This window comes from Roseibium sp. TrichSKD4 (assembly GCF_000148725.1).
Taxonomy (GTDB): domain Bacteria; phylum Pseudomonadota; class Alphaproteobacteria; order Rhizobiales; family Stappiaceae; genus Roseibium.
Map to the genome: position 1 here is coordinate 110,675 of NZ_GL476320.1, position 56,717 is coordinate 167,391.

The following is a 56,717-nucleotide window of genomic DNA, read 5'->3' on the forward strand; positions in this document are numbered from 1 at the left end:
CTGGTGGAAGGGATCAGGGGGCTCATTGATGCCGTGCCGGTTCGCCCGGAAGACGGCGTGGTGGAAGAGGGCGACAGCCTGTCGCCTGTTGCGCCGTGGCGGGTGGTTAATATCGGCAATTCCGAGTGTGTTCAACTGACCCGTTTCATTTAAGCAATTGAAACCGCGCTCGGCAAAAAAGCTGAGAAGAACATGATGGACATGCAGCCCGGAGATGTTCCCGCCACCTGGGCTGATGCGTCTCTGCTGCAAAAACTCACCGGCTACAAGCCAAAAACCAGCGTCGAGGAAGGTGTTGCCAAATTTGTCGCTTGGTACCGGGAGTATTACGACGTTTAGGCAGCGCCGTTCGATGCTGCGTGCCGCCTAATTGTTATCGTGAAGCACCAGCTTGTTTGCGGGCACGGCGTGTGTAAGCCAGACACCGTTTTCGGACAGGAAAAAGAAGTGCCCACTCTGGTGCATTTCCAGTGCAGGAACGGCGAGAATCACCGGCTTGCCATGGCGCTGACCCACTTTCAGGGCAGTCTCGACATTGGCAGAGAGATGCACATGCTGCCGGGTGCCGGGAACAAGTCCCTTTTCAAAGATGCTGTCCAGAAAGCGCGATGCCGTGCCATGGAACAACTCGGCGGGTGGTTCTTTCGGTTTCAGCTTAAGATCAACGCTAACAGAGTGTCCCTGATTTGCACGGAGCTGCCGACCGTCTGACGATATGGCAAAGCGTTGCTTGTCGTTTTCGGCAACGATCTGTTCGATCAGTTCCCGTGAAATGGGCCTATTTGCCTTTTCTAGGATTTCGTCAATCGCTACCCAGCCTGCTTCATCCATGGATAGTCCAATGGCCTCAGGTTTATGGCGGAGCACATAGCTCAGGAACTTACTGATTTCTTTTAATTTGTCTGTAGTTGTCATTTTTCTTTTGGTGGTTATGCTTATTATTAGGTTTGTGGTGTCGGTCCTTGACAGACATCCACCCACGTTGCTTCCGTGATATCCGCCATCCGATCAGGTGTAATCCGCACAGCGGCATTGGTAGCACCTGCAGCAGGTATGACAACGTCAAAGGCTTTAAGGGACGTGTCGCAATAGATTTTCATCGGGCTTGGCAGGCCAAAGGGACAAACGCCGCCCACCGGATGCGATGTGATTTGTTCCACTTCGTCCAGACCCAGCATTTTAATCTTGCCCCCAAAGGCTGCCTTGGCCTTTTTGTTGTCGAGCCGTGCATCACCGCGTGTGACCAGCAGGAAGACCTCATCCTTCAGGCGAATGGAAAGCGTTTTGGCAATTTGGGCCGGTAGCACACCATGAGCAGCAGCGGCGAGGTCTACGGTCGCGCTGCTGGCTTCGGTTTCGAGTATTTCAAGGTCCGGGGCAACTTCGTTCAGATGACGGCGCACACTTTCAAGGCTCATAAATTGTTCCAGTTTCCTGCAATCAAAAAGGGTACCATTGAAATAATCAGGATAGAGATTGCAATAAAAGGCCGGATTGGCCGAAAAAAGCAGAAAATCCTGACTTTCTCGGAAAAAACTCTTCCCTAAAATCTTTACCAGACCTTAATGTATCCAAAGGCACACTGGCTATGTTGTTATCTAAATAGCAAGGCTTCTCTATGCCCAAGGCAGCGACATTTACTCACAGATCTGCTGAGCAACAACAGGTTGCGACAGGAGCGGCAGCGCGTGCGGAAGATGCGAGCGGCTTGACATTCCTGATTGCCAAAAACGGTTTGTTTTGGGGCTCTGTTGGCTTGAGCGGCTATGCCTTGTACTGGCTGGTGGCAACCGCTTTTTCTGGCTAGAGATCCATCACATCAAGTCTGATATTCGCCCCGGAGTGGTGCTGCCGGGGTTTTTTGTTGCCAAATTCAGCTCAGTTGATCATGGGCCAGAAGATTATGCCCGAAGTGATGCGTCGGCCTGAAGGTCTCCGGCAGACCATGCTCTGGTTCTTTCCCCGCCAATTCAGCAACCAGCGCCTTTGCGACGAGATGAGCAATGCCGAATGAAATCTTGAACCCGCCCACCGCTGCATAGGTCTTTGCTCGCTCCGGCAATAGGCCAATCATGGGGTCGCGTTTGTTACAACGGGGGCGAATGCCTGCCCAACTGGTGAGCACCTCTCGGTCTATCAGACGGGGACAGAACGCGCTGGCCCGAAACAGAAGCTCTTCTGTGCGTGCGGGGTCAACGTCAGCGTTTTCAAAGACCCGGTCTGAAGTGCTGCCGATTGCGACAGTTCCGTCTTCATGCGGAACCACATAAAGCCCATCACAATAAATGGCAGGAAGGTCTTCCAATCCTTTTCCTTCCAAAAGGATTGCCTGCCCCTTTTCACCGCGCCCAATTGATTGGCCCGTCATTTCTGAGATCGTGTCATACCCCCAATAGCCGTTGGCAATGACGATCCTGTCTGCCTTGATTGAGGGTGGCGCGCCTTCAAGGGTGACAACACCGGTTTTCTCATCAAAGCCGAGGAAACGCGCTCCTTCCATCAAAGTTCCGTTGGAGCGAATATAAGCGGCAAGAGCTGTTGTGTAGGCACGAGGGCTGATGCGGGCAGCAAGGGTTTCATAGACCAGACCAAAGGGGGCAGACCCCGGCGCGAGCCAATCTGCCCGACTTCCCTCTGGCTCCACCTCATAGGAAAACCCGGTCTCTTGCGGATGCCAGCGTGTCAGGCTCTCTTCTGCACGTTCAATATGGTGGTGCAGCTTGTCTTCGCTGGTCAGCGGCAGAATGCGGCCACACCGCTTGTAGCCAGTGGGAAGGCCTGTTTCGTCCTCCAGCACTCTCGCGTGGGCTTCAAGCTGAAGAAGCGATTGAAACTGAAACTCTTTCTTTGGGTTCCAGCGCGCTGGCATATGCGGCATCAAGGCCCCCAAAAGGCCGCCGCTTGCCCCAGCCGCGACTTCCCGCTCCTCGATAAGGGCAACTGTCATGCCGGACTTCAGGGCAGTGTAGGCCGTTGTCAGGCCGAAGATGCCGCCGCCAACGACAACAAGATCAAATGAAAGAGACATGGCAATGGAATTCAAGAGCTGTCCGCTTGTGGTCACGAGGGAATTAATGCGTTATGCGCTGGTCCATAGCACAGATCAGCGTGCGATAAATCTGAATAGATTTTTCGCTCAAAGCTGATCACATTCCTAACATCGGGCATCTTTGGGCGTTTTAAACAAAATGCCCGATGCTCTAGGCGAGAGGTGGATGTGAGGTGTGTGACAAAACGCAGCCCTCAGGCATGAAGCGTTCAGGGGAAAACACCGGCCAACAGGCACCTGATTTGGAATGGCTGGAAAACGATGTTCCCCGTGCGCCGCACTTTGACGATACTTATTTTTCCAAGGCAGGCGGTCTTGCCGAAACCAGATATGTGTTTTTGGGTGGCAACAGCCTTCCTGAGAGATGGGCCGGGCGCGAACAGTTTGCCATTGCAGAGTTCGGATTTGGCACTGGCCTCAATTTTCTGACAACCGAGAGAGTGTTTCGCGATAGCGGGGCTGCCGGTCATCTCACATTTTTGTCGTTTGAACTCTTCCCGATGACCAAAGAACAGTTGCAACGCGCCTTGTCTGCTTTTCCCGAAGTGCAGGACGGTGCGCAAAATCTGTTGCAATTATGGGCCCCTAAGCCCGGATGGAACACCCTGCAATTTGAAAACATCACGCTTGTGCTGGGAATTGGCGACGCGCGGGACCTGATTGATCAAATTGAGGTAGATGGGGAGGCGCTTAGCTGCCGGGCCAACAGAACCCGATTGACCCTTCCCCTAATTGATGCCTGGTATTTCGACGGGTTCAGCCCGTCCAAGAACCCACAACTGTGGGAGGCTGATCTTCTTGCAAAAGCGCGGCAACTGACCGCGAAGGACGGGACACTCGCAACCTACACCTCAGCAGGGTGGGTGCGCAGAAACCTGCAAGCAGCGGGTTTTGATGTCAAAAAAACCAAAGGTTTTGCCGGAAAGCGGGAAATGGTGACCGGGACCAATCGCGCAGAGTAAGTCGACCCTAACGAATAGCAAATAGGAAGGCAGACATGACCGTTTCGCTACAAGTCATTTATCAGGCAACCGAGGGGAGCCGGTTTGATCATGATTACTACGAGAATACGCATATACCTTTGATGCACCAACACATGGGTGCTGGGATCCTTTCAACTGTGGTTGTTAAGGGTGTTGCTGGTGCCAGAGGCACTCCTGCGAAATTTCATGCGATTGCAACTGCCGTGTTCAAGGATCAGGCATCACTTGAAGAAGCGATGAAAGCTGCCGGGCCGGTGCTGGCTGATATTCCGAATTACACAGATGTACAGCCGGAAGTGTTGATCGGTGACGTGGTCGGTTGAGCAACGAATTAAGTCGTCAATCTGTCCCCCGACCTCGGGGTTGTACCTTGCCGTAAGAGGAAGAAAGAGGTGTGAAAACAAGGCCAAGAAATCTCTTTCTTATTTGCAATGCAAAAATTATACAGTGACGTTGGCGGAACAAAGTTTAATTGGGGAGTATGTCACTGATGGATATGCCGATGGAATATGCAGGCGCATACGGGCCTGTTGTCATTAATGCCGTAAAAGCGCTTGTAGTTCTAATTATCGGCTGGTTTTTGGCCGGTTTCCTGTCTTCGCTTGTGCGCAAGCGGGTGGTCAGCCACCCGAAGATTGACGACACGATCGGCAATTTCGTTGCCTCAATCGTCAAGTGGCTTGTCCTGTTGGTCACCTTCATCGCTGTGCTTCAAATGTTTGGCATTGCGGCCACCAGCCTTGTTGCGGTGCTCGGCGCAGCCACGCTGGCCATTGGCTTGGCGCTGCAAGGTACGTTGAGTGACATCGCCGCAGGCGTGATGCTGATCATCTTCCGCCCGTACAAGCTGGGTCAGTTTGTCGATATTGGTGGAACCTCAGGCACCGTCAAGGACCTCAACCTTTTCATTACGGAACTGGTTACACCGGACAATGTCCAGATCATCATGCCGAATGGCAAGGCATGGGGCTCGGTTGTCACAAACTTCTCGGCCCATGACACCCGTCGTCTCGATCTGACCTTTGGCATTGATTATGGCGATGATGCCGACAAGGCAATTCAGCTAATTCTGGAAACTGCGAAAGCAGACAGCCGTGTTCATTCTGATCCTGAGCCGTGGGTTCGTGTCACCAATCTTGGGGATTCCTCAGTGGACCTCGGCGTGCGCTTGTGGTGCGATGCTGGCGATTATTGGGAACTCAAGTTCCACATGCTCAAAGAAGTCAAAGCTTCGTTCGACAAGAACGGCATCAACATTCCTTATCCGCACATCATGTCTGTGCCGAAATAAATCGGCCCGGCTTCACGCAAATTGGGCGGGGAATTCCCCGCCCTTTTTCTTACCCGCGGCCTATCAGCGGCATCTTGGTGGCCATGATGGTCATGAACTGAACATTGGCGGAGAGCGGCAGGCGCGCCATGTTCAAAACCGCATCTGCAACATGCTCAACATCCATCACGGGTTCCGGCATCACCGTGCCATTTGCCTGTGGTTTGCCGTTTTCAAAATCTGCCGTCATTTCCGATGCGGCATTGCCGATATCAATCTGACCGCAGGCAATATCGAAAGCGCGTCCATCGAGAGACAGAGTTTTCGTGAGGCCGGTAATGGCGTGTTTTGTAGTCGTGTAGGGCACAGAGCCGGGGCGCGGAACGCTTGCTGAGATAGAGCCGTTGTTGATGATCCGCCCGCCCTTCGGCGACTGGCGGCGCATCATCGCGAAAGCCCCACGGGCAATCAAAAAGGCGCCATGAAGATTTACATTCAAAACGGTTAGCCAGTCCTCAACCGGGATCTCGTCAATCGGCGCAGCCGCAACGTTGTTGCCGGCATTGTTGAAGACCACATCCAGACGGCCAAAGCGGGTGTCGATTTTCTCAAAAAGCGCATCGACTTGATCTGCCTGGGACACGTCGCATGGCACACACAAGGCATTTTCGCTGCCCGCAGCAGCTTCGAGCAAGCGGGCTTCCCTGCGACCGGTCAGGACAACGTTCGCACCTTCTCTCAAAAACGCCTGAGCCGTTGCGCGCCCGATCCCGGAACTCGCTCCGGTGACAAGTACCACCTTGTTCGCCAGTGTCATGGCATCCTCCCATTTTCTGATCTCACGCCAGAGTTCCTGACGAATGCTGGATGCACAAGACAGCCTTGGTCAGCTTTGGTTCGCCTCGGTCGTTTTTGCAGCACTTGTTTCCTTTTCGCCGTCATTGCCGCCTGGAGGAGGCATATCTTGCGGTGGGGCCGCGTTCATATAAATGCGCTTTTGGGAAAGCTGATCCACATGTTCTTTTAGATCGGGAGCGCGGTCCATAAGGGCACGGAAGTCAGCTGCACTGAGCATCAGCAGTTGGCAGTAACCGAGCGCGATCACGTCAGCGCTCCGTGGTTGCCCGGTGACAAGTGCAATTTCGCCAAAGATATCACCGCGTCCAAGACGCAGGACGTTGGTTTCCGTCTGAACTTCGACCGCGCCAGAAGCAATGAAAAACGCCTTATCGCCCTTGTCGCCTTTTCGGATCAGCCTGTCGCCGGGTATGGCAAAACGCGGCCGCATCATGCGGGCAATGTCTTTCCGGCGCTCTTCTGAAAGCTCGGAAAAAAGAGCATGTTGGGACAAAAGTTCCTCGGTTTTCATGCGCAAATCGAGTTCTGATCGTGTCATCGTCTCATGGCGCACACGAGAGGTTTCTCGCAAAAGATCGTTGTAGAGTTCAGCGCCGATCAAAGAACTTGAATGGGCATCGGCAAAGCTTGCTTCTTCCAGCCGCAGACCGGTGCGACGCAAGAACAGTTCTTCTTGCGAATCGGCATAGTCGGGGTACTGCAACCGGATTGCCTCAATTGCCTTGAGTATCTCACCGCGCCGCGCCGCAAGCGTCTCGTGCAAGATGTCGCCGACACGCGGTCCAACCAAGGGTCTGATCCGGCTACGGTTAAAGGCAACCAGCTCACGAGAAACGATCCGGCAGACCAGCAGAAACTCCAGACGATCTGAGAGCAACGTGGCCAGAGGTCTGTCCAGTTTGAACCTGCGTTGCAGGATTTGGGCAATGCGGAAACGCCAGCTGAATTGCAATGGTTCTCGCGCGGCCCTGTTGTAACCCGCGCGGCCAGCTTGACGCGTCTGGTCGCCAATCCGTCCAGCCAGCGCCAAATGCATGCTGACCGTACGATTGGATAGCGTCTTTTCATTAAAGTGATTGAGCACCAGTTGGCGCTCTTTGTCCGCCAGCGCAATCAGTCCCAGAATCACGCGGTCCTTGTCCGCCAGATCTTTCGATTTGCTGGCAGCTTCAAGCGCTGTTTCGGCGCGTTCGCCGTAATTCTCAATAATCGGAGCTGAGACGCTCGGGTCGATCTGGTAGTCTTGAGCAGCCTCTGTCACGCCCTGGCGCACATCTGACAGAGCCAGCGCAAGATATTGACTGCGCAGCGCCTGATCGCGGGCATTCAGCCGGTCGAGCCCAAGGATGCGAATAAGGGTCTTTAAGCTGGTGCCGTAGACCAACAGGGTGAAGAGCACAAATCCGGTTGCCAGCTTGGTCACAAAACTTGAAACGTCATCCGGGAGCCCAGGGTGTTCGGCAACGCTCAACGCTAGTGTCAATGTGATGGCTCCACGCATGCCACCCCACAAAATCACCGTTTTGAATTTGGTGCTCACTTCGCGTTTGGGATCAAATAGGGACAGCGCGGGCAAGAGGCCAAAAATGACCAGTGCGCGGGAGGCAAGCGCTGCAACAATAACAACGGCCAGCAGTAAAACATCCAAAAGCGAGAAACCGGCAACCAGCCGCGGGATGAGGATGGAGGCCAGAACGAAGATCAGGGATGAGGCCCAAAAGGCGATCTGCTCCCAGACATTGTTGAGAAAGGTCCAGTGTTGCGGGGAAATGCGGGACGGGCCGTAGAGGTTGAACACGATGCCTGCGGCCACAACAGCAACCACCGCAGACACATCTGCAAACTGGTCACTGACCACATAAATCGCGTAGGGCAGGGCGAGGCTTAGTGTCACTTGCGCAAGGGGGAGATCGCGTAAAAGCGGCAAGAGCAGCACAAAGAGCCGGGCAACGGCGACACCGACAATCAGCCCGCCGATGAAAGATCGACCAAACGCAACGGCTGCCTGAAGCGCATCCGGCTCGGCTTGTCCGGTCAAGATGCCGAGCAGGATCACGAAGATAACGATGGCTGCTGCATCGTTCAAAAGGCTTTCACCTTCAACAATCCGCCCCAAACGGGCAGGCGCGCCAATGTCACGGAAAATGGCAACGACCGCGACCGGGTCGGTGGTGGCGACGATGGCACCAAGAAGCAAGCACGTCACCAGCGAAAAGCCCGCCAGCGGGTAAAGCGCAAAACCTATAAAGGCCGTTGCCGCCAAAACGGCAATCACCGCCATCACAAGAATGGGGCCGATATCCTCCATGATCCGCCGAAAATCGAGGGTCAAAGACGTTTGAAACAGAAGGATTGGCAGAAAAATGTAGAGGATTTTCTCTGAATCGAGCGGCAGGTTTACAAAGACATTGGCGATCTCGTTGAACGCATCTGTCTGCGGCGTATAGAGCAGATAGGTGGCTGCTATTCCGATGAGTGTGCCAACCATGGCAAGCAGCACGCTGGGCGCGAGCCCCAGCCGCCGCGCCAGCGGTTGCAGCAGAGAAATGGTAATAAGCAAGAGCGCAAAGGCGCCGACAACAATTGGTGTTTCCATGCGCGCATGGTGCCCTCTGCGCATGGCAATTCCAAGTTATCTTGCTGAAAAACTTTCGTCTTTTAGGCGTAACTGTGCAGAAAGCGGCTCAAGTCGCTGCATTGGCACTTTTGCCAAATAGTTTCCGGAACGGCCAGGTCAGGAACGAGACCTGAGAAACGATGGCCACCCAGATCATTCCCGGCATGAACATGATGGCAGCGAAGGGAACGAAGGTGACAGCGCGGGTCCACCGTAAGCCTTTCGAGAAATCCTCATCATCCTTGGCTTTCCGGCCCACGAGCCTCCAAAGCGCTGTCCACCAGCCCCAGGTTTTCGTCGAGACAAAGATGAAAACAACTGTGAAAAGCCCTGCGACGATGATGTCGATGTTCTTGAACCACGGAATCCAGCGGCTTTTCACTTCCTCTGTATGGTCCGGGTCTTCAGCGTTGATTTCAACGCGGTTTGCCCCAAAGCGCAGTCCTGCTTCCAAGAGCCACCCCGCCGTTGTGTAATCAGACCCCGGAGCCGTTTGGGCCAGATCGCCTGACTGCGCGCGGGCAGAATTGTGCAAGGTCATGGAGATGCGGGTGCGCGTATCCTCAGTCGCATTAATGACCGTTCGGGAATTGGGGGGTGTTACAGCCTTCATCAGATCGGCCTGCGTAAAGGCTTTCTGGGCTTCTTCAAAACGCTTTTCGAGCTTGGTCTTTGAAAAAAGTATCTGTCCGGGTTGAACGGTCGAGCCGGTGTCGACAACCATCAGGTTGACCCGTTGACGCGAGGCGGAGGAGTTGAGTGCAGTTAGGTCTAGGTCCACCGTCCGGTTGCCGTCCTTCACGCTCAAGGTTCGTTTGCCGGTGGTGGGGTCAGTCGTAACCTTGCCGCCAACCATCAGCGTCCGGTTCTTGTATTTTGCCAAACTGGACTCCAGCAAATTCGGGTCGAGAATGGAGTTTGGGTCGTTTACTGCCTGGCGGGCGGCCTGCTCTTTTGCCTGTCGGCTGCTGTCAAACCGGGCGATCTTCAGATCGGCCTTGTTGACCTTGGTATTGAGGAACTTGAGGTTGGCATCCAGCGCTTTCAAAGAAGCAGGGTTAAACAGCACGTCCTTGTCCAACTCGATCACCAATCTGGAGCGGTTGCCCGCATGAACCTGCTTGAGCGGCAATGTCTTCCCGGACTCACGCACCATCTGAAGGTCGAGGTTTTTCGGCAAAACGCCCATTTCGTCGCGAAGCTTGAAGAAGTCCGTCTCACGGATGGCGATCTGTGCGCCCTTCATTTTCTTGATCGTGGGAGCATCTCCAGCCAAGCCCTTGAAGGTTCTAGACGAAACGCTCTCCGCCGCATCAGATACGTCATCAAGGGAAGACAGCGGGACTTCCTGACCGGTTTCGGTGATTATCCGCCAGGTCCCATTTTCACCCGGTAGAAGCGCAAGGCTTGCCGCACCTTCTTTGGTAGGGAGTTTTTTCGCGAACCAGATGCCATCATCAAGGCTGGGTGTTGGCGCATCGAACTTCTTTCCAACGCTCCCAGCAGCATCAGCGCCTTCTCTTGCCAATTTGGACAAAAGCCCCGCACTGGCAGGCAGATTTGAAACCGAAAGACACAGGACGCACAGCGCTGCGATGAGCGCTTTTTTGAATGAAAACAAAGACATTGGAGTGCTTTCGCAATAAGCAAAATGAAGACGTTCAAGTGTGACGTAAGGTCATCATGAAAATCATCAATGTCAACACTGCCTTGTTGGAAGGTGCGAAGAAAAATTGTGAAAATGTCGTAGGGCTAGAATATCAGCTCTTAGAGCCCTTGCGCTCCGACAAGTAGATCCCGCCAAGAACCAGTGCCAGAGCAACTCCGTGGTGCCAGCGGAATGGTTCGCCAAGGACCAGAACGGCGAGAATTGGCGCAAAGATGGGGACCAAATTGACAAATACACCAGCGCGCGCTGGTCCGATCAACTCAACACCGCGCATGAAGAAGATTTGCGCAAGGCATGACGGAAACAACGAAATGTAAAGCACGACCATCCAGCCGTTGAAGGTTGGCCATTGAGCTGTGTTTGTCGCGATTTCAAACCAGAGCGCGGGTAGGGAGGTGACGGCTGCGATCATGGACAGCACGGCAAAAAACACCAGTCCTGACACCTGCGGACGTTGGCGCAATGCCAGCGTGTAGCCCGAATAAAGCAGACAGGCCAAAAGCATGATGCCGTCTCCCGGATTGACGGAAAGAGACAGCAGGATTTCCAGATTGCCCTTCGAGGCGACAAGCGCAACACCGACCAACGTAATGAAAATACCGATCACTTGAGCAAGCGTGGTGCGTGTTTGGAAAAACAACATCGCGCCAATCAGCACAAATATCGGGACGGAGCCTTGGATAATGCCGATATTCACGGCTGTCGTCGTATAGGCGGCGATGTAAAACAGCGAGTTGAACGCAATAAACCCAAAGCCTGCCATCAGGATCATGCGCCCGAAATAGGGCTTCATCATTGGCCATTCGGCCCGAATGCGCGGCCACAGAAACAGCCCCATCACCACGGCAACAATCCACCAACGCAAGGTGACGATCACCATCGGTGACACTTCGCCGATTGCCAGGCGCCCAGCCACAGCATTGCCCGCCCAAAACAGGGTTGTGAGGATCAACAGCAGGATGGCGTTGCCGTAAAGACGGCCACCCAGACCGATGGAAGTGCTGGACATGTGTGCCTCTTGTCAGGCGGGTGAAAGATCATCGGGAGTTCGATTTATCCGACATGGCGCAGTTTCGCTGCTGAGGCAAGGAGACTTTCCGATAAACGCAACTTACTAGAAAAGATAAAGATGAGTTTGATTATTTCGTTTTTGGAAAAAGTCATTGTGGTCTTAGCCGCATTGACCCATCAAGGCGAAAGGCACACAACACTGGTCAGAATTGGCATTGGTTCCAAGTTTTAATCACTGGATGAGGATGAATTCCATGACGGATCGCGTCGATATTCACGGACTGCAGGTTGCCAGCGAGCTGTATGATTTCGTCAATCAAAAGGCATTGCCGGGAACAGGTGTGGATCAGGACAAGTTCTGGGCGTCTTTGTCTGATCTTGTGCATGAACTCGGCCCGAAAAACCGCGCGCTTCTCGAAAAGCGGGCGTCTTTGCAAAAGCAGATCAATGCCTGGCACAAGGCCAATCCGGGGTCTCCGGACATGGCGGCCTACAGGGCGTTCCTCAGCGAAATCGGCTATCTGGTGCCGGAAGGTGACAACTTTCATGTTGGCACTGCCAATGTCGATCCGGAAATAGGCGAAGTTGCAGGTGCCCAGCTCGTGGTGCCGGTGATGAACGCCCGTTACGCGCTAAACGCAGCTAACGCGCGCTGGGGCTCTCTCTATGATGCGCTTTACGGCACGGATGCCATGGGCTCCAAGCCACAGGCAGGCGGATATGATGAAACTCGCGGTGCGGAAGTCATCGCCCATGCCCGCAAGCTTCTGGATGATTCAGCTCCATTGGCCAGCGGTTCATGGGCTGACGCGACCGGTTTTGCCGAAGAGGGCGGGGCCTTGGTCGTGAAAACGGCAAACGGCACAACTGGTCTCTCTGATGCCGCGCAGTTTGCTGGGTTCAGCGGTGACGCATCCGCGCCGACCAATCTGCTGTTGCGTAAAAATGGCCTCCATATGGACGTGGTCATCAATTCTGATCATCCGATTGGCAAGACCGACACGGCACATATCGCAGATGTTGTGCTGGAATCGGCCATGTCCACGATCATGGACTGCGAAGACTCGGTCGCCGCCGTTGATGCTGAAGACAAGGTCGTGATCTATTCCAACTGGCTTGGCCTGATGAAGGGCGACTTGGAAGAGTCCTTTGAAAAGGGTGGCAAGACAGTCACACGTCGGATGAACGGAGACCGGGTATACACCGGTCCAGACGGATCAGAAGTGACGCTTCACGGGCGCTCGCTCCTGCTGGTGCGCAATGTCGGCCACCTGATGACCATCGACGCGGTACTGGACAAGAATGGCGAGGAAGTGCCGGAAGGTATTCTCGACGGCATGATCACCTCGCTGATCGCCCTGCACGATATTGGCGCAAATGGGGCCCGCAAAAACAGCCGCGCAGGCTCCGTCTATATCGTGAAGCCGAAGATGCACGGGCCGGAAGAAGTTGCCTTTGCGGTTGAACTGTTCGACCGCGTTGAGGATGCGCTGGGCATGGCGCGCAACACGCTCAAGATGGGCATTATGGATGAGGAACGCCGCACCACGGTGAACCTGAAAGAGTGTATCCGTGCTGCCAAGGATCGGGTGTTCTTCATCAACACGGGCTTCCTGGACCGCACCGGCGATGAAATGCACACCTCCATGGAAGCAGGTCCGATGATCCGCAAGGGCGACATGAAGGCCGCCACGTGGATCGCTGCTTATGAAAACAACAATGTAGATGTCGGTCTCGCCTGCGGTCTGCCGGGGCATGCGCAAATCGGCAAGGGCATGTGGGCGATGCCGGACCTCATGAATGCCATGCTGGAGCAAAAGATCGGCCAACCGATGTCAGGTGCCAACACGGCTTGGGTTCCGTCTCCAACCGCTGCAACTCTGCATGCCATGCACTATCACAAGGTCAGTGTCGCCGACCGTCAGGCCGAGCTAAAATCCCGGGAAGCTGCGAAGCTGGAAGACATCTTGTCCATTCCGGTCGCCGAACGTCCGAACTGGGCTCCGGAAGACATTCAGGCCGAGCTCGACAACAATGCGCAAGGTATCCTTGGCTATGTCGTGCGTTGGGTCGAGCAAGGGATTGGCTGTTCCAAGGTGCCGGACATCAACAATGTTGGCCTGATGGAAGACCGCGCCACCTTGCGCATTTCTGCCCAGCACATTGCCAATTGGCTGCACCATGGCGTTGCCAGCCGTGAGCAGGTGATGGAAACCATGAAGCGGATGGCCAAGGTCGTCGACGGCCAGAACGAAGGCGATCCGCTCTATCGTCCGATGGCGGCAGACTATGATGCCTCCGTGGCTTTTCAGGCTGCTTGTGAGCTGGTGTTTGAAGGCACTAAGCAGCCGAGCGGCTACACCGAGCCGGTCCTTCATCGCCGTCGGGCCGAGTTCAAGGCGAAAAACGCCGCCTGACAAAAAAATTTCACATTTAAACGAGAGGCGCGGGCGAGAGCTTGCGCCTTTTGTTTGCGATTTTCGTTTTGAAGGAAGTCTTCTTCCTGAAAGTCCCATGCTTTTGAAGGGTATACGCTAAGGCACATGCCTCAGTGAGGCGGTGTGTTGTTGCGTGATGAGCGTCGCCTTGAGTATTAACTCACTGTCATAATTGATGAAAATTACATGTGAATACTGCCGATGAATATGGACACTATTTAAAAGGCGCAAAAATTGCGCTTGCAATGTGCACTTTGTGCGCTTATTTTTGTTGCGTTAGGTCAACAACAATCAGAAAGAAAGGCCAAGCAATGAACTTACACACGGCACAATGCTTCCTGGTGAAGCGCGGTCTCGACTATCACCCTAACAGGCTTCCCTGGTTTTCATCCCGGTTTTACCGCCTGAAATCTGAAGCCCAGCCAGTCTCAGACACCGGGCCACTTGCACGCCCCTTCTGGCGGCGCCGCTAACCCGGCTCAGTCAATTTTTCAGATACAATCAGGCTCGGCATTTTGCCGGGCCTGTTGTTTTTTTGGGGGAATGTTATCGTCAGACGATGGGAAAGACCTTCAAGAGCTCTTGCTGTCCGACAGGCGAGATATGAACGATCCGGCTGGCTTTTTCTCGCCGGGCCCAGCCGAGGTCCTGAAAACGGGTCAGGAGAGCCGCACCGAGCGCGCCAGCCAAATGATTGCGCCGCTCGCTCCAATCCAGACAGGTGAGGCAAACCGGTCGTCGGCCCTTCTTGAGTGGGTGAAGGTCAATCCTCAGCCTTTCGACAAAGGCTTCGCCATCGCGGGTGAGCGCTATTTGGCTTGTCTCAGCATCAAGGGAAACAAAATCTCGCTGTGACAGGCTGTCGAATATGCGAACTGCCATGTCACCGGCGAGATGGTCATAGCAGACGCGGGCCGCTCTTAAAGCTGGGTCTTTCGGCCCGGTGCGGGTGCGCAAATGCCCCTGATGCGCGGCAAGGCCCATCAATGCTTCTAGTACCTCGCCCACCTCCGGTCCCGCCAAGGTGAAATATCGGTGCCGCCCCTGTTTGGCTTGGCTGAGCAACCCTCCATCTTGCAACTTGGTCAAGTGAGAGCTGGCGGTTGATAGGCCGACCCCTGCCTCCTGCGCTAGCTCGGAAACGGTCAAAGCCTTGCCGCTCATGAGGGCAGTCAGCATGTTCGCCCGTGCAGGATCGCCAATCAGCGCGCCAATCTTGGCAATATCCGGTCCTTCTTTCATACTTCGATCCTAGTCGAAGCATTTGCGTTCAGCAAGATGGCACAAGGCTGGCACACCAAACACGGGAGTGCACGCGATGATCACCTGCTTTATCCGCTATCACATTGACCCGACCAAAAAGACCGCTTTTGAGGAATATGCACGCAACTGGGGTGTCGCCATCCCGCGCTGCGGCGCAGACCTGATTGGCTACTATGCTCCGCATGAAGGCTCCAGCACGCTGGCCTATGGGGTCTACAATGTGGAAAGCCTTGCCGAGTACGAAGCCTATCGCAAACGCCTGATGGAAGATCCGCTGGGCCGCGAAAACTATCTCTTTGCCCAGAAAGAAAAGTTCCTCTTGCGGGAGGATCGAACATTTCTGAAGTTGGCCTCAAAAGGTGAAGGGAGTTGAAGCGCATGATCGGTGTGATTTTTGAGGTGGAGCCGCATGGCGACAAGAAGCAAGCCTATCTGGAGATGGCCGCAAAAATGCGGCCACTCGTCGAACAGATTGACGGCTTCATCTCTGTGGAACGCTTCCAGAGCCTGACCAATCCGGACAAACTCCTGTCTTTGTCTTTCTTTCGAGATGAAGCGGCTTTGAACGAATGGCGTCAGCTGACCGAGCATCGCAATGCGCAAGTGGCCGGACGCACCAGCTTCTTCAAAGACTACCGCCTGCGCGTTGTCACCATCATGCGGGACTATGGGATGAGCGAGCGCGACGAAGCACCCATCGACAGCATCGACGTGCATGGCGAGTGAATAAGGTCGCGAGTGGCCTCGACGTCATTCCAGACAAGCTGAACGGATGTGAAGCGATGATCTGGAATCCAGACATCATTCACGCGCAGCGTGGCTAACCAAAATTGTTTTGCATTCGGTTGCGCTCATTCTGAAGTGCTGGATTCCGGATCATCGTGCAGCTTCGCGCTGCACTCGTCCGGAATGTCTAAAGGAAATACAGCCACAAACTAAAGCGGACAGCAGTAGGCCAGAAATGAGCATGACGAAGCTTGCCAAATTCAGCCGGAGAGGTCGACTGCTTTAGGTCACAAACAAAGTCCGCCTTCATGATCAACCCAGAGGCAGTCTCACCATAGCAACAAGTCCACCTTCCGGAACGTTCTGAAGGGACAGACTGCCGCCTTGCGCGTGAATGATGGATCGGGCGATGGACAGGCCGAGGCCGATCCCGCCCGTTTCCTCATTTCGGGAGTCATCTAGGCGTACGAAGGGTTCAAACACATCGGCAAGCCGGTGTTCTGGAATGCCGGGGCCTTCATCCCGTATTGTAATGACGGCCTCGCCTTGATCGGAGGCGAGGGTGATTTTGACCCGGTCTCCGTAGCGCACGCCATTTTCAACCAGATTGCGCAGCGCCCGCTTCAAGGCCATGGGGCGACACGGCGCCAGCACCGGCGCAACCTCGGCAAAGGTAACGTCATGTCCAAGGACCACTTGGTCAGCCGCCAACTCTGCCAGAAGGTCCGCAAGATCAATGGTGGTACCTTCTTCTTTTCTGGCTTCTTCCTTGGCAAAGGTGAGCGTTGCTTCCGTCATGGCGGCCATTTCATCGAGCGTCTGGATGATCTTTTCGCGGTTTTCGTCATCCTCGATAAACTCAGCCCGCAGCCGCAGGGATGTGATCGGGGTTCTAAGGTCGTGGCTGATGGCTGCCAGCATGCGGGTTCGGTCAGACACAAAGCGGGTGAGGCGCGCCTGCATGTCGTTAAAGGCACTTGTGACACTGCGCACCTCGCGCGGACCCATCTCTTTGAGCGGGGGCACGTCTTCCCCGCGCCCCAGTTGCCCAGCTGCTTCCGCCAGGTTTTTCAGCGGGCGGGCAATCCGCCGAACCGCGAAAAACACGATCAAGACGATGAGCACAGTCAGAAAACCGAGTTGAAACAGCAGCGGCAGGATCGCCCATGGCGGTGGTCGATAACTCGTTGCAAGGTTCAAAAACCGACCGTTGTTAAGCGGAATGGTCAGTTCCAGATCCACTTTCCGCCCTATGAGGCGGTCCGGATGCCGTTTTTTTCGATTGTCGGCCTGTTCGTCACGTGGTGGCTGTTTGAACAGACGGCGCTCTCCCCGGCGTGGCGGTTCGCGCATTTGCAAAAGGACAGCCCGGCCATCGGCAAACTCCTCCGACAGCTCTTCCTGAATATGCTGCTCCATTCGGCTGCCACCACCAAAGGTAAGAAGCGGCGTTTCTGAGTACCAGAACTTTGTGAACCGACTAGAAGAAGCCTCCAGAATGCGGCCATGAAGTATGGGCGGTGTGTCATCCAGAAGCTTGGCAACTTCGACACTGCGTTGCAGCAGGTTATCCCGTGCCAACTGGATCAGAGCAACGCGCCGCTCATCATGGAATATCCAGATGCCAACCACTTGTGACAAAAGAACCGCAGTCAGCAACAAGGCAATAAGCTGGGTTGCCAGACTTTGGGGGACCAAGCGCTTGAAGTTGAAACGTGAGAACACGGAACGGTTCATGCTGCGTGATCCGATACATCAGCAGTGAACATGTAGCCGCCGCCCCAGACGGTCTTGATCAGTTTCGGATCCTTTGGATCCACTTCGATCTTCTTGCGCAGGCGCGAGACCTGATTGTCAATGGACCGGTCAAAAACGTTGGGCATGCGTCCCGTCGTCAAATCCATCAACTGGTCTCGGTTCAGAACCATTTTTGGACGCTTTAAAAAAGCGCAGAGCAATTGGAACTCGCCGCTGGAGAGCGGAACCGGCGCGCCTTCCGCATCAAAAAGCTCGCGCTTGCCCACATGCAACTGCCAGCCTTCAAAGCTCAAAAGCTCGTGGTCCAGAGGATCGCGGTCCTTCGGTTCGGTGTTGGTTCGGCGGAGCACAGCCTTGATCCGCGCAAGCAGTTCGCGCGGGTTGAACGGCTTGGTGACATAGTCATCTGCGCCGATTTCAAGTCCGATCACCCGGTCCATGTCATCGGCCATTGCCGTCAGCAGGATGACGGGAATGGAACCGGTGGCCACAAGGTGACGGCAGAGTGACAACCCGTCTTCGCCGGGCATCATGATATCGAGAACCACGAGATCGATGACAGCAGCCTTCAACGCCTTGCGTGCATGCGCCGCGCTTTCAACGGACGTGGCCCGAAACCCGTTCTTGATCAGATATCGGGCGAGTGTCTCACGAATATCGCGGTGATCGTCGACAACAAGAATATGCGGACTTGGGTCAGACACACGGGGCTCCAGTTTTCGTTTTCAGTCTTCTCTAAACCAAATTTGGGTCGGTGTTCGCGAAAGTCGCGCCGGTTCTTCGGTCAAGTTGTATCAGTATGTATCAGGCAGCGGATTCGCGACAGTCGGCGACAGTTCCGCCCTTTTTGGCGGATAGTTCTGCCACAAGTCGCACCTATCTTGAGAGTGTCGCAGGGGCAGCCTGTTTAACAAACCCGATGGAGATTATTGGGATGACACCGTTCAAGAAGATGACTTTGGCCCTTTTGGCCGCAACTGTTGCCGGCACAGCGGTCACTGCAAGCGTTGCTGTTTCTGCGCGTGAAGGAAGCCAATGGGGAGAAGGTAGCAACTTCGGTTGGCACATGCGTGGCGGCAGACGCGGCGGACAATTGTTCGACCGGTTCGATGCCAACGAAGATGGCTCAATCTCTCAGGAAGAAGTGGATGCGCAAGCCGCAAGCCTGTTTGCAGAAGCCGATGCAGACCAAAACGGCATCGTCACTCTGGATGAATTCAAGGTCCAGTTCCTCGCCAAATCAGATCAAATGCGCATTAAGGCATTCCAACGGATCGACCGTGATGGAGATGGAAGCGTCAGCCAGGAAGACTTCAACAAGCTCTCCGACCGTATTTTCTCCCGCATGGATCGCGACGACGACGGCGTGATCGAGCTGAAGATGCGCGGTGAACGCGGCAAGCGCAAAGCCGAAGCCGGTGAAAAAGGTGCCGAGGGCAAAAAGCAGCGTCATGCCGACAAGGACCGTGGCGAGCGCGGCGGCAAACATCATGGCCGTCGTGGTCGTGGCCCGATGAAGATGCTCTTTACAACCTTCGATCAGAACGCCGATGGCAAGGTCACCCGTGAAGAGTTTGAAACCGTGCGCGGCGAACTCTTTGCATCCGCAGATACCAACGGTTCGGGAAGCTTTGATCTGGAAGGCTTTTCCAATATCTGGGCCACCCTGAACGAAGACCGCGTGGTGCGTATGTTCCAGTCTCTTGATGCTGACGGCGATCTTGGCGTCACAGCCGAAGAGCAGCAAACCAAAACCGCTAATCTTGTAAGCCGGATGGACCGCAACAATGATGGCGTCATCACCAAGGCGGACTTGAAGCGCGGCAAGTGGAAGTGGGGTCGTCACGGTAAAGGCCATGACCGCGGCGAGGGCAACGACAACTGAGCTCTTGACCTGAGACCCATGACGGTTTGCAAAACCGGACCGTCTGTCAAATGAAGCGAAAGGCCGCGCTGCATGCGGCCTTTTTCATTGCTGAAGTGCGGAATTTTCCGCTGGGTTATTTTTATCTTTACGGCTTGTCTGGCATGGTCCTTCGCAACTTTGACGGAGGATGGGTAGGTCATGGCACAGTGCAGTCTGAACACCTTGATTGAGGAAATTGCCGCCACCAAACGGATCACGGTGGAAGATGTTTTCGCATTGCGGCGGACAATCTATGGCGACGACAACAGCGTCAGTCTTGAAGAAGCCGAGGCCTTGCTGCGCCTGAATGAAAAGGTTGATGAGACTGTACCTGCATGGCAGGACTTTTTTCCCGAAGCGTTGTCTGACCTCGTTGTCCATCAAATCCAGCCAAGCGGGTATGTCACGCAAGAGCACGCGGATTGGCTGATCGCCGAAATGAGCCGTGATGGCCACATCTGCACCCGTTCGGAACTGGATGCGATCCTGCATATTCTGGACAAGGCAAAATCCTCCCCACGCTCACTGGAAACCTTTGCCCTTGAAACGGTCAAAAAAGCGGTGATTTCCGGTGAAGGGGTAACCCGTTCGGGTAAGGATTTGAAACCCGGCGTCATCAGTGATGCAGAAGTCGAGCTGCTGCGAAGTGTGCTTTATGCCGGTGCAGGCTGCGGCGGAATTGCAATCTCCCGCGCCGAGGCCGAAATTCTGTTTGATATCAATGATGCGACGATTGAGGCAGAAAACGCTCCAGCTTGGTCAGAGTTGTTTGCCAAGGCTGTTGCAAACTACCTGATGGCGCTGTCCGGTTATCAAGCACCGTCTCGCGAGGTGGCTCTTGCGCGTGAAAACTGGTTGGCGAAAGAAGGTGGTTTTGAAGGGGGCATGAAAGGGTTCTTTTCCTCCATGTTCAGCGGCGGTGTATCCGGTGTTCGCGAGGCCATGCGCGACAACACCTCTGCCATGGCAGAGCGCAATGCTCAAATGACGGCGGAGATCGCTGTCAACGAGGTCATCACCGAGGAAGAAGCTGAGTGGCTTGTTCACCGCATTGGACGGGACGGCGTTCTTCATGAAAACGAAAAAGCGCTTCTGCGTTTCATCAAGGAAGAAAGCCCGAATATTCACCCATTGCTTCATCCCTTGATCGAACAGGCTCATTCCTGAGGCTCGCAATTTACCTATTTGCGCAATTTGTTTGGCTCTGGTGAAAAACATAAAAAATCCGCTTGATCTGAAAAGCGTTTGGCCGCATACGACGCGTGCCCAAATTCGCACGTGCCCGTGGTCGTTCATGAGGTTCATCAGAAACCTCTTAAGGGGCCGCTGCCAAGAAACACCGCCAAGGGGCGGGGCAGCAAAGTCCGGACGGCTTAAAGCAACGACGTAAGAGGGCCCTTTTGGTCTCTGCCGGGGTTTCCAACCTCCGGGGTAACAGAAGAGGCACTTGTTACATCCTTGCCCGACGTGCGGTTCGGTTTCCCGATCCAATCAACGGCATTCCCGACGCGGGAAAGCTTTGTGTTTGTCAAAACGCATCGCCCAACCGTCGCTGAGTTTCGAAAGTTGTCTTCCGGCTCCAAACCGGGGGAGGGCTCGCGTTTCTTCAGCACCCTGCGACGTGAAACTGCAGCGCGCCCGATTTGAGAGAAGCGGCTGCAGCTGAAAATTGGAAGGGGACATCCCCATGAGCGAACGTATCCGCGAATTTCTCCGTCGACGTGACGAAGACGGCCCGTGCGTTGTCGTTGATCTCGACATTGTGCGCGACAACTACCACGCCTTTGCCCGCTCCCTGCCGGACACATCCGTCTACTACGCGGTGAAAGCCAATCCGGCGCCGGAAATCCTGAGCCTTCTGGAAAGCCTCGGCTCCTGCTTCGATTGCGCGTCCGTGGGCGAAATCGAAATGGTGCTTGCAACCGGCGCATCAGCTGACCGGATTTCCTACGGAAACACGATCAAGAAGGAAAAGGACATTGCCAAAGCCTATGCGTATGGGGTCCGCCTCTTTGCCGTGGACTGTGTCGAGGAAGTCGACAAGATTGCCCGTTCTGCGCCGGGAAGCCGCGTCTTCTGCCGCGTCCTGTGCGACGGCATCGGTGCTGAATGGCCGCTCTCTCGCAAATTCGGATGCGATGCAGACATGGCCCCGGACGTGCTCGAATACGCCCACCGGCTCGGCCTCCAGGCATACGGTGTCTCCTTCCATGTCGGCTCCCAACAAGCCAACCTCGAAGCGTGGGATCTCGCTCTCGCCATGGCAGCCGGGGTCTTCAAGGAAATGGCGCTTCGCGGGATCGATCTGAAAATGGTCAACATGGGTGGGGGCTTCCCAACCCGTTACCTGAAAGACGTTCCCGGCGTGCCTACCTATGGTACTGCGATCTTTGAAGCGCTGTGCAAGCATTTTGGCAACCGTCTGCCGTCCACCATCATTGAGCCGGGCCGCGGCATGGTGGGCAATGCGGGCATGATTGAGGCTGAAGTTGTTCTGATTTCCAGAAAGTCTGCAGATGACGAAATCCGTTGGGTTTACCTCGACATTGGCAAGTTCAGTGGTCTTGCTGAAACCATGGACGAAGCCATCCGCTACCCGATCCGCACGCCCAAGGACGGTGATCGGACTGCGCCGTGCGTTTTGGCGGGGCCGACCTGTGACAGTGTCGATGTGATGTATGAAAAAACGCCGTATGAGTTGCCGGTCAGCTTGTCCATTGGTGACAAGATCCTGATTGAGGCCTGCGGAGCTTACACAACGACCTATTCAACGGTCAGCTTCAACGGCTTTGCGCCCTTGGCTTCTCACGTTATCTGATGACATTAGGCGGATAGGCGCGCCGGAATTTACCCGTCAAATATCAATAAATTTGCAAAAGCGCATTAGGTGCGCTTTTCTTGCGTTGCTGTGTGAATCGATTGCACAGCCTGATTGGATGCAGCAGGAACGGGACCCAATTCATGATCGACGACAATAACGAAACAGGCCCTAAGTCACCTCGCACACGGAGAACCGCTGGTACGGCAACGAGAAGAACGCGCAGTACCGCGTCAAAACCGGCTGCAGAAAAATCGACGCCAGCAAGCCCTGAAACGACGAAGGCACCAACGCGTACACGGCGCACGGCATCGACAAAACCAGCTGCAAGCGCATCTTCTGCAAGCAAGACAGCTACGCCAGCCACATCTGCATCTGATGTGGAAACACCGTCGAAGGCACCAGCAAAAACCACACGCACACGCGGTTCGGCCACGACCGTTCAAAAGCCAGCGACTCAGAGAACAACTCGACAGGCAGCGAGCCAGTCAGCGTCCAAATCTCCACGTCGGACAACCAGCAAGCCTGCCAGCAAAGCAGCTTCGTCTGCGGAAAATAAATCGACAGCCAAGACTGGAGCGGCGAAGACAACTACGGCGAGGGCCACGCCCGCCAAAGCGCCAGCCGCCAAGGCAAAGCCTGCTGCCGGAACCACACGAACACGCAAGCCCGCAGCCAAGACAGCGCCTTTGGCCAGAACCCGTCAGGCGAAGAAGGCTGCACCAGTTGAAAAAGCCTGGCCGAAGCACGGCACAATAACTGGCCCGCTGGTCATGATCGGATTAGGATCCATCGGTAAGGGAACCCTACCACTCATTGAGCGTCACTTCGATTTTGATGCATCGCGTTTCACGGTTATTGATCCGGTTGATACCGATGCCAAGCTGGTCACCGACAAGGGCTATCGCTTTGAGAAGGTCGGACTGACCCCGCTTTTGACAGAAGGCGAGGGGCAGGGATTTGTCGTGAATCTGTCGGTCGACACATCGTCGCTTGATCTGATGAAACTCTGCCGCAAGCTCGGTGTTCTTTACATCGATACGGTCGTGGAGCCGTGGCTCGGCTTTTATTTCAATGAAAACGCGTCTGCTGCAGAGCGCACCAACTATGCGCTGCGCGAAACTGTTCGCAAGGAGCGAAAAAGGAAACCCGGCGGCACAACAGCTGTATCCTGCTGCGGCGCCAATCCGGGCATGGTGTCATGGTTCGTCAAACAGGCACTTGTTGATGTCGCTGCCGAATGCGGTTTGGAATTTGATGTTCCGGAGTCCCGCAAGGGCTGGGCGAAGCTGATGAAAAAGGCTGGTGTGAAGGGAATTCACATTGCCGAGCGGGACACGCAGCGTTCCAAAGAGCCAAAACCGATGGACGCCTTTTGGAACACTTGGTCCGTCGAAGGCTTTCTGTCTGAAGGGTTTCAACCGGCAGAACTTGGTTGGGGCACACACGAAAAGTGGAAGCCGAAAAACGCCAAGAGCCACAAGAAGGGCTGTGACGCTGCGATTTATCTGGAGCAACCGGGCGCAAGTACGCGCGTGCGGACGTGGTGCCCAACCCCCGGCGCTCAATACGGTTTTCTGGTCACCCACAACGAAGCCATCTCAATTGCCGATTACTTCACGGTCAAGGACGGCAAGAAGGTCAAGTATCGCCCCACTTGTCACTACGCTTATCACCCGGCAAATGTTGCGGTTCTGTCCTTGCACGAAACCTTTGGGTCAGCTGGCAAGATACAGCAAAAACTGCATGTTCTGGATGAAAGCGAAATTCAGGATGGCGCAGATGAACTGGGCGTTCTGCTCTATGGTCACGACAAGAATGCCTATTGGTATGGCTCCCAGCTGACGATTGAGGAAACCCGAGAATTGGCCCCGTTCCAGAACGCAACAGGACTGCAGGTCACATCTGCGGTGATCGCTGGCATGGTCTGGGCACTTGAAAACCCGGAAGCTGGTATCGTGGAAACCGACGATATGGACTTCAAGCGTTGCCTTGAAATCCAAAAGCCATATCTTAGTCCGGTGAAAGGCTACTTCACCAACTGGACCCCGCTGGATGATCGTCCGGGCTTCTTCAAGGAAGACCTCGACACCTCTGATACCAAACGTCAGATGAAGTGACTCATATTTGGGCTTCCGGTTTTGTTGCGAATATGATTCCAGATGGCAAACGATGGGAGTTTGCCATGGGAGCCGCGATACCGCTTCGAGATGACTTTGACGGTTGTACCCTTCGCCGGTTGGCGAGGGTGTGCCGGGACGCCAAACAGACCCGTCGCCTTTTGTCATTGGCGGTGATCTATGATGGGGGGAGCCGTTCGGACGCAGCTCATATTGGCGGAGTGACGCTCCAAATCATTCGCGATTGGGTGCTGCGTTTCAATGCTTCTGGTCCCAATGGTCTGAAGGATACGCCCAAGTCAGGTCGCCCCTCAAAACTTGACGAGCAGCAGCGTCGTGCGTTGATCGAGATTGTCGAACGAGGCCCGTATCCATCGGTGGATGCAGTGGTACGTTGGCGCTTGAAGGATCTCGCTGCGTGGATCCTGTCTGAATTTGGCATTGTCGTTGACGAGCGTACCGTATCGCGGGAGCTGAAGAATGCGGGTTATCGGCGTCTGACGGCCCGGCCGCAGCATCCGGCGCAAAACGAGTTTGCCGTCGAGGATTTTAAAAAAGCTTCCCAGCCGAACTGGCGGAAATCGGCAATCAGCTTGAAAGCGGCACCCCGATAGAGGTTTGGTTTCAGGACGAGGCGCGTGTGGGTCAAAAGACCAAGATCACAAGGCGATGGGCAAAACGCGGGACAAGGCCGCGGGCCCCCAAGGATCAGCGGACAAAGTCAGCATGGATATTTGGGGCCATCTGCCCGGAACGGGGTGTCGGTGCTGCGCTCGTCCTTCCCAAGTGCAACATCATGGCCATGCAAATGCATCTTCAGGAAATCTCGTCGCAAGTCGCTCCGGGAGCCCACGCCGTTGTCATCCTTGACCAGGCTGGCTGGCACACATCTGGCAAACTCGACATTCCCAACAACATTACCCTTCTCCCATTGCCACCGAGGTCTCCCGAATTGAACCCGGTCGAGAACCTATGGCAGTTCATCAGGGATAACTGGCTGTCAAACCGGGTCTTCAAATCCTACGAACAAATCATCGATATCTGTTGCCGCGCATGGAACAGGTTAATTGAACAACCATGGACCATCATGTCCATCGGAATGCGAGATTGGGCCCATCGGTTCTGAATTTTGACGGTTGGTATGACCCGTGGCAGTTCAAGAACATTCTTGTGCGGTAGCCGTCATCAGCCCGATCAAATCGATCCAGGTTTGGGTGGATGGGCTCTAACCGGCCAAACCTCCAATACACCGGCGGCTATGACGAGAGCGCCGCCGGTCAACTCCAGTGGGCTAAGCATTTCGCCCGCCAAAAGCGCTGCAGAGACTGCGCCGATTAGGATTTCAATCATCAAAAGAATGCCGACCCGCGCTGGGTCAAGTCTCGGGGCCGCCCACATGAGGCCGACCATCGTAAGGCCCCACCAAAAGGCCCCGCCAGCAAGGGCCCACCCCATCGCCGCGACTGGCGAAACAAGCCTTTCCCAGTCTGGAACCGGCGCAAGCAGCGGAGCAAGAACAGCCGCTCCAAGGGTTGCCCCCATGGCAAAGACAAAACTTGCCGGTAAAGGTTGAAGTTTTGGCTGAACGCGCAGACCGACTGAAGCAATCGCCCACAAGCCTCCAGACACAAGCGATAGCCACTCGCCAAGGTTCTTCGGCAAGGGCAGGGTGCCATCTGCACCCAACATGATCCCGAGGCCAAAAAGGCCCGCAGCAATGGCCACGTAACGCAGTGGCGGTGTCAGCCAGCCCAGAACAAAGCGCCCGATCAGTGTACTCCAAACCGGTGTCAGGAAGAACATCAGGATGACAAGCGCCACCTGTCCGTAAGCAAAGGCAATCGAATAAAGCACGAATGCAAAGCCGCCGAGCGCAATGAAAAATAAGGTTGAGAGCGATGCGGACTTCAAGTCGTGCCAACGGCCAAGCGCCAAGGGTAAAAGAACCAGGCTGGCGGAGGCGACAATGCCTAAAGATCCCCATGCTCCGTCAAGTCCTGCGTCCTGCAGCTCCCGAACAGGGAGCCAATAAAAGCCCCAAGTGCAGCCGGTTGCGACAACGATCAAGGTTGCCAGACGTGTTGTGATGTGCGGAGACATGAAAAGCCTGAAGGGGCCCTCCTTTTTTCGAAGGGCGCCCGTTTGCGGGAAAAGGTAAATTCAGAGGCCGGAAACTGGCATCAAACAGAGACCCTGACAACCTCAACCGGCTCAAGTTTGCCTTTGACTGTCCGGTTGCCGATGCTCTCTACAGAAATGTCTGGCATGTCCAATTTTCCGATAACTTCGCGAGACGCGAGGATGACGACATCGGCACTGGGGTCAACATCTCGCCCCATGCTTTCCAAACGGGAGGCGATGTTCACGGTATCTCCGATAACGGTGTAATTCACCCGCCCCGGGGCACCGATGTCTCCAACAACCAGCGGGCCCACATGCAGGCCGATGCGAATGCGCACCGGTGGCAAGCCTTTGTCTTCTCGGGCCTTGTTATCTGCGCGGATGGCCAGCGTAATTGCGTTGGCCGCAGCCAATGCGTGCTTCTCCGGGTGTTCTGACTGTTCGGGAGCTCCCCAAAAGGCCATCACGCTGTCGCCGATATATTTGTCAATCGTTCCGCCATGCCGCTCAATGGCTCCACCGACAATGGTCAGATGCTGATTGATGAACTCCGCCGTTTCAACGGCACTCATCTTTTCCGAGATCGACGTGAAACCTGCAATATCCGTAAAGAGGACAGCGAGTTGCCTCTCTGCAGGAGCAGAAACATCGCTTCCCTCTGATAGTATTCGGCGGACAAGGGATCGCGGGACATAGCGCACAAAGGCGTTCAGGACACCAACCATGGAATTGAAGCCAGACGCCAGATCATTGAGTTCGCGAATGTTGCTGGCAGGAAGCGTTTGAACCGCTTCGAGTTCTAAGGCTGCGACGTGCCTTGCACCGGAGGCAGCCCGGCGAACAGGGCGGGCAATCCACCGCGCGAGAAGGATTGCACAGACAAGAGCCACGAGTAGGATCGCCACCGCCAAATAAGATGACCGAAGCATTTGCTCATATGGCTGAACAAGTACAGCGGCATCAAAATGCGCTCCGATTGGAATAGTGGAGAATTCACCTTCAAGTGGATGCCGTATAACGAGAAAACGCTCTTGCCCGCTGGCATCGGTGCCAAAATAGAGCTCGAAATTCTCTTCAAGTCCGAGCTCTTCTGCAGGAAGCTTCTCAAGCGATTTGTAATTCGCCAAAAAAGGATCGGAGACGTCGTTTATGCTCGGAAACAAGCGTTTTGAAGACAGATTGGGGAGTGCATCTTTCATATTCGGATGAGCAAGGAGCGCCTCATCATCGATCATGAAAACGGTGAGATATTCATCGGACATCTCATCCGCTATCTCTGAAACCCGCCGTAGTGAAACCGTCGATAGCACGAGGCCAATTGTTTTATCGCCTTCCAGGATCGGCACTGCGTGGACAAAGTAACTCTGTCCCTTACTGGCAAAGAACACCGGTTCCGTCCAAAAAGGATCTTTGGTGCTTTGTGCGAATTTGAAGGTTTCCAGCAAAAAGGCTGTGTCTTCGACCCGGCCAAAATTTGGGGTCATAACCCCATCACTATCGCCCTGTTCCACGCCGACAGTTCGCCCATTTTGGTCAATAACCCAGATACTCGATGTTTGGACAGTTCCTGCAAGGGCACCATAGATGAACAAAGCTATATTTTGCTTATCCTCAAGCAGCACTGTGCCAGCTTCGATTGATGAGGCAATGAAGAGGGCTTGATCCTCCACATCCATGCCGCGCCCGTCAAATTCCAGACTGAGGCCCTGCATTGAGGTCCAGATAAAATCGCTTCCCAAAGATCGAATGATGTTTTGCGACGAACGAAATTCGATCACAACGATTGTTACTGTTGTGAGCAGGATGAAGACCCCAATGACAGTTGCGAGGGTCGGTGTCAGTCTTAATCGAAGTGCCACGAAACAGTCCGCCCCCAAAAACATCCAGCCAAACTGCCGGAGTCGCCGATTATCAATTGTCATTCCCGATAGATTAGCGAAGCGAGAGGGCTCGTGAAAAGCGCTAATATCAGATGACCAATAGGGCCACAAAAAAAGGGCGGATCATTTCCGCCCCGTTTTCTAATCAGGATTTTGCCGTCGGCTCAACGAATGCGTCGCCGTAATCAACCGCGATCTCATAGTCCGGATCTTCCAGAATAGAAACCTCGACGAGGTTCCCGGCTTTTGTCAGGAGCTTCTGGCAGTCCGGCGAGAGATGGCGCAGGTGCAGGCGTTTGCCAACGGCCAGATACTTGGCAGCAACCGCATCAATTGCCTCAAGGCCGGAGTGATCCACCACGCGGCTGTCGATAAAGTCGATCACCACGTCTTCCGGATCTTTGGCTGGATCAAAGAGTTCGGTAAACCCTGTGGTGGAGCCAAAGAACAGGGGGCCAGAGAGGCGATAGACCTTCCAGCCTTCTTTGCTGGTGCCGATCCGCGCATCAATACGCTTGGCCGCATTCCAAGCGTAAGCCAGCGCTGAGATAATCACACCAACCACAACAGCGACGGCCAGATCGGCATAAACCGTGACACAGGTCACGACGATCATAACAAGCGCGTCGGTCATCGGGATCTTGTGCATGATCTTCAAGCTGGCCCAAGCAAAAGTGCCAATCACGACCATGAACATGACGCCCACGAGCGCCGCAACCGGGATCTGCTCAATGAGCGGGGAAGCAAACAGAATGAATGACAACAGGAACAGTGCGGCCATAATTCCGGAGATCCGAGTGCGCGCGCCGGATTTCACGTTGATCATGGATTGGCCAATCATCGCGCAGCCACCCATGCCGCCGAAGAAGCCGGTGACCACATTGGAAGCCCCTTGTGCCACGCATTCCTTCGATGCGCCACCCTTGGTGTCAGTCATGTCCGCAACGAGGTTCAGCGTCAAAAGGGATTCAATCAACCCGATGGCAGCCAGAATGACAGCGTAGGGCAGGATGATCTTCAGCGTTTCAAGGTTCAGCGGAACCATTGGAATGTGAAAGCTTGGAAACCCGCCAGCAATGCTCGCAAGGTCGCCAACCGAGCGTGTGTCGAGACCAAGACCCAGCACAATGGCAGACACCAGCAGGATGCCCGCAAGCGGGGCTGGAAACGCGTTGGTCAGTTTCGGCAACAGCCAGATAACGGCCATTGTCAGAGCAACAAGTCCGAGCATCAGATAAAGGTCCATGCCGGTCATCCATGTCAGGTTGCCGGCACCATCATCGACTTTGAATTGCCCCATTTGGGCCAAAAAGATCACAATGGCGAGCCCGTTGACAAAGCCTAGCATCACCGGATGTGGCACCATGCGAATGAATTTTCCCCATCTCAAAATGCCAACCACAATCTGAATAAGACCCATGAGCACCACGGTGGCAAAGAGATATTCAACGCCGTGCTGCGCGACCAGCGACACCATCACGACGGCCAATGCGCCTGTTGCACCGGAAATCATGCCCGGACGACCGCCGAAACAAGCCGTGATCAATCCGACAATTAAGGCAGCGTAGAGGCCGACCAGCGGATTGACACCGGCAACAAAGGCAAAGGCAACCGCTTCCGGTACAAGCGCCAAGGCGACGGTGAGGCCGGCAAGGACTTCGATCTTGATCCGGTTGGGAGTGAGTTTCGTTGAAACGGGCGAAAGAGGTTCGGCTCGCGCGGACAATGCGGGCTCCATTATGTTTCGAAGGCGATTGGTTTCTTGCGTTTGTGCGCTCAGTACAGCGCCTGCTTAACAAAAACGCGACATTGCGCCCGCTTCTACAGGCCTTTCGCGAATGCAGCAACCTTTGGACCTCACGATAGGTCAAATTTCATGCCAAAACTCGCCGGTTCTCAGTGCTAATTCGAATTAAGAATTGAGGAGATTAGCCAAAATTGTTAAAAGTCCTAAGTATCATATAAGTAAAATATGGGTAGGTTAATTAGGTCATATAGTCTCTGAATTTTGTATACACATGGCTGTTTTGTGAAGGTTTAGGTCCAGTGAAAACATGGTGGTCAAGAATTGATATTCCGACACACCAACGACTCCGGAGCTTGGTTGTTGCTGGGGTCGGCTACCTTGCAAGTGTAACACTGTCTCATGCAGAGCCGATTAGAATTGCAGTCGATAACTGGCCTCCATTCCAATACGAGACCGAGAGCGGTTTCGTAGGCATCGACATTGAGCTTGCGAAAGAAATTGCAGAGCGCATGTCGGCAGAGCTTCAAGTGTTGAAAAAACCTTGGGGTCGAAGCTTGAAGTCCATGGAAACAGGGCAAGTCGACATCTTAACCGGTCTTGCCTACCGCGAAGAGCGTGCGAAATACATCGCATATACCGACACGCCTTATTATGCCTGCTCGACCGTGTTTTATACGGCGAAGGGCGAGGGCAACGATATCAAGACATATGAAGATCTGAAACGGTTCAGCGTCGGTTACGTGCTGCACTCGGCCTATTTTGAGCCCTTTGACTCCGATGATGCAATCACCAAGGTCGGCGTCGCAACCGAAGACAATCTGATGGACATGTTAGTCAACAAGCGGATCAAGACGATTGTCGGGACCGACTGCCAGGTTGATTATTATCTTCAGACCCACAATCTCCATCAAATGATCGAAAAGGCCGAGTTTCGGCCGGGTAACACCGTCAACCTGTTTCTGGGTGTCTCCAAAAAGTCACCATGGGCAGCACGGCTGGACGAATTCAATGCGGTTGTGAAAGAGCTGGTGGATGAGGGCTATGTCTTAGAGGCTTCCAAAAGCTACTACGGAACTCTTGGTGTGAATTGAAACGTAGCAGCTACGCTGGGAAAACAGCTTGCACTTAGCATCTCGTTGGCCACCGGCGAGAACAGTACTCGCCTCGTAATGTCCGAATTTCGAATTTTTTAAATCCACTTTGTCGATGCCAATTTGGTTGGCTTCTGCGCAAAAGGCTTGATGTTGGGTCAGGGTTAGGCTAATTGTCCTAATTAGGTCAATTGCCCTAATTTTGAATGCTGAGGTTCTGAATGGCGCGCCGACAAACGAGAGAGCACATTATCGCCGAAGCAGATCGGCTGTTTTACGAAAGCGGATTTGAAACAACTTCTTTCGCTGACATCGCTGCAGCTGTCGCGATTACTCGGGGCAATTTCTACTATCATTTCAAAACCAAGGACGAGATCCTTTCAGCGGTTATCAAGAAGCGGATGGCTGACAGGCTCAAGATGTTAGAGGCATGGGAAGCTGATCGAACGCCGAGCGAGCGAATCCGGGCATTCATTGAAATATTGATCACGAACCAGACAAAAATCCGGGCGTTTGGCTGTCCCATAGGAACACTCGCTACAGAGCTGACAAAACTAAATCATGCAGCACGCGGAGAAGCTGTTGCACTGTTTGACGTGTTTCGCGATTGGCTCGGTCGCCAGTTTTTCGATCTGGGTTTTAAAGCGCGTTCTGATGATCTTGCGATGCATGTCCTGATGCGTTCTCAAGGCGTAGCGTCGCTTGCAACAGCCTACAATGACTTGAAATTCATTCAGCGAGAAGTCGAAGACCTATGCCGATGGCTGGATGCAGAAGTTCAATCACTCAATGAAAAATAGGACAGGGAAATGCTCATTGCTTATTTAACCTTCGGAAAAAACCGTGAAAAAGCTCCTCAGTTGATGGAGGCGCACAAAGCCTGGATTGCAAAGGGGTTTGCAGAAAATGGATTTGTCATGGTCGGCAGTCTGAAAGACGGAGGAGGTGGCGCTGTGCTGGCCAACGACATAACTCGCGATGCATTCGAAGCCTACCTTCAGCAGGATCCGTTTGTTATCGAGGAAATCGTAGAAACAGAAGTTCGGGAAATAACACCTGCCAGAACAGATGAACGGCTCGCCTTTCTTGCTGCTTGACGGCGATTGTTGCGGTGCGGACCCAAAATGCGGTCCGCACCGAGGGTTTTCAAGTTCAATCAGTTCCCCTGCTGTCGCTGTGCCTGAGGGGCTTGCATGTTGGAAAGACTGGAGCCGATTAGGGCCGCCGCACCCGCCATACCGGCGTCTCCACCGACAATTGTGTTGGGCACAAGTTTGCCGACAAGGCTCACAAGCTCAGGCTTGCGCTCCAGAGACGTAAGCAGCTTTTCCAATGCTTGCAGCAGTGCAACACGGTCCTGGCCCAGAACGTCAACCTGAGCGCGCTGACCGCGAGCCAGTTCCTCAAGATACTGACGCTCGGCGCGGCCTAGTGCTGCCCGTTCCTGTTCGCGCTGATTGGCAACTTGCACCGCGATTTGCGCTTCTACGAGACGCGGCTGCTCGTCAGCTGTGGAGCGGGCCTGCTCGGTCTCAATCCGCTTCTGCTGCGCGTCGGTTTCCCGCTCATAGGCGGTTGAAAGTTGGTCTGCCAGTTGGACCCGCAAACGGGAGACGAGGAGTTCTGGCGGAATGGCGGGTTCACCAAGGCGGATCTCCCGAATGTCAACGCCAGCCTTGTTGCCTTCAACCTTGATGAGGCCCTCAATGGTTTCCTCCAACGCTCCCCGGTTTTCAATAAGGTCCAAAACCCGCGTTGGGCGAAGTGTGAAGCTTGGCGGTGAGACAAGATTGCCTTCTGCATCCCGATCGGGCACGCGGATGGACGCTCCAGCGACATTGCGCACGATGGAGCGGATGGCTGGGGTCAAGATGCGGTCTTCAATTTCGGTCAGGCCACCGACTGACCCAACCACGACGGGCGCATTTGACGGGTCAACCTGAACCAGCGCGCGCAATTCCAAGGGAATGTCCCAGCCTTCGACTTTCACAAATACCGCACGGTCTGCAGCGTGATCCGGAATGCCTTCGCTAACGGAGCGTTCGTTTTGCTGAATGTTGCCTTGCTGGTCGACAGAAAGATCGATGATCCGCTTGGTGTATCCGCCCTTGTACTCCCAAGTTTGCACCCGCGTGTCGACAAGCGTCACGTCATAGGCCTTCCGGTTTAGGTAATAGGCTCCGGGAAAGAGCGGTTCTTTCCAGATGCCAACACAGCCGCGCGGGACAAGGGGGACAGTCAAGGCTTCGCGTGAGGCCTGAGAGGCCGAGACTTCCTCCTCAATACAGTTGATGCCCGGTTGGGTAACATTGGATTTGACCACGCCGACATGACCAGCTGGAATGATCGTGGCGGTCGTGTTTTCATCCAGACGAACATCAAACAGATAGCGGTTCAGACGATACTGGCCGGGCTTGAGAACGGTCTCTTGGGGGCCGCGCAACCCGCCCTCTGAAAGGAAGGTTTCCGCCTTCAACATATCGCCAACCCGTTCATCCGGGATGGAAGGTGCCATGAACATGCCAGAGGGCATGGCCGCGCCATCAAGTGTCGTCAATTGGCCATAGTAGCCTTCTGGAATGGTGACGACTTCATATTCTTCAATGTCATAGATGACCCGAACAAGCGGAATGAAATGAAAGCCTGGGCCTAGGATTTGAGCTTGCGGCCCCTTTTCACCGTTCATTGCGATGATACGACCGGGGGGCAATTCTTTGAAGGCATAGATCCGTTTCAAGTGTCCCACGCTGTTGGCGTCGACAAATACGAAGGATGTCGAGGCCAGAAGGAATAACCCGAAAGCCGCCAAACCACCGCCGATCACTTTGGTGACGATTGTTTGAGGAACTTTGCCAACTTTTCCGGAGCTCACCGGCGTCTTAAATAGGAAAAACAGACCAATCGCTACGGCAATTATGCCGATCAAAACGCCTAACATTAGAAATAACCTCGAATCAGGAAGTATCGCCAAAAGCTTATCCGATGTAAGTAATTACGGAACACAGTTTTATGTCGAATTTAACGATGGCAAACTATCTGTTGGTAGCGCTGTGGTTGTGCGCGTTCGTGCCCTCGACGGTTTGAGGTTGGACCGGTACAAGAACGCAACGATAAAGGGAACGCCTCCGGGAGAACCGAATGAAACCGACCAACCCCATCTTCACCGGCATTGAGACGACCATATTCGAGACCATGTCCCGACTGGCCATGGCTCATGATGCAGTCAATCTCGGTCAGGGGTTTCCGGATGTGGACGGACCGGAGGATATTCGCAAGGTTGCGGCCGACGCTCTCTTGGAAGGTCCCAACCAGTATCCTCCGATGCTCGGCTTGCCAGAACTGCGTCAGGCAGTGGCCGATGCCAACAAGCGCTTTTATGGGCTGGACATCGATTGGCAGACCGAGGTTCTTGTCACGTCCGGTGCTACCGAAGCGCTTGCAGACAGCATCATGGCGTTGATCGAACCGGGTGACGAAGTCATTCTGATCGAGCCGCTGTATGATTGTTATCTGCCTTTGGTGAAACGCGCTGGCGGCATCCCGGTTCGGGTTCGAGTAACGCCGCCAACCTGGGAGTTGGATCTTGAAGCGCTGGCAGGGGCATTTACGGAAAACACCAAGTCGATCCTGATCAACAACCCGATGAACCCGGCAGCGAAAGTGTTTGATGATCGGGAATTCAACGAGATCGCCAATTTGTGCGTCAAACATGATGTCTTTGCGATATGCGACGAAGTTTATGAGCATTTGGTGTTTGATGGTGCGACGCATTGGCCGTTGATGAATTTCAAGGGCATGCGCGAACGGTGTGTGCGGATCGGGTCTGCCGGCAAAACCTTTTCGCTCACCGGCTGGAAAGTTGGCTACATAACAGGTGCGCCCAAATTGCTGGAGCCGATCGCCAAAGCGCACCAGTTTGTAACTTTCACCACTCCGCCAAACCTCCAAAAGGCGGTGGCCTATGGTATCGCCAAGGGCGACAGCTATTACGAGACACTCGCAGCGGATCTTCAGGCAAAGCGCGACCGTATGGCTGCGGGCCTTCAAGAGCTTGGTTTCGGTGTGCTGCCCTGTGCTGCGACTTACTTCCTGACCTGCGACATTTCCGGGCTTGAGTTGGGCGACAATGACGTAGACGTTTGCATGAAACTGGTGGAGGAAGCTGGCGTGGCTGTTGTGCCGGTTTCCGCCTTTTATGCCAGTGACGCGCCCACCCAATTCATCCGCTTTTGCTTCTGCAAACGCGATGAGGTGATTGACGAAGCGTTATCGCGCTTGTCTGCCTATCTGCTGCCTGATAAAGCCGTTGCCCGAAACTGACTTTGATTTCCTTCTCCTGAAAGCTGCATCATGGAAAATCCGACGCTTGTAGAAGTGACCCGTGGGTCTTTGGTTGAAAGCCGTCATCGCGGGGCGGTGTCCATCTTTGATGCGGACGGCAAAAAGGTTCTGTCGCTTGGCGATACAGAGGCTCGGGTGTTTCCGCGCTCCGCCATCAAGGCGCTGCAGGCCCTTCCACTGGTGGAAAGTGGTGCGGCCGATGCCCTCGATTATGATGAAGCTGAGCTGGCTTTGGCCTGCGCCTCCCACAATGGAGAAGAGGTTCACGCTCGCGGTGCACGCGTCATGCTCATGAAGGCAGGCTTGAGCGAAGAGGCGCTGGAATGCGGGCCTCAATGGCCAAAACGCATGGAAGATGCTGCCAAGCTCATTCAGGAAAATGAAAAGCCTTGCGCCCTGCACAACAATTGTTCCGGCAAGCACGCGGCGTTTTTGGGTCTGGCGCGCACGATGGGCGCACCAACGGAAGGCTATGTGAACCCGGAACATGCCGTTCAGCAGGAAATCAAACTGGCGCTGGAGCAAATGACGGGCGACACCCTGACATCAGACATCTGCGGAACAGATGGCTGTTCGATCCCGACTTATGCAACGGCCCTGGATCGCTATGCCTTGGCTTTTGCCCGTTTTGGAACGGGTGAGGGGCTTGAGGAAGAGCGCGCCAAGGCGTGCGAGCGTCTTTATGAAGCTTGCGTCAACGAAGCCTATTTTGTGGCCGGAGCCGAACGCTTCTGCACGGACATCATGAACGCCTTCCGTGGGCGGGTGTTCGTCAAAACCGGAGCCGAGGGTGTCTTCTGTGCATCTGTTCCGGAACTCGGACTTGGTGTTGCTTTGAAATGCGAAGATGGCGCCACCCGTGCAGCCGAAGTCATGATGGCGACGGTTCTGGAAGGTGTGCTGGATGTCAATGACGAGGAGGGCAAGGTGCTGGAAAAGGCCGTGCGTCCGGACATCGTGACGCGCCGCGGCGCTGTTGCCGGTGTCGTGCGTCCCACTGAGGGGTTCATCAACCAACTGACTTCGCTGGCCAACTGAGCAGCCACACGTAACGCGCAAACCGAACACCTTGGGTCTGAACTGCCATTGTCAGCCGTTTTTGTGCTCTTTACCGTTGGGACAAGACGGAGAGAGACGCATGATCGAAGAACCAAAATCCTTGACGGTCCGCAAAGACTGGAAACGCCCGACAAAAGAGCAGGTCGACGCCTTTCGGGATGTGACAACAAGTTTTGTTGTCGATGCCATGGACGGGCGCGGCGCGCTCAATATGTCGATTAGACCGATAGGTGACGGCCGTGATTTGAACTGTGTCGCCGTAGGACCAGCGATCACGGCGGACAACGGTCCAGCTGATCTCTTGGCAACTCTGGCCGCTATGAGCTTTATGAAGGCAGGCGACATTCTTGTCGCCGGAAATGACGGTCATCAAGGCACTGCAGTTGCCGGTGACCGGGTCATGGGCATGTTGAAGAACAACGGTGGTGTCGGGTTTGTCACAGACGGCCCAATGCGTGATTATCAGGGCATCGTGGATGCAGGAGTTCCTGCTTGGTGCACGGGGTTAAACCCGGCATCACCATTTGGGTCCGGACCGGGGCGCGTTGGTTTGCCATTGAATATCGGCGGCCAGACGGTAAAGAGCGGCGATATGATTATCGCAGACCGAGACGGTGTGGTTGTCGTTCCCTTCGAGCAGATTGATCAGGCCATCGAGCGATTGCAACACGTTAAGTCACTCGAAGCAAAGTTAGACGCTGAAGTTGCCGAAGGTCGAACCAGTTTTGACACTGTGACCGCCATGCTGAACGATGGCCGAACGAGATATGTGGAATGAGCAATAAAGGTGCTTTCAAAGCACCTTTTTCATCGTGACTTTTGGGCCTTTCTGGCCGGTCACGACCCAGCCGAGGTGTTCGTAAAGGCTGACATTTTGCGGCATGTCTTTATGGGTTGCGAGGTAAAGATGCGTGTGTCCCTTTTGGCGCACGTGGTCTTCCACCTTCTCGATAAGAGCGCCGCCAATGCCCTTGCCGCCATGGTTCGGATCAACCGCCAGATTGGCGAGGGTCGCGCGATCATCTGAAATCATCGCAACCGCGCCGCCTGCGATTTCGCCATTCGAGACGGCGACGAACACCGTGTTGATCGCTATGTCATCCGCAAGCCCTGCAGACACATCCGGCAAATCGGGAATATCCTGCCGAAACCGGGCATAAGCCTTGTCGATCAAGGCCGATAATGCCTCGTCATCTTCAGGGCGTGCCAGTCTAAGAGTGACGTCCGTCATTTGTATTTCCATTCGAGTGCTTGCCATGTCTGACTTTCCCGGATTGTCCTTCCGTTTCACCCACGCGATCACTCGCACGCCTTCAGACAGTGTCGCTAAAGGTTTGCGGGCCGTGGATACAGGCAATCCGGATGGAGCTGCTTTCCGCTCTGAACATGAGGCTTACGTAAAGTCGCTGCAAGGGGCGGGGATCGACGTGACCGTTTTGCCAGCCTTGGAAGCATACCCGGATAGCTGTTTTGTAGAAGACCCGGCCTTTTGTCTGCCACAGGGGGCGATTGTCCTGCGTCCGGGAGCCAAAAGCCGCGAAGGCGAGGCTGAGGAAATTCGCAGCGCACTAGAAGACACGTTCGATGTTGTCGTGGACTTGCCAGAGGGCGGATATGTCGATGGGGGAGACATCCTCACGCTGGACGATGAAATTCTGATCGGCCTGTCCGCACGAACTGATCGTCAAGGCGCAGAGCATTTTCAGGCGATCCTGACCGCGTGGGGCTACTCGGCGCGAGTTTGCGAAACGCCCGAAGGTGTCCTGCATTTCAAAACCGCTTGTTCCACCCTTGGTGATGGCGTCATTCTCGCAACGCAGCCGATGGCAGATAGTGGCTTTTTCGCAGGTCGAAAGCTGGTGGTGGTGCCGGATGGCGAAGAATACGCGGCTAATGTGATCCGCGTGAATGATGTGGTTCTGGTGCCGGAGGGCTATCCCAAAACAGAGGCTGCGATCCAGGCCGCCGGGTTTAAAACTGTGCTTGTGCCCACCCATGAAGCCCGTAAAGTGGACGGTGGATTGTCCTGTTTATCGCTTCGCTTCGCGTTGGACGCTTCAAACAGCTGATTCCCTTGGGGAATTATGGCGTTTCCAGATGTCCTGTCTTGCCAAGTTCCCCAAGGCATGTTTGCCTTGATCCATTCTTTTATGAGTGGAGCCGGGACAAGTGACCAACGAAGAACTGGCAGGGCATTTACAAGATCTGATTGACCGCACCCGCATGGTGGAGCAGGTGTTCCTGACCTTTATCGTGCGCAATTTGCAAATGGAGCTTCAAGCCTCTGAAGCCCCTCAATTGACAGCCATCGACATGCGCTATTCGCTGGTGGATACGCTGGAGTGTCTCGTGCCGGAAACAATCGCTGAAAGCGATCCGTCACTGGCAGATATCCGCGCCAAGGCCGAAGCAATGCTGCGCAATCTCGTCGGTCAAGCCGAAGACCTGCAGCAGAACCAGATCGTCAGCTGAGCGAGGGAATGGTTACCCCGATATCTGGTTCCCGGTCACGCTCAGGTGAGAAAAGTCGGTGACGTTGTTCAATTCACCGGTTGCCTTGTCCAGCCAGCGGTAGCCGTTGATGGCACCTATTTCGCTGCCTTGAATGACATTGTTGGAAATAATGGCGCTTTTCGCCCCCTCAACGACTGTCACGGCGATGCCGGTACCGCAATTGCGCAAGATGTTTTGGGAGGCCACCACATTGCGCATGTAGGGCCCCCAACCCAGCAGTAGCCCAAAGCGCGGAGCCCCTTCAATCACATTGCCGGTAACCGTCGTTTCAGCTTCTGCGGCAATTCCAATTCCAAACCCGGCAACTTCAGCCGGATAGGGGCCTTTGTCGGTCAGGTTTCGGATGAGGTTGCCTGAACACACGGCCAACCGTCCGCCACTTTGAAAGTTGGCAATGGAAACGCCGGTCGTGCCGCCGTCGATCACATTGTTGGAAATCAGCGCGCCCTGAAACCCGAACTCCGAATAGATCGCTACTTCGCCGGAGCGAAGGCAGGTGTTGCCAGATATCTGGACATTGGATCCGGTGTTGGAGCGGATGGCGGAAAACGCGCAATCAGACACCATATTGTTGGTGATGGAAACACCATGGGCGCGAAACACATTGATGCCGTTGCCGAACTGGCCCGTGCCGCCATATTTGGCGCCAATGCGTTCCACCCGATTATGGGCAACAATGGTCCGGTCTTCGCCTTCCTTCCAGCGATGCACCCAAATGCCGCCATTGGCGCAGTCCGCAACCGTGTTGCCGGTGATGGAAAGCCCTGTGGCCTCATTTGAGCGAATGCCAGCTTCTGCAGCACCCGTGATACGGCAATCCTGAATGCGCCCGGAGCACCGATCTACCAACAAACCGGTGCGCGTTGAGCCGACAATCTCACAGTTTTCAAGCGACAGATTGCGAACGCCGATAAAGTGCAGCAGCCCTTCGGTGAACTCTCCAATGCTCCGGTTTGCACCGTCAAAGGTGATGCCGGACAGGCCGACATTGCTGACCCCTTCAGCGCGGGCCAGCAACCCGCCTCCACCCTGATAAACAAGCCGCGTGCGTCCTGGAATGCCGACAATCAAGGTGCCACTTGGAAAGCGCAGGTTGGCAACGGGATAGATGCCTGCGGGCAGAAACAACGCACGGCCATTTTCCACGGCCCGGTTGACGGCATTTTGAAACTGCTGGGTCTGGTCAGTTCCGGTATTGGGTAAAAGCCCCAGCTCGGGGGCTTCGATGGACCCGCGCATTTCGGCTATTTGCACGAGCGCATTTGCCTTCGCAGCACTCAAGGACAGAGCCGTTCCCGCCAAAAAGGCACGACGACTGAGAAGAGATGTGTATCGATACGCCACGGTTCTGCCCTGCATTGTCCCAATTCGGGATCATTCGTTTAACTTGGGTCAAACGGAGCAAGGACCGTGCCGAATGCACGTTGCGGCAGAAGAAGAGGGGCGAAAAAGGCAAAAGCCGGTGGGGGCCGGCTTTTGCATCTGGCAAGTCGTCAAAGAAAGGGGATCACTTCAGCCCTTGCCAGTTCTTGTGGCCTTGGAGATGTAACCGGGAATATCGCGGCTCCAGGTGCGCTGGACAGATTTGGAGTAGTTCACGTAAAGCTTGCCATCCACGACCTTATAGGCCAGCGGATCAACCCCGACCTTGTAGCCACGGGAAACGCCATAAGCACAGTAGCCGTCAAACTGCGGCGCATAACGAGCCGGATTGGCCTTAAAGGCATCCAAGTTCCGCTTGTTGGCAAACTGGTAAGTGTGCCCCCGATGCTGCGCCGTAAATTGTGAGCTGCCCTTTTGCGGTCTGCTACCGGAAAAGTAAGATACAGGATCATAACCGGTCAGACTCAGCGGGTCCTTGGCAAAGGAGGGGACCGCAGGCGCGAGGACTCCGGCAAACGCCATGAAGACGACAGCTAAACCAAACACTCCGCGACGCATGTTCATTAGGTTTCTCCAGCAGAACTTCCTAGCCAAAAAGATGGCGGGGGATCTGCTGACATTCAAACAACATTCGCGTGAGCCGGACGATGCCACATGGAAGGGATCAGCTGAGCTTTAGCGCCAAATCGCTCAGCAGATACACCGCTGCAGTCTCGACAGAGTGGTAGGAGGGTCTATTCTCATAACGACCCCGAGGCAGGGAAGGCACATGAACAAATACAGCCTGCCGTCCAGTGCCAAGCGTGTCCCATAGTGTGGCATTGCAGAGATAATCCCCGGCATTGTTGGAAAGCCGAACATCCACACCACTGCGTCGCGCCGACTTTTGAAGAGATCGAACAGGCAGCGTTGCACGCCGGTTGGGCGTTCCCGCTTTGGCAAGCAGGCGATGAGGGGCGACGTCACCGGCCGCGTCTGCACGGGTGGTCGACGCCCAATTGCGAGCCAAGGTCTCAATGTTGATGGATCGCTGCGACCCGTCCACCCCAAAATGCACCACGGCGACCGGGTCCACCTTTTTGATGATGTGCTGCGTTCTCTCCTCTCGCGCCCGCCACTCCGGCGGCAGAACGGCATAGCAAAACCGAACACCATGAATGTGCGCCGGCAACCGCTTCGGCAACCGGCCCATCAAGCGCTCTGTCGGATTGACCGGCATGCCGGGAAAACCGGAAAAGCCTGTCGCGAGGAGTGTTTTTGTGGTCATGGGAAGGTGATTATCAGATCTTTTCCGGAACTGAAATCAATAAGAAGTTCAGCCGGTTACAGAGCTGCTTTTTCGGCCAGGATAGTGCAGGGTTTTCCTCTGCCTTCAACCAAAGCGCAGGTGTATCGGTTGACCGGCATCCGTCGCAGGTACCGATCCATGGTTCGGCCAAAGTGGCGCTGTTGGCAACTGCGTGTTGGTTATTTGGACTGACTTGAAACCAGAATAACCTGCCCAGGCCCCGCCTGAACCAATCCAGCATTTGCAAAGCACAGGCCCAATGCAAGGATCAGGGCTATAAGCGCGTGTTTCATTTACTTGTCCTTTCGGCTTTTACTGATCGTGATGCTTGATCAAGATCAGGCAGCCATTTGTTTGTTGGCAACATACCGGACGTCCATGTAATCGACGATCTCGGTCAGCACATCGGTGTAGAATATATCTGCAACGGGCCCCACCGAGATGGCATAGCCCTGTTTCTCGCGTCCGTTCGCCAGACCCAGAGCAGCTAGGTCGCCCAGATACTTGTCGCGGATTTTGGTTGGCTTTGTGCCTTTGCCATTTCCGAACAGTTGGCTGAGTTCGGCAAGTGTGGAGCTATCGGACAGGTGAGGCGAATGGCGGCGGATCACCAGTTGGCCGAGAACGACCGGTGTCATGGCAGAAACGACCATGTCGATGACGCGATCATTCAGCTTGTCGATGATTCCGTCGTGCTCTAGTCCGCGCAGATAGTGCAGCATACCGTGCTCATAGGCGCGATCCTGCAGGACACGCTGACGGCAAAGCTGTAGCACCTTGCTACCGGTTTGGGGCGGTGCAGGCCACCATGGCTCGGATTGTTTTAAGCTGCCACTTGCTTCATAGGATTGCTTGTTGTCCCGCATCCACTCGAGTGTCTTTTGCGCTTGAAGCTTTAGTGCCTCTGTTACCTCGGCTTTCGCAAAGTAACGACGCGCTTTGTCAATCTCCCATTGGACATCTTGCTGTCCAGTACGCTTTACATCGTAGATTGCCGGTCTGTCTTCCGGCTTTTTCATACGAACTCTCCTCCAAAAGTCGTTGATTGAAAAAGTAGGCACGTAATAAGGCGAAATAAAGTGCCGGTTTCATTGGGGGTACCTGTCGGGCACCCCTTGCCTGTCCCCCTCTGATGGGTGCTCGGCAGGTCGGGTCTTGCGGGGCATTTTTGGCGGGCGGCGAATGTTCGGGTTCGCTGCCTCGTCTGAAAAACTCCACGGGAGACACTGATATGAACAAGATTGGTATTGCAGCGCTGCTGCTTGCGTCCGCACTGGTTAGCCCAGCATCGGGCTTGGGTGACAAGGCGCTGGACAACGCTGATGACCTGATCGTCAAGCAGGGACAGGTGATGACCCTTGAGGGCGGTGCCCACACCTTCGATGATCTGGTCATCGGCAACGATGGCATCCTTCGCGTTGCCGCAGGTACCAATATCACCGCCAACCGCATCCATTCCGATGGTGGTAAGATCGAATACATCCAGGGGTCAGGAAACGGAGCGACCCCGACCATCACACTTATCGGTCTGGATGCATCTGAGGTGCGTGACCTCGCAGTCGTGTAGAGGGCTTCAAGGTCATCAATCACACGTCCACACCCGGCGGGAATGGCCAGCACGGCGTTCGTGGCAGCAACGGCGAGAATGGTGCGCAAGTGACAGTCTATCTCGTCGGGGCACAGCCAGGAGCCTTGATCCGCTTCAATGCCGTTGGTGGCGATGGTGGTCGTGGTCAACCGGGCGGTGCTGGCGGAAATGGTGGCAACAAGTCTCGTCTGCACAGCGAAAGCGGTGGCGGTACCGGCGGGAACGGTGGTCAGGGCGGTGATGCCGGCGACAGCGGTCGTGTCACGGCTTATCTGATTGCGGACAGCGTGTCGCAAGAGATTGAGCCAAACTGGATCAAAGTGGTGGCCAATGTTGCCGCCGGGCAGCGCGGCGAAGGCGGTGCGCGTGGCCCTGCTGGTCGCCGTGGGCACCACGGCAACAAGGGGGCGTTGGGTGCCGTCGGCAAGGCGCCGACAGACACGAGCCACGATGACTTTGCTCAGGTTCTGATCATGGACCGTGCGACATTCGCCGAGTTTGCGTTGGCCAACAAGGTCATCAATACCAAAAAAGACCTGACAAATTAAACCAAGCGATGAGCCGCGCGGCAGCGTGGCTCATCGCCTTTTCAGAAGGTGGTCGGTGAAGTGGGATGTTGATTCTAACAAAAAATTCTCCACTCCTCGCTCGCAGCTAGAAAGGCTTGTCCTGCGGCTTTTAGGTATCAAGCCCAATCAGTCCCGCCAGTTCGTCAACGGCAAACGAAACAGCCGTGTCACCAGAGCGGACGGAGGTCTCCAAGGTTTTGAGGCGATCGGATGTGCGCGGGTCGTTTTGCAGGGCATCCATCATGCGCTGCTGCAGCATGTCCCACATCCAGGCCACTTGCTGGTCCGCGCGCCTCGTTTGCCACTCGCCCGTTGCTGTCATCTTGGCGCGGTGCAGCTCTACTTGCTCCCACAGCTTGTCGAGATCCTGATTGGCAAGGCCGGAGACGGTGATGACCGGCGGGGACCATGTCGGTGACTTGGGCGCGAGAATATGCAGGGCTGCGCGGTAGTCAGAGGCCGCAGAGCGCGCGCGCATGGCGCCATCCCCATCGGCCTTGTTGACGGCAATCATGTCGGCAATTTCCAAAACGCCCTTCTTGATGCCCTGCAGTTCATCGCCTGCGCCCGGCAGCATCAGAACGAGGAAAAAGTCGACCATGTCGGCGACCGTTGTTTCCGACTGGCCGATTCCGACCGTCTCCACCAAAATGACATCAAACCCGGCAGCTTCGCACAAAAGCATGGACTCGCGGGTTTTTGCGGCCACGCCTCCCAAGGTTCCGGCGGACGGGGAGGGGCGGATGAAGGCGTTTTTGTCCACCGCCAGCTGCGCCATGCGGGTCTTGTCGCCCAAGATGGAACCGCCAGTACGGGTGGATGAAGGATCAACAGCCAGAACGGCGACCTTGTGACCACTCGCGGTCAGGTTTGATCCTAAAGTGTCGATGGTTGTGGATTTGCCAACCCCCGGAACGCCGGTAATGCCGACGCGGTGCGCTTTGCCGGTGAGCGGCAATAGGTCTTGAATGAGGACACGGGCAATCTGCCGATGCTCTGCCTTGCGCGATTCCACAAGGGTGATCGCTCGCGCCAGTGCAGCCCGGTTGCCGTTTCGCAAGCCTTCGGCCAGCGCATCTTTGTCGAGCCGGGAGGGAATCGAGTTTGACATGCCCAAGGCTTACCCGACACGGCTGCGGACGTCACGGGTCTTTTGCCCACAAAGTCTGCTTCAAATATCAGACATTGGGATGATGCAATTGCGGCGCGGGCAGGTCGAGCCCGATCAGGTCAAGTCAGGATTGGGGCGTCCAGACAATCCGCTGCAACATGGCACCCTTCAATTCGCTATCGGGTGCCAGACGATCAAATGGCCCTTGATAACCGGGAATGGAGTAAATCAGCTCTACGCTCGGGTGCCCCTTGGCCTTGCAGATGGCCATTCCGCGCCAGAGGTTCTTGCCAACCCGGCAAGCACGACGGCTTTGGCGTGTTTCAGCAAAGGTCATGCCGATGCGCTCGCCATTCGGGCCTTCCAGATGGTGAGTGACCCCGTGAACGGTGCGCACTTTGCCATCACTGGCCTTAAATACCTGCAACACCTGAAATCCGTCAGAATTGAATGCAGCCAAGGCCCATTCCGTCTTGTTCTCATTCGCGGACTGGATGCCTTCGGTGGTGAAGCCGGGCAGGGCCGCTTCAATGGCTTTTGCGCCATAAGCCGTTTCAGCAGTGATGCCGCCCACATGGTCGTCTGTGAATTTGACGAGCGTGACGTTTGACGTTCTGGCGCTGATGGCTGGTCCTTCACCCACAACAGCTGGAGAACACGCCGCAGCTCCGGCGGCAAGAAGAACAGCAGCGACAAGACGCGACAAATGCATGGAAATTCCACTCGACAATGTTGTTATTATCAGTGGCGTGGAGATAGCACCCAAATTTGGGCAAGGCAAAGGCAGGAAAAACTTCTGAACCGGTTTTTCAATTAGATAAAAATTGTCAGTGCCTTACCGGTATCAGATTGCACCTTATGTCTCGCTTTTCTTGATCCACTTGGGGGTGGAAGGCGGCTCGTAGGCACGAAACAGGTCTAGCAAGGCCTCCGGTGTTTCGGCCACTTGCACCATGTCGCGCATCATATGTTTCATAAAGCCTTCATTGGTCTGCATGTCGAAGAACTTGATCAGGAGATCGTAGAAGCCATTGGTGTTCAGAAACCCACAGGGCTTTTTGTGAAGACCAAGTTGGCCCCAAGTCCAGACTTCGAAAATCTCTTCCATCGTGCCTGCCCCGCCCGGCAGAGAGACGAAGGCATCGGAGCGCTCAGCCATCATGGCCTTGCGTTCATGCATTGAAGACACAACGTGGAGTTCGCTCAAACCATCATGGGCGATCTCCTTTTCCTGAAGCGATTGGGGGAGAACACCGATCACCTCACCACCAGCTTCCAGCGCAGCATCCGCCACAATCCCCATCAGGCCGACATTGGCTCCGCCGTAAACCAGTGTGTATCCGGCGTCAGCAACGGATTTGCCCATCGCCCAGGCGGCTTCCGCATAACTTTCGCTGCTGCCGTAGCTGGATCCGCAAAACACGCAAACAGATTTCATCACCGATGTCCTTTAAAAAGCAATTCCCCTTGTTTTGGGGAAGAAGGCCGCAAGATCAAGTCTTGCGGCCCCGAGTGTCAGCTTTTGGAGAGCTCATCAAGAACACGCGCCCAAGAGCGAATACCCTTGTGGAAGCTCTTGATATTGTATTTTTCATTCGGCGAATGGATCTGATCGTCTTCAAGGGCAAAGCCAATCAACAGCGAATCCATGTCGAGCATGCGCTTGAAGTCGCCAACGATCGGGATGGAGCCGCCCATACCGACAAGCGCCGCATCCACGCCCCACTCGTCCTTCAAGGCTTTCTTGCCTTTGGCGACAGCCGGAATGGTGGTGTCGAGGCGTGTTGCGGGGCTTCCTTCCTTGGCAATGAACTCCACTGCACAGTCTGCCGGGATCTTGGAGCGGACATAGTTGCGGAAGCTTTCCTGCACCTTGTCCGGGTCTTGATCACCAACGAGACGGAAGGTGAATTTCGCATGAGCTTCGGCCGGGATCACGGTCTTGGATCCAGCGCCTTGGTATCCGCCCCACATGCCGTTGACTTCGGCAGTTGGCCGTGCCCAGAGGTGCTCCAGCGGCGTCCGATCCTTTTCGCCGCGCGGGTGCTTCAATCCAATCTCGCCAAGAAACTCTTCGACCTTAAAGCCAAGCGACTCCCAATTGGCCTTCACCTCATCAGAAACTTCCAGAACCCCGTCATAAAAGCCCGGCAGGGCCACCTTGCCATTTTCATCGTGAAGTCCTGCAATGATATCGGCAATGATGTGGTTCGGGTTTTGGGCAGAACCGCCATAAGCACCCGAATGCAGGTCACGCGAAGCGCCCCGCACGATGATCTCATCGCCGACCATGCCGCGAAGGGACATGGAAATTGCCGGTGTATCCGCATCCCACATGCCAGTGTCGCACACCAGCGCCAGATCGCAGGAAAGTTCTTGCTTGTTGGCTTCCAGGAACGGATGCAGCGACGGAGAACCAGATTCTTCTTCCCCTTCAAACAGGATGCTTACATCGATTGGCAAATCACCTGTCTCGGCCATGAAGGCGCGAGCGGCTTCCACAAAGGTCATCAACTGGCCTTTGTCGTCCGACGCGCCGCGTGCGACCAGCATCTTTGTGCCGTCGTCCTTGGTCACGATTTGCGGTTCAAACGGGTCGCTGTTCCACAGCTCCAGCGGATCGACCGGCTGAACATCATAATGGCCATAGAAGAGGACATGCGGCCCGACCTTGCCGGAATTTTTGTGCCCAACGACCATCGGATGACCGGCCGTGTCGCGCACACTCGCTTCAATTCCGATCTCGTTGAGTTCACGCACCAGCCATTCAGCGGCTGCGCGGCAGTCAGCCTTATAGGCTGGATCAGTGGAAATGCTTTTGATTTTCAAAAGTTCTGAGAGGCGGTCGAGGCTCGCATCCAGATCAGTATCGATCCGCGCGAGAACAGCGTCGATGGTGCTCATCGTAGGTCCTTAGAAATGTGAAAATTCGGCGTCAGGCCATGCCCGAAGAAGGCCTCAAGAGACACCAAATCGGGGCCAATCGCAAACCGAATTTAGCTGTTTTTTGGGTCACGTTGGGTGAGAAGGTAGCGGTCCGGCATTTGCGGTTAGCACGACTTCCACTCGTGTTGGCCCTATCAGGTCTTCCAATTGCGCTGACACCTTGTCGCGGTACGCATCGACTTCGACTCCGGTCAAAGGGGCAATCGCGTCAACATAGATCGCGGCATAATGCATGCGACCAGCCTGCAGCACAGCAGTGCGATGAAACTTGAGGTTCATCTCGCGGGCAAGGTCGCGTGCTGCCCTTGCGACTGGTGAGACTGTCTTTGCCGGCGCACTGACCGCGGCGAGATCCGATAAAGTCTCCCGGAAGGCAGCCAGCGGCTGCCAGATAATGAAAACCAGCATCAGCAAAACAATAACTGCATCACCGATTGGAATATAATATTCGAGGGGAGTGCCGTTTAAGTAGGTCAGTGATAAAAGCGCTAACCCTGAACCGATACTCAAAGCGCCATCTACAAACGCGGCGCGTGCCTCTGTTTTTAAGATTTTGCTCTTTTTTCCAGTTTTGAAGTAGGCTCTGCGGAAATTGAAGGCAAGCAAAAGACAAATTAGCGCTACGAAAATTGCGTAGATTGCTATCGGCCCGAATACCAGTTCAGGAACCTCTCCACCGGAGAGAAAAGTGTAGATCTTGTTTCCGGAGATAAATGCCGCAAAGACTAGCACACCAATTAGAATGAGATTTCGAAAGGTGACATATAGTACCTCGTCAAAGTCATGTCCCCAAGGGCGTACCCGAGTTGGGGGAGCACCTACGCGCCGACCAATTGCTGCTGCCGCTATGGCGGAGGCAAAATTGATACCGGAATAAAGCCCATCAACCAAAATGGCATCCGAGCGAGATAACCATGCCGCCAAAATTCCGGCAAAGGCCATGACCAAGTTAGCCCATTTTGCTACGGACAGGGCGTTCTGCTCTACTTTTAAATCAAAAGTCACTTCGTTTGTCGCTTTTGAAAACGCTTGGTTCGGCGGATAAATATAAGCCTAAAATCCCCGTTTCAAAGAGCCAAGGAGCCCACGTACCAACGCCCGGCCCAGAGAGTTGCCAATGCTGCGCGCGGCAGACTTGAGCCCTACCTCAATGGCTGTATCGCGAGAGCGGCGGCGTTTGGTTCGGGTTTTTCGGCTGCTTGGGCGCGGGCTGTCATCGCGGCCAAAGTCTGGCAGTTGAAAGCCTGAACGGGTGCGACGAGGCTCGCCGGTCTTCTTCCAGAGCTTCTCTTCCGCCTCGGCCTGTCGCTCTTCCTGGCGTTGGGCTTCTTCGGCCCGTTGTTGAAGCATTTCATAGGCTGAATGGCGGTCTTTGGTCCGTTCATAAACACCAAAACTCGGGCTGGCCTGAATGAGCGCGCGGCGCTCTGCCTTGGTCACCGGTCCCAATCGTGAAGAGGGGGGGCGAATGAGTGTCCGCTTAACAATTGACGGGATGCCCTTACCCTCCAGCGTTGAGACCAGCGCCTCGCCAACACCCAGTTCTGTGATGACCCGTTCTGTATCCAGATCAGGATTGGGTCGGAAGGTTTCCGCTGCGGTTCTAACAGCGCGTTGATCGCGCGGTGTAAAGGCGCGTAGTGCATGTTGAACCCGGTTACCGAGCTGGGCAAGAACAGCGTCCGGAATATCCAGCGGGTTTTGAGTCACAAAATAAACGCCAACACCTTTGGAACGGATCAGACGAACAACCTGCTCCACCTTTTCAACCAGTGCCTTTGGCGCGTCCTTGAACAGAAGATGGGCCTCGTCAAAAAAGAAGACCAGCTTCGGTTTGTCCGGATCGCCAACTTCTGGCAGTTCTTCAAACAGTTCTGACAACAACCAAAGCAGAAACACGGAGTAGAGGCGCGGCGCAGTCATCAGCTTGTCCGCCGCCAGCACGTTGATCATCCCGCGTCCATCATGGGTGGTGCGAAGGAAGTCGCGGATATTGAGGGCAGGCTCCCCAAAAAAGTTCTCCGCACCCTGCCGCTCCAGCACCAGAAGGCGTCTCTGGATCGCACCAATGGAGGCTTTGGAGACATTGCCATAGTGCTTGGAAAGTTCACTGGCTCGCTCGGCCACGTGGGCCAGAATGGCGCGCAGGTCTTTTAAATCCAGAAGCAGCAGACCTTCATCATCTGCCAGTTCAAAGGCGATGTTCAAAACGCCTTCCTGAGTGTCGTTGAGTTCCAGAAGGCGGGCGAGGAGGAGGGGGCCGACTTCGGAAATGGTGGTGCGGATCGGGTGGCCCTGTTCGCCCAGAAGGTCCCAGAAGGTGGCAGGAGAGGCTTCGTATTTGTACTTCTTTGAAAAGCCGATATCAGCGGCGCGTTTTTCCAGAAAGTCTTTTTCAACGCCGGCCATGGCGATACCGGACAAGTCTCCTTTGATATCGGCACAAAACACTGGAACGCCCGCGTTGGAAAACCCTTCTGCAAGAATTTGCAGGGAAACGGTCTTGCCGGTTCCGGTCGCGCCCGCAATCAAGCCATGGCGATTGGCCAGCTTGAGGTCCAAAAACATGTCCCTGGAAGCAGCGCCAACGAAAATTCCCTTGTTCTTGCTCACCGATCTCAAACCCCACCGAATCTTATTGTCATTTCTGATAAGAAAAGCACTCTGCACCTGCGTTGTCACGGTCGACGATTCTCTTCGTCTACCTTATCGCGATGGAGTGCAATATTTTTCAGACAAGGCCCAAGTGTTGGCCGTTGTGGGAGTGACCTATGGAAGAACTAATCAGCCGCATCGCAAACGCTGCGGGAGTTGATCCGGAGCTGGCGCAAAAGGCCGTTGGAATTATCCTCGACTTTCTGAACAAGGAAGGTCCTGCTGACCAGATGCAGCAAGTCATGGCAGCTCTTCCAGGCGCATCCGATCTGCTCGCTGAGCGTGCTGGCGCTGAAGCTGGCGGCGGCGGTCTGTTGGGCGCAATTGGCGGCATGATGGGCGGCGGCGGTGGTGCCATGGCAGCCCTGGGTGAACTGACATCTTCCGGGCTTTCCATGGGAGAAGTGCAATCAGTTACAAAAGAACTTGTTTCTTATGCTAAGGAAAAAGCAGGAGATGACGTCGTTGACGATGTGATTTCCAACATTCCGGGCCTGAGTCAGATTATTTAACTGCCCCAGGGTTCGAAAGGTTCGGGGCCTGATCCGCAGTTGACAGGTAACTGGCCCATAATTTGGAAGGAGACATTGGCTGATGGGATACTCGATCATCGAGATTGAAGGAATCGGTCCGACTTACGCTGAAAAGCTCAATGCTTCTGGCATCAAGACCACAGATGCCTATCTGGAGCGCGCCAAAGATCCGAAAGGGCGCAAGGCGCTGGCTGAAGAAACTGGCATTGATGACAAGCGCATCCTGAAATGGGCGAATATGGCTGACCTCATGCGCATCAAGGGCGTGGGGGAAGAGTATTCCGAGCTGTTGGAAGCTGCAGGTGTTGACACCGTAAAGGAGCTGAAACATCGCAAGCCGGAAAATCTCGCTGCGAAAATGGCCGAGGTCAACGAAGAGAAAAAGCTCGTTCGTCAGGTTCCAAGTGAAACTCAGGTCGTGAAGTGGGTCGATCAGGCCAAAGAACTTCCGCCAATGATGACCTACTGAACAGGGTCAACTTAGATGATAAAATACCCGCCAATTTGGCGGGTATTTTTGTTCAAGTGCCTGAGGTCGCGAAGAAAAAAGGCACCTGCTGGTGGAAGCAGGTGCCTGAAAAGTCACGTCAGTTGAAAGGGTTCAGTCAAACGCGAATTTGACCGTACCTGAGTGCCTCGACAACAGTGTGTGTCTTGTTGGAGGCGTTCAATTTCACACTGGCATTTTGCAGGTGAGCGTGAACCGTCCGCTGCGAGATGTCGAGAAGATCGGCAATCTCACCGGCAGTTTTGCCATAGGCAGTTAGTTCCAACACCTTGCGTTCACGAGTGGACAGGGCGCCCGGGCGCTGACCTGAAACAACGCCGAGATCCCGCAGGCGGGCAAAAGCGGCATTGGAAAGAACTTCAAGACCGGCCAGTTCCCACTTGTTGGCCTGCAGGGACGGGCCGCTTGCATAAACAAAGGCCTGGAACGGATGCAGCTCAGTCACCGGAACGATGACGACCTGATTGCCTTCGCCAGCAGCAGCGAGAAGATCGGAGTGCTCCATGTCGCCAGCCGAAATGGTCCAGACCATGGCGCGATTGGAAGCAAGGCCAAGCATCAATGCGCTGTCATTGGCAGAAAGTGATGTGCTTTCAATGCCATCGTTGCGTTGATCCGGCCAGCGAAAACGGTGAACAAGGCTGTCGATTGGGCGGTTCGGCATAGGAAGGCCGGTGATCAAAACGTGGGTCGCACCCATGCGCCGCAGATTGGATTCTAGGATATCCAGCACGTGGTGAGCGGCATTCGCCTCGGAAACAGCGCGCAGTTTGTTCTTCAGTTCAGATTGGTCAAGCATTGTGCACATCCATTTTCTTGCGATTCAATGATCGCTTTCTTTGTCCGGCCCGCTCGCTGCGCATTTTTGCGCTTATTTCGGCGGCCCGCCGATGGGTTTTTGCAGATTTCAGCCTCAACTTCCGTTGAGTAGTCGAGGCTCTGCAAGCCTTCTGCTAGTATGGTGCTTTCTTCCCATGCGGCAGTGACGAAAACGTACAACACAATTGAGGTTCATACCAATAGGGAAATTCGGGTAATTTTGCTTATTACGCCAGAAATTTGTCGTAAAAAGTCGGGTTAAGAATTTGGACATCGTAAAGAGACCCTCGTGTAACGATGGGCAAGGTTCAAGCTGTCAATTTCATCGATAAGGATAAGTAATCATAGAATAACGGTTATTTCTGATAGTTAATTACAATTAACTCAATTTTAAATTGTAAGTAAAAGTCGAATTTCCCTCACTGGCTGTATTGTCTTCAGAACGGCAGAATAGACTTAATTCGAGGGCTAAAATTATCTGGCGCTGTGGATAATTCTGGTTGATAGGAAGAAATACCAATACTTGCAGACTATCCCAACGGCTGAGTTGCCTTTGTTTTGTCTTCAAGACTAAAACATGGGGCAATGGAGACGCGAATGACCGACAGTCCTTTGATCACGATACCCGATTCCTTTTTATCCTCTGGCGAAGAGGATTGGTTCAAAGCGGTGGACGCTGCTTTAAAGGGCGCTGACCGATCCCGATTGACCGGGGCGTCGGAAGATGGGTTTCCTATCGCCCCTATATATAAGCGTCGCGCGGACACCGCTCCGCAAACTGGCCGGAGTGCTGGAACACCGTGGACTGTGATCCAAAGGGTGGACCTGCCCGACCCAAAGGATGCGAATGCGCAGATCTTGGAAGACCTGAATGGCGGGGCGGGCGGTATGGAGTTGGTTTTTGCCAGCTCAACCGTTTCTGACGGAAACGGTATTCGCGTGAACACGCTTTCTGATCTGGAGCAGCTTCTGGATGGTGTGCTTCTTGACTTGGTGACCATCCGTATTGGCGCTGGGCATGAATGGGCGCCTATGCTGGCCATGTTCGCTGCGCATCTGAAAAAGACAGGTATTGACCCGAAAACCATCTCCCTGAATGCCGGATGGGATCCATTAGGCTGGAATGCGCAGCGCGGCGAATATTGGTTCAGCAGAGAGATGGTCAGCGCCCGCATTTGCGACGCTGTAGTGGCGCTTGATGAAATAGGCTGTGCAACACGGGTTCTGGAGCCGGACGGACGCACTTGGCACAATGCCGGTGCCAGCCAAGCCGAAGAGCTCGCCTGCGTCATGGCTGCCGGAATTGAGTATCTGCGTCTTCTGGACAAGGGATTGCCAGCGCAGGCAGCGCCGCACAACCGAATTGGCTTCACACTGGCAGCAGACGCGGATCAAATTGGCACCATTGCGAAAGCCAGAGCCGCGCGGCGACTTTGGGCGGCGATCCTGGAGCAAAGCGGTCTTGAGCAAAGCCCGATGCGCCTGCACATGCAGTCCTCCTATCGCATGCTGACCACGCAAGACCCGTGGGTGAACTTGTTACGCAACACGGTGGCTGCTTTTTCGGCCGGGGTTGGCGGAGCGGACACAGTCGCCATTTTGCCCTTTACCGGCAGCATTGGTCTGCCTGACGGGTTTGCCCGTAGATTGTCGCGGAACACCCAGTCCATCCTGATTGAGGAAAGCAACCTTCACATGGTGGCTGACCCATCTGCAGGTTCTGGCGCAATTGAAGCGCGGACCGAGGAACTGGTCGCGGCAGCCTGGAGCATGCTTCAGGAGATTGAAAAGGAAGGTGGCCTCTTCAAGGCGCTCGTGGCTGGCAAGGTTCAAAATCGGATTGCGGACACTGCGGCTGCGCGTGGCGAAAAAATCGCGCGCCGCGTGCGCCCGATCACCGGGGTCAGCGAATTCCCGGATCTGGCTGAAAAACCGGTTCATGTCCTGCCTAACAAGGCGCAGGATGTTGAACTGAGCGACGCCCGTCGCGAACTGCCGCTCCCTGCCTCGGATGGGCGTTTCCTGAAAGCCAAAATCGCGGCCTATCTGGATGGTGCAGACATTTGTGAGTTGATCACCATCGGCAACGCCAACAGCGCTCCCGTCGGCACAATGGAAAAGCTGCACCCTGTTCGCGATGCTGTTCCGTTTGAGGACCTGAGAGCGCAAGCAAATGCGCATAAGGCGGAATCGGGGCAGGCTCCGATACTGTTCCTTGCCTGCCTGGGCAGTCTGTCCGAGTTTACCGCCCGTGCCACCTGGACGAAGAATGCCTTTGCCGCCGGTGGATTGGAAACTCAAGGTGGCGAGCCGGTTGAAAACCTGGAAGCGTTGGTCGCAGCTTTTAGTGAAAGCGGCGCGAAGATGGCCTGTCTGGTCTCCTCGGACCGCGTTTACGCAGAGCAAGCCGTCGATGCGGCCAAGGCATTGAAGGATGCCGGGGCGTCTCACCTTTATCTCGCCGGGAAGCCGGGTGACTTGAAAGACGCACTTCAGGAGGCGGGCATCGACACATTCCTTTATGCAGGTGGAAACCTGCTCATGTTGCTGAGAGAGGCGCATACACGGTTGGGGCTTGGGCTAATGGGCGACAATGTCATTGCACTGGAGGGCCGATCATGAGCCGGATCCCAGACTTCTCCACCATTCCCTTCAAGGACGCACTCGGCGAAGCGGCTGCGCCATCGAACGCAAATGCCTGGACCACACCGGAAGGCATTGATGTCGCGCCTGTCGTAAAAGCTGAAGATGTTGCTGATCTGAAGCACCTCGACACTTGGCCGGGTCTGGCTCCCTTCATGCGCGGGCCATATCCGACAATGTATGTCCAGCGGCCCTGGACAGTGCGCCAGTATGCTGGCTTTTCAACGGCGGAAGAATCCAACGCCTTTTATCGGCGCAATCTGGCAGCTGGTCAGAAAGGTCTGTCTGTCGCCTTCGACCTTGCCACACACCGAGGCTATGACAGCGACCATCCGCGCGTTGCCGGCGATGTCGGCATGGCCGGTGTCGCGATCGATTCCATCTATGATATGCGCACGCTTTTCTCCGGCATTCCGCTGGACAAGATGAGCGTCTCCATGACCATGAACGGCGCTGTTCTGCCCGTTCTGGCGCTTTACATTGTGGCAGCGGAAGAGCAGGGCGTTGCCCAAAAGGACCTATCCGGAACCATTCAAAATGACATTTTGAAGGAGTTCATGGTCCGCAACACCTATATCTACCCGCCGAAGCACTCGATGAAGATCATCTCTGATATCTTCTCATACACGTCGCAAAATATGCCGCGCTTCAATTCCATCTCCATTTCCGGCTACCATATGCAGGAAGCTGGGGCGACGGCAGACCTGGAACTCGCCTATACTATTGCGGACGGCATCGAATATGCCCGCGCTGGTGTCGCGGCGGGCATGGATATTGATGCGTTCGCACCGCGTTTGTCGTTTTTCTGGGCGATTGGCATGAACTTCTTCATGGAAGTGGCCAAGCTGCGCGCTGCGCGCCTCATCTGGTCCACCTTGATGCGCGAAAACTTCAATCCGCAGAACCCGAAATCCCTATCACTTCGCACCCACTCCCAGACTTCCGGCTGGTCCTTGACCGCGCAGGACGTCTTCAACAACGTCATCCGCACGTGTGTTGAGGCCATGGCGGCCACACAAGGTCACACCCAGTCGCTGCACACCAATGCGCTGGACGAAGCGTTGGCCCTGCCGACGGACTTCTCCGCACGTATTGCCCGCAACACCCAGCTGTTCCTGCAGCAGGAAAGCGGCACCACGCAGGTGATCGACCCATGGGGTGGATCGTTCTATGTCGAGAAGCTCACCGCAGACCTTGCCGCCAAGGCGATGGAACATATTCGCGAGGTGGAAGAACTGGGCGGCATGGCCAAGGCCATCGAAAAAGGCATCCCGAAGCTCCGGATCGAGGAAGCTGCCGCCAAGACGCAAGCCCGCATCGACAGTGGCAATCAGACTGTGGTGGGCGTCAACAAGTTCAAGCCGGACTCAGAACAACCGATTGACGTTCTGAAAGTCGACAACGCGGAAGTCCGCGCCCGCCAGATCGAAAAGCT

General features: G+C 54.9%; 54 protein-coding genes and 1 pseudogene (2 of these 55 running past the window's edge). 27 read left to right on the forward strand and 28 right to left on the reverse strand.

Going from position 1 to position 56,717, the window contains the following annotated elements; genetic code table 11:
* Positions 1-339: pseudogene (locus TRICHSKD4_RS21065) on the forward strand (GDP-mannose 4,6-dehydratase) (it extends 672 nt beyond the left edge of the window).
* Positions 340-366: 27 nt separating this feature from the next.
* Here TRICHSKD4_RS21065 and TRICHSKD4_RS21070 read toward each other — a convergent pair.
* Together TRICHSKD4_RS21070 and TRICHSKD4_RS21075 are read right to left on the reverse strand one after the other, a co-directional pair.
* The gene (locus tag TRICHSKD4_RS21070; protein WP_009468980.1) at positions 367-915 is read right to left on the reverse strand and encodes an RNA 2'-phosphotransferase; all 549 of its coding nucleotides are present in this window, start codon (positions 913-915) and stop codon (positions 367-369) included.
* A 26-nt stretch (positions 916-941) separates the two neighbouring features.
* The gene (locus tag TRICHSKD4_RS21075) at positions 942-1,418 is read right to left on the reverse strand and encodes a YbaK/EbsC family protein (protein ID WP_009468981.1); all 477 of its coding nucleotides are present in this window, start codon (positions 1,416-1,418) and stop codon (positions 942-944) included.
* 200 nt (positions 1,419-1,618) lie between these two features.
* Here TRICHSKD4_RS21075 and TRICHSKD4_RS21080 point away from each other — a divergent pair, with 200 nt between their 5' ends.
* Positions 1,619-1,807 (forward strand): hypothetical protein, encoded by a 189-nt coding sequence (locus tag TRICHSKD4_RS21080; protein WP_009468982.1) that lies wholly within the window; start codon positions 1,619-1,621, stop codon positions 1,805-1,807.
* A 66-nt stretch (positions 1,808-1,873) separates the two neighbouring features.
* Here TRICHSKD4_RS21080 and TRICHSKD4_RS21085 read toward each other — a convergent pair whose 3' ends face one another.
* Positions 1,874-3,028, reverse strand: a complete 1,155-nt coding sequence (locus TRICHSKD4_RS21085) for an FAD-binding oxidoreductase (RefSeq protein WP_009468983.1) — start codon at positions 3,026-3,028, stop codon at positions 1,874-1,876.
* 221 nt (positions 3,029-3,249) lie between these two features.
* Between TRICHSKD4_RS21085 and mnmD the strand changes: the two genes are divergently transcribed.
* The 3 genes from mnmD to TRICHSKD4_RS21100 all read left to right on the forward strand — a co-directional run bounded on the left by mnmD (position 3,250) and on the right by TRICHSKD4_RS21100 (position 5,323).
* Positions 3,250-4,011 carry a tRNA (5-methylaminomethyl-2-thiouridine)(34)-methyltransferase MnmD gene (gene mnmD, locus TRICHSKD4_RS21090; RefSeq protein ID WP_009468984.1) on the forward strand — a complete coding sequence of 254 codons (762 nt, stop codon included), beginning with the start codon at positions 3,250-3,252 and terminating at the stop codon, positions 4,009-4,011.
* A gap of 35 nt (positions 4,012-4,046) precedes the next feature.
* On the forward strand, positions 4,047-4,355 hold the full coding sequence (locus TRICHSKD4_RS21095; RefSeq protein ID WP_009468985.1) for an EthD family reductase: 309 nt from the start codon (positions 4,047-4,049) through the stop codon (positions 4,353-4,355).
* A 158-nt stretch (positions 4,356-4,513) separates the two neighbouring features.
* A complete protein-coding gene (locus TRICHSKD4_RS21100; RefSeq protein ID WP_208993155.1) occupies positions 4,514-5,323 on the forward strand; it encodes a mechanosensitive ion channel family protein in 810 nt (269 codons plus the stop codon).
* Positions 5,324-5,372: 49 nt separating this feature from the next.
* Here the strand turns inward: TRICHSKD4_RS21100 and TRICHSKD4_RS21105 are convergent, their stop codons facing one another.
* The 4 genes from TRICHSKD4_RS21105 to TRICHSKD4_RS21120 form a co-directional block, all read right to left on the reverse strand.
* Positions 5,373-6,119: an SDR family oxidoreductase gene (locus TRICHSKD4_RS21105; protein WP_009468987.1), complete on the reverse strand. Its 747-nt coding sequence runs from the start codon at positions 6,117-6,119 to the stop codon at positions 5,373-5,375.
* Positions 6,120-6,188: 69 nt separating this feature from the next.
* Positions 6,189-8,780 (reverse strand): cation:proton antiporter, encoded by a 2,592-nt coding sequence (locus TRICHSKD4_RS21110; RefSeq protein WP_009468988.1) that lies wholly within the window; start codon positions 8,778-8,780, stop codon positions 6,189-6,191.
* 64 nt (positions 8,781-8,844) lie between these two features.
* On the reverse strand, positions 8,845-10,404 hold the full coding sequence (locus tag TRICHSKD4_RS21115; RefSeq protein ID WP_009468989.1) for a hypothetical protein: 1,560 nt from the start codon (positions 10,402-10,404) through the stop codon (positions 8,845-8,847).
* Positions 10,405-10,537: 133 nt separating this feature from the next.
* A complete protein-coding gene (locus tag TRICHSKD4_RS21120; RefSeq protein WP_009468990.1) occupies positions 10,538-11,455 on the reverse strand; it encodes a DMT family transporter in 918 nt (305 codons plus the stop codon).
* Between the two features lie 256 nt (positions 11,456-11,711).
* Here TRICHSKD4_RS21120 and TRICHSKD4_RS21125 point away from each other — a divergent pair, with 256 nt between their 5' ends.
* Positions 11,712-13,874 (forward strand): malate synthase G, encoded by a 2,163-nt coding sequence (locus TRICHSKD4_RS21125; RefSeq protein WP_009468992.1) that lies wholly within the window; start codon positions 11,712-11,714, stop codon positions 13,872-13,874.
* Between the two features lie 573 nt (positions 13,875-14,447).
* On the opposite strand, the gene TRICHSKD4_RS21130 is transcribed toward TRICHSKD4_RS21125, so the two are convergent.
* On the reverse strand, positions 14,448-15,137 hold the full coding sequence (locus TRICHSKD4_RS21130; RefSeq protein ID WP_009468994.1) for a helix-turn-helix transcriptional regulator: 690 nt from the start codon (positions 15,135-15,137) through the stop codon (positions 14,448-14,450).
* 76 nt (positions 15,138-15,213) lie between these two features.
* On the opposite strand from TRICHSKD4_RS21130, the gene TRICHSKD4_RS21135 reads away from it, so the two are divergent.
* Positions 15,214-15,531 carry an NIPSNAP family protein gene (locus tag TRICHSKD4_RS21135; protein WP_009468995.1) on the forward strand — a complete coding sequence of 106 codons (318 nt, stop codon included), beginning with the start codon at positions 15,214-15,216 and terminating at the stop codon, positions 15,529-15,531.
* Between the two features lie 5 nt (positions 15,532-15,536).
* On the forward strand, positions 15,537-15,884 hold the full coding sequence (locus tag TRICHSKD4_RS21140; protein WP_009468996.1) for an antibiotic biosynthesis monooxygenase: 348 nt from the start codon (positions 15,537-15,539) through the stop codon (positions 15,882-15,884).
* A gap of 312 nt (positions 15,885-16,196) precedes the next feature.
* Here TRICHSKD4_RS21140 and TRICHSKD4_RS21145 read toward each other — a convergent pair whose 3' ends face one another.
* Both TRICHSKD4_RS21145 and TRICHSKD4_RS21150 read right to left on the reverse strand, forming a co-directional pair.
* Positions 16,197-17,621 (reverse strand): ATP-binding protein, encoded by a 1,425-nt coding sequence (locus TRICHSKD4_RS21145; RefSeq protein WP_009468998.1) that lies wholly within the window; start codon positions 17,619-17,621, stop codon positions 16,197-16,199.
* Positions 17,618-18,346, reverse strand: a complete 729-nt coding sequence (locus TRICHSKD4_RS21150; protein ID WP_009468999.1) for a response regulator — start codon at positions 18,344-18,346, stop codon at positions 17,618-17,620. Before TRICHSKD4_RS21150 ends, TRICHSKD4_RS21145 begins: the two co-directional genes overlap by 4 nt.
* A 230-nt stretch (positions 18,347-18,576) precedes the next feature.
* Between TRICHSKD4_RS21150 and TRICHSKD4_RS21155 the strand changes: the two genes are divergently transcribed.
* The 3 genes from TRICHSKD4_RS21155 (at position 18,577) to TRICHSKD4_RS21170 (ending at position 22,366) form a co-directional block, all read left to right on the forward strand.
* Positions 18,577-19,527, forward strand: coding sequence for an EF-hand domain-containing protein (locus tag TRICHSKD4_RS21155; RefSeq protein ID WP_009469000.1), 951 nt, complete (start codon positions 18,577-18,579; stop codon positions 19,525-19,527).
* A 180-nt stretch (positions 19,528-19,707) separates the two neighbouring features.
* Entirely contained in the window at positions 19,708-20,715 is a 1,008-nt protein-coding gene (locus TRICHSKD4_RS21160) for a hypothetical protein (protein WP_009469002.1), read from the forward strand.
* Between the two features lie 520 nt (positions 20,716-21,235).
* Entirely contained in the window at positions 21,236-22,366 is a 1,131-nt protein-coding gene (locus TRICHSKD4_RS21170) for a type III PLP-dependent enzyme (protein WP_009469004.1), read from the forward strand.
* Between the two features lie 43 nt (positions 22,367-22,409).
* Here the strand turns inward: TRICHSKD4_RS21170 and TRICHSKD4_RS21175 are convergent, their stop codons facing one another.
* Entirely contained in the window at positions 22,410-22,802 is a 393-nt protein-coding gene (locus TRICHSKD4_RS21175; RefSeq protein ID WP_009469005.1) for a hypothetical protein, read from the reverse strand.
* A 21-nt stretch (positions 22,803-22,823) separates the two neighbouring features.
* A complete protein-coding gene (locus TRICHSKD4_RS21180; RefSeq protein WP_009469006.1) occupies positions 22,824-23,045 on the reverse strand; it encodes a hypothetical protein in 222 nt (73 codons plus the stop codon).
* Between the two features lie 94 nt (positions 23,046-23,139).
* On the opposite strand from TRICHSKD4_RS21180, the gene TRICHSKD4_RS21185 reads away from it, so the two are divergent.
* A complete protein-coding gene (locus TRICHSKD4_RS21185) occupies positions 23,140-24,486 on the forward strand; it encodes a homospermidine synthase (RefSeq protein ID WP_040617309.1) in 1,347 nt (448 codons plus the stop codon).
* 65 nt (positions 24,487-24,551) lie between these two features.
* Positions 24,552-25,612, forward strand: a protein-coding gene (locus TRICHSKD4_RS29650; RefSeq protein ID WP_085979595.1) for an IS630 family transposase whose coding sequence is annotated in 2 segments (ribosomal slippage) — positions 24,552-25,044 and positions 25,044-25,612 — 1,062 coding nt in all. Because the reading frame shifts where the segments join, the coding sequence is not laid out codon by codon here.
* Positions 25,613-25,680: 68 nt separating this feature from the next.
* On the opposite strand, the gene TRICHSKD4_RS21200 is transcribed toward TRICHSKD4_RS29650, so the two are convergent.
* From TRICHSKD4_RS21200 to TRICHSKD4_RS21210, 3 genes are all read right to left on the reverse strand, one after another.
* Positions 25,681-26,586 (reverse strand): DMT family transporter, encoded by a 906-nt coding sequence (locus TRICHSKD4_RS21200; RefSeq protein WP_009469008.1) that lies wholly within the window; start codon positions 26,584-26,586, stop codon positions 25,681-25,683.
* Positions 26,587-26,666: 80 nt separating this feature from the next.
* Positions 26,667-28,466 carry an adenylate/guanylate cyclase domain-containing protein gene (locus TRICHSKD4_RS21205; protein ID WP_168157060.1) on the reverse strand — a complete coding sequence of 600 codons (1,800 nt, stop codon included), beginning with the start codon at positions 28,464-28,466 and terminating at the stop codon, positions 26,667-26,669.
* A 166-nt stretch (positions 28,467-28,632) separates the two neighbouring features.
* Complete coding sequence (locus TRICHSKD4_RS21210) at positions 28,633-30,225, reverse strand: SulP family inorganic anion transporter (protein ID WP_040617310.1); 1,593 nt, start codon at positions 30,223-30,225, stop codon at positions 28,633-28,635.
* A 362-nt stretch (positions 30,226-30,587) separates the two neighbouring features.
* On the opposite strand from TRICHSKD4_RS21210, the gene TRICHSKD4_RS21215 reads away from it, so the two are divergent.
* The 3 genes from TRICHSKD4_RS21215 (at position 30,588) to TRICHSKD4_RS21225 (ending at position 32,422) form a co-directional block, all read left to right on the forward strand.
* Entirely contained in the window at positions 30,588-31,325 is a 738-nt protein-coding gene (locus tag TRICHSKD4_RS21215) for an ABC transporter substrate-binding protein (protein WP_009469012.1), read from the forward strand.
* A 221-nt stretch (positions 31,326-31,546) separates the two neighbouring features.
* Entirely contained in the window at positions 31,547-32,125 is a 579-nt protein-coding gene (locus TRICHSKD4_RS21220; protein WP_009469013.1) for a TetR/AcrR family transcriptional regulator, read from the forward strand.
* Positions 32,126-32,134: 9 nt separating this feature from the next.
* Positions 32,135-32,422, forward strand: a complete 288-nt coding sequence (locus TRICHSKD4_RS21225; protein WP_040617311.1) for a YciI family protein — start codon at positions 32,135-32,137, stop codon at positions 32,420-32,422.
* Between the two features lie 59 nt (positions 32,423-32,481).
* Here the strand turns inward: TRICHSKD4_RS21225 and TRICHSKD4_RS21230 are convergent, their stop codons facing one another.
* Positions 32,482-34,197: an SPFH domain-containing protein gene (locus tag TRICHSKD4_RS21230; protein WP_208993156.1), complete on the reverse strand. Its 1,716-nt coding sequence runs from the start codon at positions 34,195-34,197 to the stop codon at positions 32,482-32,484.
* A gap of 266 nt (positions 34,198-34,463) precedes the next feature.
* Between TRICHSKD4_RS21230 and TRICHSKD4_RS21235 the strand changes: the two genes are divergently transcribed.
* The 3 genes from TRICHSKD4_RS21235 (at position 34,464) to TRICHSKD4_RS21245 (ending at position 37,503) form a co-directional block, all read left to right on the forward strand.
* Positions 34,464-35,645, forward strand: coding sequence for an aminotransferase (locus TRICHSKD4_RS21235; RefSeq protein WP_009469016.1), 1,182 nt, complete (start codon positions 34,464-34,466; stop codon positions 35,643-35,645).
* A 30-nt stretch (positions 35,646-35,675) separates the two neighbouring features.
* A complete protein-coding gene (locus tag TRICHSKD4_RS21240) occupies positions 35,676-36,704 on the forward strand; it encodes an asparaginase (RefSeq protein ID WP_009469017.1) in 1,029 nt (342 codons plus the stop codon).
* Between the two features lie 100 nt (positions 36,705-36,804).
* Complete coding sequence (locus tag TRICHSKD4_RS21245; RefSeq protein WP_009469018.1) at positions 36,805-37,503, forward strand: RraA family protein; 699 nt, start codon at positions 36,805-36,807, stop codon at positions 37,501-37,503.
* A 15-nt stretch (positions 37,504-37,518) separates the two neighbouring features.
* Here the strand turns inward: TRICHSKD4_RS21245 and TRICHSKD4_RS21250 are convergent, their stop codons facing one another.
* Entirely contained in the window at positions 37,519-37,956 is a 438-nt protein-coding gene (locus TRICHSKD4_RS21250) for a GNAT family N-acetyltransferase (RefSeq protein WP_009469019.1), read from the reverse strand.
* Positions 37,957-37,981: 25 nt separating this feature from the next.
* Between TRICHSKD4_RS21250 and TRICHSKD4_RS21255 the strand changes: the two genes are divergently transcribed.
* Positions 37,982-38,794, forward strand: coding sequence for a dimethylarginine dimethylaminohydrolase family protein (locus TRICHSKD4_RS21255; RefSeq protein WP_085979643.1), 813 nt, complete (start codon positions 37,982-37,984; stop codon positions 38,792-38,794).
* 100 nt (positions 38,795-38,894) lie between these two features.
* Entirely contained in the window at positions 38,895-39,197 is a 303-nt protein-coding gene (locus TRICHSKD4_RS21260) for a hypothetical protein (RefSeq protein WP_009469021.1), read from the forward strand.
* A gap of 12 nt (positions 39,198-39,209) precedes the next feature.
* Here the strand turns inward: TRICHSKD4_RS21260 and TRICHSKD4_RS21265 are convergent, their stop codons facing one another.
* The 4 genes from TRICHSKD4_RS21265 to TRICHSKD4_RS21285 all read right to left on the reverse strand — a co-directional run bounded on the left by TRICHSKD4_RS21265 (position 39,210) and on the right by TRICHSKD4_RS21285 (position 42,929).
* On the reverse strand, positions 39,210-40,598 hold the full coding sequence (locus TRICHSKD4_RS21265) for a TIGR03808 family TAT-translocated repetitive protein (RefSeq protein WP_009469022.1): 1,389 nt from the start codon (positions 40,596-40,598) through the stop codon (positions 39,210-39,212).
* A gap of 153 nt (positions 40,599-40,751) precedes the next feature.
* Positions 40,752-41,186 (reverse strand): YHS domain-containing (seleno)protein, encoded by a 435-nt coding sequence (locus TRICHSKD4_RS21270; protein ID WP_009469024.1) that lies wholly within the window; start codon positions 41,184-41,186, stop codon positions 40,752-40,754.
* Between the two features lie 100 nt (positions 41,187-41,286).
* Positions 41,287-41,889 carry a peptidase C15, pyroglutamyl peptidase I gene (locus TRICHSKD4_RS21275; RefSeq protein ID WP_009469025.1) on the reverse strand — a complete coding sequence of 201 codons (603 nt, stop codon included), beginning with the start codon at positions 41,887-41,889 and terminating at the stop codon, positions 41,287-41,289.
* A 359-nt stretch (positions 41,890-42,248) separates the two neighbouring features.
* Positions 42,249-42,929 (reverse strand): hypothetical protein, encoded by a 681-nt coding sequence (locus tag TRICHSKD4_RS21285; protein ID WP_040617314.1) that lies wholly within the window; start codon positions 42,927-42,929, stop codon positions 42,249-42,251.
* Positions 42,930-43,141: 212 nt separating this feature from the next.
* Between TRICHSKD4_RS21285 and TRICHSKD4_RS21290 the strand changes: the two genes are divergently transcribed.
* Both TRICHSKD4_RS21290 and TRICHSKD4_RS21295 read left to right on the forward strand, forming a co-directional pair.
* Entirely contained in the window at positions 43,142-43,477 is a 336-nt protein-coding gene (locus TRICHSKD4_RS21290; protein ID WP_009469030.1) for a hypothetical protein, read from the forward strand.
* Between the two features lie 89 nt (positions 43,478-43,566).
* Positions 43,567-44,046, forward strand: coding sequence for a collagen-like protein (locus TRICHSKD4_RS21295; protein WP_009469031.1), 480 nt, complete (start codon positions 43,567-43,569; stop codon positions 44,044-44,046).
* Between the two features lie 130 nt (positions 44,047-44,176).
* Here TRICHSKD4_RS21295 and meaB read toward each other — a convergent pair whose 3' ends face one another.
* From meaB to TRICHSKD4_RS21325, 6 genes are all read right to left on the reverse strand, one after another.
* Positions 44,177-45,178 (reverse strand): methylmalonyl Co-A mutase-associated GTPase MeaB, encoded by a 1,002-nt coding sequence (gene meaB / locus TRICHSKD4_RS21300; RefSeq protein WP_009469032.1) that lies wholly within the window; start codon positions 45,176-45,178, stop codon positions 44,177-44,179.
* Positions 45,179-45,302: 124 nt separating this feature from the next.
* The gene (locus TRICHSKD4_RS21305; protein WP_040617316.1) at positions 45,303-45,890 is read right to left on the reverse strand and encodes a DUF1131 family protein; all 588 of its coding nucleotides are present in this window, start codon (positions 45,888-45,890) and stop codon (positions 45,303-45,305) included.
* Between the two features lie 144 nt (positions 45,891-46,034).
* Complete coding sequence (locus tag TRICHSKD4_RS21310) at positions 46,035-46,616, reverse strand: TIGR00730 family Rossman fold protein (protein WP_040617317.1); 582 nt, start codon at positions 46,614-46,616, stop codon at positions 46,035-46,037.
* A gap of 77 nt (positions 46,617-46,693) precedes the next feature.
* Positions 46,694-48,082 (reverse strand): dipeptidase, encoded by a 1,389-nt coding sequence (locus TRICHSKD4_RS21315; RefSeq protein WP_009469035.1) that lies wholly within the window; start codon positions 48,080-48,082, stop codon positions 46,694-46,696.
* Between the two features lie 108 nt (positions 48,083-48,190).
* Positions 48,191-49,129 carry a cation transporter gene (locus TRICHSKD4_RS21320; protein WP_009469036.1) on the reverse strand — a complete coding sequence of 313 codons (939 nt, stop codon included), beginning with the start codon at positions 49,127-49,129 and terminating at the stop codon, positions 48,191-48,193.
* 48 nt (positions 49,130-49,177) lie between these two features.
* Positions 49,178-50,737 carry a helicase HerA-like domain-containing protein gene (locus tag TRICHSKD4_RS21325; protein WP_009469037.1) on the reverse strand — a complete coding sequence of 520 codons (1,560 nt, stop codon included), beginning with the start codon at positions 50,735-50,737 and terminating at the stop codon, positions 49,178-49,180.
* 158 nt (positions 50,738-50,895) lie between these two features.
* On the opposite strand from TRICHSKD4_RS21325, the gene TRICHSKD4_RS21330 reads away from it, so the two are divergent.
* On the forward strand, positions 50,896-51,291 hold the full coding sequence (locus TRICHSKD4_RS21330) for a DUF2267 domain-containing protein (protein ID WP_009469038.1): 396 nt from the start codon (positions 50,896-50,898) through the stop codon (positions 51,289-51,291).
* A gap of 82 nt (positions 51,292-51,373) precedes the next feature.
* Complete coding sequence (locus TRICHSKD4_RS21335) at positions 51,374-51,781, forward strand: DUF4332 domain-containing protein (RefSeq protein ID WP_009469039.1); 408 nt, start codon at positions 51,374-51,376, stop codon at positions 51,779-51,781.
* 136 nt (positions 51,782-51,917) lie between these two features.
* Here TRICHSKD4_RS21335 and TRICHSKD4_RS31795 read toward each other — a convergent pair whose 3' ends face one another.
* Entirely contained in the window at positions 51,918-52,619 is a 702-nt protein-coding gene (locus tag TRICHSKD4_RS31795; RefSeq protein ID WP_009469041.1) for a helix-turn-helix domain-containing protein, read from the reverse strand.
* Positions 52,620-53,236: 617 nt separating this feature from the next.
* Here TRICHSKD4_RS31795 and TRICHSKD4_RS21350 point away from each other — a divergent pair.
* The gene (locus TRICHSKD4_RS21350; RefSeq protein ID WP_040617460.1) at positions 53,237-55,261 is read left to right on the forward strand and encodes a methylmalonyl-CoA mutase family protein; all 2,025 of its coding nucleotides are present in this window, start codon (positions 53,237-53,239) and stop codon (positions 55,259-55,261) included.
* On the forward strand, positions 55,258-56,717 hold the 5' portion of the coding sequence (gene scpA, locus TRICHSKD4_RS21355) for a methylmalonyl-CoA mutase (protein WP_009469045.1). The gene runs 709 nt beyond the window's last position; the window shows 1,460 of its 2,169 coding nt (coding positions 1-1,460); it begins with the start codon at positions 55,258-55,260; its stop codon lies off the right edge, out of view. The genes TRICHSKD4_RS21350 and scpA overlap by 4 nt, the downstream gene beginning before the upstream one ends.

Coding starts and splice junctions, on each gene's coding strand:
- TRICHSKD4_RS21070 (WP_009468980.1), bottom strand. CDS start 915: ATGACAACTACAGACAAATTAAAAGAAATCAGTAAGTTCCTGAGCTAT.
- TRICHSKD4_RS21075 (WP_009468981.1), bottom strand. CDS start 1,418: ATGAGCCTTGAAAGTGTGCGCCGTCATCTGAACGAAGTTGCCCCGGAC.
- TRICHSKD4_RS21080 (WP_009468982.1), top strand. CDS start 1,619: ATGCCCAAGGCAGCGACATTTACTCACAGATCTGCTGAGCAACAACAG.
- TRICHSKD4_RS21085 (WP_009468983.1), bottom strand. CDS start 3,028: ATGTCTCTTTCATTTGATCTTGTTGTCGTTGGCGGCGGCATCTTCGGC.
- mnmD (WP_009468984.1), top strand. CDS start 3,250: ATGAAGCGTTCAGGGGAAAACACCGGCCAACAGGCACCTGATTTGGAA.
- TRICHSKD4_RS21095 (WP_009468985.1), top strand. CDS start 4,047: ATGACCGTTTCGCTACAAGTCATTTATCAGGCAACCGAGGGGAGCCGG.
- TRICHSKD4_RS21100 (WP_208993155.1), top strand. CDS start 4,514: ATGTCACTGATGGATATGCCGATGGAATATGCAGGCGCATACGGGCCT.
- TRICHSKD4_RS21105 (WP_009468987.1), bottom strand. CDS start 6,119: ATGACACTGGCGAACAAGGTGGTACTTGTCACCGGAGCGAGTTCCGGG.
- TRICHSKD4_RS21110 (WP_009468988.1), bottom strand. CDS start 8,780: ATGCGCAGAGGGCACCATGCGCGCATGGAAACACCAATTGTTGTCGGC.
- TRICHSKD4_RS21115 (WP_009468989.1), bottom strand. CDS start 10,404: ATGTCTTTGTTTTCATTCAAAAAAGCGCTCATCGCAGCGCTGTGCGTC.
- TRICHSKD4_RS21120 (WP_009468990.1), bottom strand. CDS start 11,455: ATGTCCAGCACTTCCATCGGTCTGGGTGGCCGTCTTTACGGCAACGCC.
- TRICHSKD4_RS21125 (WP_009468992.1), top strand. CDS start 11,712: ATGACGGATCGCGTCGATATTCACGGACTGCAGGTTGCCAGCGAGCTG.
- TRICHSKD4_RS21130 (WP_009468994.1), bottom strand. CDS start 15,137: ATGAAAGAAGGACCGGATATTGCCAAGATTGGCGCGCTGATTGGCGAT.
- TRICHSKD4_RS21135 (WP_009468995.1), top strand. CDS start 15,214: ATGATCACCTGCTTTATCCGCTATCACATTGACCCGACCAAAAAGACC.
- TRICHSKD4_RS21140 (WP_009468996.1), top strand. CDS start 15,537: ATGATCGGTGTGATTTTTGAGGTGGAGCCGCATGGCGACAAGAAGCAA.
- TRICHSKD4_RS21145 (WP_009468998.1), bottom strand. CDS start 17,621: ATGAACCGTTCCGTGTTCTCACGTTTCAACTTCAAGCGCTTGGTCCCC.
- TRICHSKD4_RS21155 (WP_009469000.1), top strand. CDS start 18,577: ATGACACCGTTCAAGAAGATGACTTTGGCCCTTTTGGCCGCAACTGTT.
- TRICHSKD4_RS21160 (WP_009469002.1), top strand. CDS start 19,708: ATGGCACAGTGCAGTCTGAACACCTTGATTGAGGAAATTGCCGCCACC.
- TRICHSKD4_RS21170 (WP_009469004.1), top strand. CDS start 21,236: ATGAGCGAACGTATCCGCGAATTTCTCCGTCGACGTGACGAAGACGGC.
- TRICHSKD4_RS21185 (WP_040617309.1), top strand. CDS start 23,140: ATGATCGGATTAGGATCCATCGGTAAGGGAACCCTACCACTCATTGAG.
- TRICHSKD4_RS21200 (WP_009469008.1), bottom strand. CDS start 26,586: ATGTCTCCGCACATCACAACACGTCTGGCAACCTTGATCGTTGTCGCA.
- TRICHSKD4_RS21210 (WP_040617310.1), bottom strand. CDS start 30,225: ATGGAGCCCGCATTGTCCGCGCGAGCCGAACCTCTTTCGCCCGTTTCA.
- TRICHSKD4_RS21220 (WP_009469013.1), top strand. CDS start 31,547: ATGGCGCGCCGACAAACGAGAGAGCACATTATCGCCGAAGCAGATCGG.
- TRICHSKD4_RS21225 (WP_040617311.1), top strand. CDS start 32,135: ATGCTCATTGCTTATTTAACCTTCGGAAAAAACCGTGAAAAAGCTCCT.
- TRICHSKD4_RS21235 (WP_009469016.1), top strand. CDS start 34,464: ATGAAACCGACCAACCCCATCTTCACCGGCATTGAGACGACCATATTC.
- TRICHSKD4_RS21240 (WP_009469017.1), top strand. CDS start 35,676: ATGGAAAATCCGACGCTTGTAGAAGTGACCCGTGGGTCTTTGGTTGAA.
- TRICHSKD4_RS21245 (WP_009469018.1), top strand. CDS start 36,805: ATGATCGAAGAACCAAAATCCTTGACGGTCCGCAAAGACTGGAAACGC.
- TRICHSKD4_RS21250 (WP_009469019.1), bottom strand. CDS start 37,956: ATGACGGACGTCACTCTTAGACTGGCACGCCCTGAAGATGACGAGGCA.
- TRICHSKD4_RS21255 (WP_085979643.1), top strand. CDS start 37,982: ATGTCTGACTTTCCCGGATTGTCCTTCCGTTTCACCCACGCGATCACT.
- TRICHSKD4_RS21265 (WP_009469022.1), bottom strand. CDS start 40,598: ATGCAGGGCAGAACCGTGGCGTATCGATACACATCTCTTCTCAGTCGT.
- TRICHSKD4_RS21270 (WP_009469024.1), bottom strand. CDS start 41,186: ATGAACATGCGTCGCGGAGTGTTTGGTTTAGCTGTCGTCTTCATGGCG.
- TRICHSKD4_RS21275 (WP_009469025.1), bottom strand. CDS start 41,889: ATGACCACAAAAACACTCCTCGCGACAGGCTTTTCCGGTTTTCCCGGC.
- TRICHSKD4_RS21285 (WP_040617314.1), bottom strand. CDS start 42,929: ATGAAAAAGCCGGAAGACAGACCGGCAATCTACGATGTAAAGCGTACT.
- TRICHSKD4_RS21290 (WP_009469030.1), top strand. CDS start 43,142: ATGAACAAGATTGGTATTGCAGCGCTGCTGCTTGCGTCCGCACTGGTT.
- meaB (WP_009469032.1), bottom strand. CDS start 45,178: ATGTCAAACTCGATTCCCTCCCGGCTCGACAAAGATGCGCTGGCCGAA.
- TRICHSKD4_RS21305 (WP_040617316.1), bottom strand. CDS start 45,890: ATGCATTTGTCGCGTCTTGTCGCTGCTGTTCTTCTTGCCGCCGGAGCT.
- TRICHSKD4_RS21310 (WP_040617317.1), bottom strand. CDS start 46,616: ATGAAATCTGTTTGCGTGTTTTGCGGATCCAGCTACGGCAGCAGCGAA.
- TRICHSKD4_RS21315 (WP_009469035.1), bottom strand. CDS start 48,082: ATGAGCACCATCGACGCTGTTCTCGCGCGGATCGATACTGATCTGGAT.
- TRICHSKD4_RS21330 (WP_009469038.1), top strand. CDS start 50,896: ATGGAAGAACTAATCAGCCGCATCGCAAACGCTGCGGGAGTTGATCCG.
- TRICHSKD4_RS21335 (WP_009469039.1), top strand. CDS start 51,374: ATGGGATACTCGATCATCGAGATTGAAGGAATCGGTCCGACTTACGCT.
- TRICHSKD4_RS31795 (WP_009469041.1), bottom strand. CDS start 52,619: ATGCTTGACCAATCTGAACTGAAGAACAAACTGCGCGCTGTTTCCGAG.
- TRICHSKD4_RS21350 (WP_040617460.1), top strand. CDS start 53,237: ATGACCGACAGTCCTTTGATCACGATACCCGATTCCTTTTTATCCTCT.